General features: G+C 72.7%; 44 protein-coding genes and 1 pseudogene (1 of these 45 running past the window's edge). 27 read left to right on the top strand and 18 right to left on the bottom strand.

Annotated features, from left to right (window positions below):
- The 6 genes from ACFYV5_RS16820 to ACFYV5_RS16795 all read left to right on the top strand — a co-directional run.
- Positions 1-71: the end of a serine/threonine-protein kinase gene (locus ACFYV5_RS16820; RefSeq protein ID WP_389169031.1), read on the top strand. Its footprint begins 2236 nt before the window's first position; only the last 71 of its 2307 coding nucleotides appear in the window; its start codon lies off the left edge, out of view; its stop codon occupies positions 69-71.
- Between the two features lie 146 nt (positions 72-217).
- Positions 218-2932: a protein kinase gene (locus ACFYV5_RS16815; protein ID WP_389169029.1), complete on the top strand. Its 2715-nt coding sequence runs from the start codon at positions 218-220 to the stop codon at positions 2930-2932.
- Positions 2933-3123: 191 nt separating this feature from the next.
- Positions 3124-4770 (top strand): serine/threonine-protein kinase, encoded by a 1647-nt coding sequence (locus tag ACFYV5_RS16810; RefSeq protein WP_389169028.1) that lies wholly within the window; start codon positions 3124-3126, stop codon positions 4768-4770.
- A gap of 155 nt (positions 4771-4925) precedes the next feature.
- Positions 4926-6560 carry a succinic semialdehyde dehydrogenase gene (locus ACFYV5_RS16805; protein WP_389169026.1) on the top strand — a complete coding sequence of 545 codons (1635 nt, stop codon included), beginning with the start codon at positions 4926-4928 and terminating at the stop codon, positions 6558-6560.
- Between the two features lie 42 nt (positions 6561-6602).
- Positions 6603-8438, top strand: coding sequence for a GMC oxidoreductase (locus tag ACFYV5_RS16800; protein WP_389169024.1), 1836 nt, complete (start codon positions 6603-6605; stop codon positions 8436-8438).
- 287 nt (positions 8439-8725) lie between these two features.
- A complete protein-coding gene (locus ACFYV5_RS16795; RefSeq protein ID WP_389169022.1) occupies positions 8726-10447 on the top strand; it encodes a peptidase in 1722 nt (573 codons plus the stop codon).
- A gap of 551 nt (positions 10448-10998) precedes the next feature.
- On the opposite strand, the gene ACFYV5_RS16790 is transcribed toward ACFYV5_RS16795, so the two are convergent.
- Positions 10999-11292 (bottom strand): chorismate mutase, encoded by a 294-nt coding sequence (locus ACFYV5_RS16790; RefSeq protein WP_355105250.1) that lies wholly within the window; start codon positions 11290-11292, stop codon positions 10999-11001.
- A gap of 328 nt (positions 11293-11620) precedes the next feature.
- Here ACFYV5_RS16790 and guaA point away from each other — a divergent pair, with 328 nt between their 5' ends.
- From guaA to ACFYV5_RS16770, 4 genes are all read left to right on the top strand, one after another.
- Complete coding sequence (gene guaA, locus ACFYV5_RS16785) at positions 11621-13222, top strand: glutamine-hydrolyzing GMP synthase (RefSeq protein WP_355105252.1); 1602 nt, start codon at positions 11621-11623, stop codon at positions 13220-13222.
- Positions 13223-13364: 142 nt separating this feature from the next.
- Complete coding sequence (locus ACFYV5_RS16780; RefSeq protein WP_355105254.1) at positions 13365-14153, top strand: class II aldolase/adducin family protein; 789 nt, start codon at positions 13365-13367, stop codon at positions 14151-14153.
- Positions 14154-14309: 156 nt separating this feature from the next.
- Positions 14310-15548, top strand: a complete 1239-nt coding sequence (locus ACFYV5_RS16775; RefSeq protein WP_389169929.1) for a hypothetical protein — start codon at positions 14310-14312, stop codon at positions 15546-15548.
- 106 nt (positions 15549-15654) lie between these two features.
- Positions 15655-16257 carry a DoxX family protein gene (locus ACFYV5_RS16770; protein ID WP_389169019.1) on the top strand — a complete coding sequence of 201 codons (603 nt, stop codon included), beginning with the start codon at positions 15655-15657 and terminating at the stop codon, positions 16255-16257.
- Between the two features lie 156 nt (positions 16258-16413).
- Here ACFYV5_RS16770 and ACFYV5_RS16765 read toward each other — a convergent pair whose 3' ends face one another.
- On the bottom strand, positions 16414-17769 hold the full coding sequence (locus ACFYV5_RS16765) for a PspC domain-containing protein (protein ID WP_389169017.1): 1356 nt from the start codon (positions 17767-17769) through the stop codon (positions 16414-16416).
- A gap of 171 nt (positions 17770-17940) precedes the next feature.
- Between ACFYV5_RS16765 and ACFYV5_RS16760 the strand changes: the two genes are divergently transcribed.
- Both ACFYV5_RS16760 and ACFYV5_RS16755 read left to right on the top strand, forming a co-directional pair.
- Complete coding sequence (locus tag ACFYV5_RS16760; protein ID WP_389169015.1) at positions 17941-19209, top strand: PspC domain-containing protein; 1269 nt, start codon at positions 17941-17943, stop codon at positions 19207-19209.
- Positions 19206-19913 (top strand): LuxR C-terminal-related transcriptional regulator, encoded by a 708-nt coding sequence (locus ACFYV5_RS16755; protein ID WP_389169014.1) that lies wholly within the window; start codon positions 19206-19208, stop codon positions 19911-19913. Before ACFYV5_RS16760 ends, ACFYV5_RS16755 begins: the two co-directional genes overlap by 4 nt.
- A 44-nt stretch (positions 19914-19957) precedes the next feature.
- On the opposite strand, the gene ACFYV5_RS16750 is transcribed toward ACFYV5_RS16755, so the two are convergent.
- Positions 19958-21031: an NlpC/P60 family protein gene (locus ACFYV5_RS16750; protein WP_389169012.1), complete on the bottom strand. Its 1074-nt coding sequence runs from the start codon at positions 21029-21031 to the stop codon at positions 19958-19960.
- 347 nt (positions 21032-21378) lie between these two features.
- Between ACFYV5_RS16750 and ACFYV5_RS16745 the strand changes: the two genes are divergently transcribed.
- Entirely contained in the window at positions 21379-21732 is a 354-nt protein-coding gene (locus ACFYV5_RS16745) for a hypothetical protein (protein WP_355105266.1), read from the top strand.
- 16 nt (positions 21733-21748) lie between these two features.
- Here ACFYV5_RS16745 and ACFYV5_RS16740 read toward each other — a convergent pair whose 3' ends face one another.
- A complete protein-coding gene (locus tag ACFYV5_RS16740; RefSeq protein ID WP_389169011.1) occupies positions 21749-22918 on the bottom strand; it encodes an NlpC/P60 family protein in 1170 nt (389 codons plus the stop codon).
- A 273-nt stretch (positions 22919-23191) separates the two neighbouring features.
- Here ACFYV5_RS16740 and pcrA point away from each other — a divergent pair, with 273 nt between their 5' ends.
- Positions 23192-25639: a DNA helicase PcrA gene (gene pcrA, locus ACFYV5_RS16735; RefSeq protein WP_389169009.1), complete on the top strand. Its 2448-nt coding sequence runs from the start codon at positions 23192-23194 to the stop codon at positions 25637-25639.
- A gap of 66 nt (positions 25640-25705) precedes the next feature.
- Here the strand turns inward: pcrA and ACFYV5_RS16730 are convergent, their stop codons facing one another.
- Both ACFYV5_RS16730 and ACFYV5_RS16725 read right to left on the bottom strand, forming a co-directional pair.
- Positions 25706-27160, bottom strand: coding sequence for a M23 family metallopeptidase (locus ACFYV5_RS16730; protein WP_389169007.1), 1455 nt, complete (start codon positions 27158-27160; stop codon positions 25706-25708).
- A 289-nt stretch (positions 27161-27449) separates the two neighbouring features.
- The gene (locus tag ACFYV5_RS16725; RefSeq protein WP_389169006.1) at positions 27450-28247 is read right to left on the bottom strand and encodes an esterase/lipase family protein; all 798 of its coding nucleotides are present in this window, start codon (positions 28245-28247) and stop codon (positions 27450-27452) included.
- A 216-nt stretch (positions 28248-28463) separates the two neighbouring features.
- On the opposite strand from ACFYV5_RS16725, the gene ACFYV5_RS16720 reads away from it, so the two are divergent.
- Positions 28464-28871: a cobalamin B12-binding domain-containing protein gene (locus ACFYV5_RS16720; protein WP_355105276.1), complete on the top strand. Its 408-nt coding sequence runs from the start codon at positions 28464-28466 to the stop codon at positions 28869-28871.
- A gap of 524 nt (positions 28872-29395) precedes the next feature.
- On the opposite strand, the gene ACFYV5_RS16715 is transcribed toward ACFYV5_RS16720, so the two are convergent.
- A complete protein-coding gene (locus ACFYV5_RS16715) occupies positions 29396-30982 on the bottom strand; it encodes a DUF5691 domain-containing protein (protein ID WP_389169004.1) in 1587 nt (528 codons plus the stop codon).
- A 38-nt stretch (positions 30983-31020) separates the two neighbouring features.
- Positions 31021-32382 (bottom strand): SWIM zinc finger family protein, encoded by a 1362-nt coding sequence (locus ACFYV5_RS16710; protein ID WP_389169002.1) that lies wholly within the window; start codon positions 32380-32382, stop codon positions 31021-31023.
- A 128-nt stretch (positions 32383-32510) separates the two neighbouring features.
- Between ACFYV5_RS16710 and ACFYV5_RS16705 the strand changes: the two genes are divergently transcribed.
- The 5 genes from ACFYV5_RS16705 to sucD all read left to right on the top strand — a co-directional run bounded on the left by ACFYV5_RS16705 (position 32511) and on the right by sucD (position 39743).
- Entirely contained in the window at positions 32511-33617 is a 1107-nt protein-coding gene (locus ACFYV5_RS16705) for an AAA family ATPase (RefSeq protein ID WP_355105282.1), read from the top strand.
- A 32-nt stretch (positions 33618-33649) separates the two neighbouring features.
- A complete protein-coding gene (locus tag ACFYV5_RS16700) occupies positions 33650-35977 on the top strand; it encodes a DUF5682 family protein (protein WP_389169927.1) in 2328 nt (775 codons plus the stop codon).
- Positions 35974-37224 (top strand): VWA domain-containing protein, encoded by a 1251-nt coding sequence (locus tag ACFYV5_RS16695; protein ID WP_389169000.1) that lies wholly within the window; start codon positions 35974-35976, stop codon positions 37222-37224. Before ACFYV5_RS16700 ends, ACFYV5_RS16695 begins: the two co-directional genes overlap by 4 nt.
- Before the next feature lie 435 nt (positions 37225-37659).
- Positions 37660-38838 (top strand): ADP-forming succinate--CoA ligase subunit beta, encoded by a 1179-nt coding sequence (gene sucC / locus ACFYV5_RS16690; protein ID WP_355105286.1) that lies wholly within the window; start codon positions 37660-37662, stop codon positions 38836-38838.
- Between the two features lie 20 nt (positions 38839-38858).
- Positions 38859-39743, top strand: coding sequence for a succinate--CoA ligase subunit alpha (gene sucD, locus ACFYV5_RS16685; RefSeq protein ID WP_355105288.1), 885 nt, complete (start codon positions 38859-38861; stop codon positions 39741-39743).
- A gap of 78 nt (positions 39744-39821) precedes the next feature.
- Here the strand turns inward: sucD and ACFYV5_RS16680 are convergent, their stop codons facing one another.
- Positions 39822-40622 carry a sigma factor-like helix-turn-helix DNA-binding protein gene (locus ACFYV5_RS16680; protein ID WP_389169924.1) on the bottom strand — a complete coding sequence of 267 codons (801 nt, stop codon included), beginning with the start codon at positions 40620-40622 and terminating at the stop codon, positions 39822-39824.
- Between the two features lie 789 nt (positions 40623-41411).
- Positions 41412-41573, bottom strand: a pseudogene (locus ACFYV5_RS16675) (helix-turn-helix transcriptional regulator); the annotation flags it as partial.
- A 119-nt stretch (positions 41574-41692) separates the two neighbouring features.
- Here ACFYV5_RS16675 and ACFYV5_RS16670 point away from each other — a divergent pair.
- A complete protein-coding gene (locus tag ACFYV5_RS16670; protein WP_389168997.1) occupies positions 41693-43261 on the top strand; it encodes a DUF6350 family protein in 1569 nt (522 codons plus the stop codon).
- Positions 43262-43268: 7 nt separating this feature from the next.
- Here ACFYV5_RS16670 and ACFYV5_RS16665 read toward each other — a convergent pair whose 3' ends face one another.
- A complete protein-coding gene (locus tag ACFYV5_RS16665; protein WP_389168995.1) occupies positions 43269-43997 on the bottom strand; it encodes a hypothetical protein in 729 nt (242 codons plus the stop codon).
- Between the two features lie 254 nt (positions 43998-44251).
- On the opposite strand from ACFYV5_RS16665, the gene purN reads away from it, so the two are divergent.
- The gene (gene purN, locus ACFYV5_RS16660) at positions 44252-44866 is read left to right on the top strand and encodes a phosphoribosylglycinamide formyltransferase (protein ID WP_355105964.1); all 615 of its coding nucleotides are present in this window, start codon (positions 44252-44254) and stop codon (positions 44864-44866) included.
- A complete protein-coding gene (gene purH, locus ACFYV5_RS16655; protein WP_355105294.1) occupies positions 44863-46425 on the top strand; it encodes a bifunctional phosphoribosylaminoimidazolecarboxamide formyltransferase/IMP cyclohydrolase in 1563 nt (520 codons plus the stop codon). The genes purN and purH overlap by 4 nt, the downstream gene beginning before the upstream one ends.
- A gap of 143 nt (positions 46426-46568) precedes the next feature.
- Here the strand turns inward: purH and ACFYV5_RS16650 are convergent, their stop codons facing one another.
- Complete coding sequence (locus ACFYV5_RS16650) at positions 46569-47042, bottom strand: peptidoglycan-binding protein (RefSeq protein ID WP_389168992.1); 474 nt, start codon at positions 47040-47042, stop codon at positions 46569-46571.
- 145 nt (positions 47043-47187) lie between these two features.
- Here ACFYV5_RS16650 and ACFYV5_RS16645 point away from each other — a divergent pair, with 145 nt between their 5' ends.
- Positions 47188-48195 carry an ArsR/SmtB family transcription factor gene (locus ACFYV5_RS16645; RefSeq protein WP_389168990.1) on the top strand — a complete coding sequence of 336 codons (1008 nt, stop codon included), beginning with the start codon at positions 47188-47190 and terminating at the stop codon, positions 48193-48195.
- A gap of 125 nt (positions 48196-48320) precedes the next feature.
- Here ACFYV5_RS16645 and ACFYV5_RS16640 read toward each other — a convergent pair whose 3' ends face one another.
- From ACFYV5_RS16640 to ACFYV5_RS16620, 5 genes are all read right to left on the bottom strand, one after another.
- Complete coding sequence (locus ACFYV5_RS16640) at positions 48321-49631, bottom strand: ABC transporter permease (protein ID WP_355105300.1); 1311 nt, start codon at positions 49629-49631, stop codon at positions 48321-48323.
- Positions 49621-50331, bottom strand: a complete 711-nt coding sequence (locus ACFYV5_RS16635; protein WP_355105302.1) for an ABC transporter ATP-binding protein — start codon at positions 50329-50331, stop codon at positions 49621-49623. The genes ACFYV5_RS16640 and ACFYV5_RS16635 overlap by 11 nt, the downstream gene beginning before the upstream one ends.
- Positions 50324-51706: a hypothetical protein gene (locus ACFYV5_RS16630; RefSeq protein WP_389168987.1), complete on the bottom strand. Its 1383-nt coding sequence runs from the start codon at positions 51704-51706 to the stop codon at positions 50324-50326. Before ACFYV5_RS16630 ends, ACFYV5_RS16635 begins: the two co-directional genes overlap by 8 nt.
- A 1-nt stretch (position 51707) precedes the next feature.
- The gene (locus tag ACFYV5_RS16625; protein ID WP_389168985.1) at positions 51708-52709 is read right to left on the bottom strand and encodes a hypothetical protein; all 1002 of its coding nucleotides are present in this window, start codon (positions 52707-52709) and stop codon (positions 51708-51710) included.
- 109 nt (positions 52710-52818) lie between these two features.
- Positions 52819-53205, bottom strand: coding sequence for a peptidase inhibitor family I36 protein (locus ACFYV5_RS16620; protein WP_355105308.1), 387 nt, complete (start codon positions 53203-53205; stop codon positions 52819-52821).
- A 421-nt stretch (positions 53206-53626) separates the two neighbouring features.
- Here ACFYV5_RS16620 and ACFYV5_RS16615 point away from each other — a divergent pair, with 421 nt between their 5' ends.
- Positions 53627-55078 (top strand): DUF2079 domain-containing protein, encoded by a 1452-nt coding sequence (locus ACFYV5_RS16615; RefSeq protein WP_389168983.1) that lies wholly within the window; start codon positions 53627-53629, stop codon positions 55076-55078.
- A gap of 99 nt (positions 55079-55177) precedes the next feature.
- Here the strand turns inward: ACFYV5_RS16615 and ACFYV5_RS16610 are convergent, their stop codons facing one another.
- On the bottom strand, positions 55178-55783 hold the full coding sequence (locus ACFYV5_RS16610) for a hypothetical protein (RefSeq protein ID WP_389168981.1): 606 nt from the start codon (positions 55781-55783) through the stop codon (positions 55178-55180).
- A gap of 245 nt (positions 55784-56028) precedes the next feature.
- Here ACFYV5_RS16610 and ACFYV5_RS16605 point away from each other — a divergent pair, with 245 nt between their 5' ends.
- Both ACFYV5_RS16605 and ACFYV5_RS16600 read left to right on the top strand, forming a co-directional pair.
- Positions 56029-56889 (top strand): bifunctional methylenetetrahydrofolate dehydrogenase/methenyltetrahydrofolate cyclohydrolase, encoded by an 861-nt coding sequence (locus ACFYV5_RS16605; RefSeq protein ID WP_389168979.1) that lies wholly within the window; start codon positions 56029-56031, stop codon positions 56887-56889.
- Between the two features lie 2 nt (positions 56890-56891).
- On the top strand, positions 56892-57524 hold the full coding sequence (locus tag ACFYV5_RS16600; RefSeq protein WP_389168977.1) for a DUF3017 domain-containing protein: 633 nt from the start codon (positions 56892-56894) through the stop codon (positions 57522-57524).
- Positions 57525-57671 lie beyond the last annotated feature (147 nt).

The raw sequence follows: 57671 nt of genomic DNA, 5'->3' as shown, positions 1-57671 counted from the left end.
ACGAGTGGGACGCCCCCGCGTGCAAGACACTGCGCGAGACGGCGTTCGCCACGTTCAGCCCCAAGGACTGACCGGCGCCACGTATCGTGAGAGGTCGCGGACCGTACGCAGCCGAAACAGCCGATAAGTGGACGGGCCCGGACCGGAATTGACGGTTTCGCGCGATCCGTGAGATCGGTGGGACTCGGGGGAACAGCGCGCTCGGTGGGGAGGCGTCGTGGACGATTACGCGGGAAGGGTGCTCGCCGACCGCTATCGCCTGCCCCTGCCTCCCTCGGACGACGCGCACGAGCGTGTGGAGACGCGGGCCTTCGACACGTACAGCGGGCAGGAAGTCCATGTCCGGCAGGTGCCGTTGCCCGAGGTGGTCGAGGCCGAGTTCGTCGACGCCGACGGTTCCGGCTACCGGCCGGACCACGGCCGGGGCGGGGCGACCCGCAGGCCGGCCGATCCCGCCGTGCGGCGGGCGGTCGAGGCGGCGCAGGCGGCCGCGCAGATCCCGGACCACCCGCGCCTCGACCAGGTCTTCGACGTGTTCGCCGAGGCCGGTTCGCTGTGGATAGTGAGTGAACTGGTCGAGGCGAGGCCGCTGGCCGAGCTCCTCGAAGAGCGTCCGCTCAGCCCGTACCGCGCGGCCGAGATCGGCGCCGACGTCCTGACCGCCCTGCGCGCGCTGCACGCGCACGGTTGGACCCACCGGAACATCACCCCCCGGACCGTCCTCGTCTGCGACGACGGTCGCGTGTTGCTGACCGGTCTCGCGGCGGGGGCGGCGGAGGAAGCCCTGTGCGGCTACGCCCCGGTGCCGTTGGCCGAGGAGGACCCCGAGCCCGGGCCGGGGCCCGCGTCCCCGCCCGAGCCCGGCACGGGCGTGCCGGGAGCGCGCGGGCGTACGGAGATCGAGGCGGCCGCCCGCGCCGAACTGCCGGGGGACGTCGGCGCGTCGGTGGCGAGTCCGGCCGCGGACGCACGGGCGGCCCGCGCGGGCGCCATCGCCGCCTACCGGGCGGGAGCGCGCGCCGCGGCGCGGATCGGCGACCCGGGGGCCGTACCGGTGCAGCGCCCGACCTCTGAGACCGACCCCGAATCCGTACGCGACGCCGACCCCGAAGCCGCATCCGACGCCGACCCCGAAGCCGCGCCCGAACTCGGGCCGGGCCGCTCCCTCCCGCGCCCGCCGCTGCCCACGCCCGCGCAGGGTCTCGGACCGGAGCCGCAGTGGTGGTCCCAGGCCGCGGACGACGAGGACGAGGACGACGCCGACGACGAGTACCCGGCCGAGTACCGGAAGGGGCACGGGAGCCGGGACGGCGGGCCGCCCCGTGCGTTGCTCGCCGGAAGCTGGAGCGACGGCCCCCATGCCTCGCGCGACAGCTCCGGCCCCATCCCGGCGGGCGGCGGCTCCGTTCCCGGCCCGGCCCTTCCCGCCCTCCCGGCCGGCTACACCCCCGCGCCCGCCCCGCCGCCCCCCCGCGAGCCGGTGCGCGGGCACACCGCCGGAGGCTGGGACGACCCCGCGGAGGGAAGCGGCCCCGCGAGCGTCTACCGCGGCCCGGCCACCCGCCTCGCGGGCGAGCGGGCCCGCCAGGCCCGGATCGCGGTCGTCGGCGCCGTCACCGAACGCTGGGCGCCCGAGCAGGCCGGACCGGTCCACGAGAACTGGCGGCTCGCCCCGCCCATCGGACCGGCCACCGACCTCTGGGCGCTCGGTGCCCTGCTCTACCGCGCGGTCCAGGGCCACGCCCCGTACCCCGAGGACAACGCCGCCGAGCTCGTCCAGCTCGTCTGCGCCGAGCCCCCGGCCTTCGCCGAGGAGTGCGGCCCGCTGCGCCCGGTCGTCGAGTCCCTGCTACGTCAGGACCCCACCGAACGCCCCGACTTCGAGGAACTGCGCGGCTGGCTGCGCTCCCTCGTCCGGTCCGCTCCCGAGCCGGACGCCGGCCTGGGGATCGTCCCGCTGCCCTCCATGGACGCGACCCGGCTGCCCATCGTGCGCCGACGCGGCGAGCTGGTGCGCAGGCGCCGCGGAGGAGCGGCCGGTGGCCGGCATCGCCACAGGAAGGGCAAGGAGCCCCGGGCCGTACGCCCCGACCGCCATGACGGCCACACCCGCGACCAGCGGCATGGCCGACGCCAGGACCAGCACCACGAGTTCCGGCAGGAGCGCTTCCACGAGGAGCTCCCCCAGCGTGCCCCGCGTGCGCCCCGCGCGCCGCGCACCTCCAGTGGGTCCCGCTCCCCGCGCTCTCTCGGCTGCACGCTCCTGTTCCTGATCCTGCTGCTGCTCGCGGGAGTGGTCGCGTACGCCGTGATGTTCATGCCCAAGGAGGGCGCCGAGGGCGAACAGTCCACCGGCCGCCCCACCGCGCGCCCCTCGGGGCAGCCCACCGGCACGTCCGCCCCGCCCGCCGCACCCAGTACCCAGCCGAGTGCCGCGAAGACGACCCCGCCCGCCGCCGACCCCAGCACGCCCGCCCTCGCCGCCGGGTACACCCTGCGGAAGGACCCGGAAGGCTTCCAGATCGGGGTCGCCGAGGGCTGGCGGCGCAGCCCGATCAACGATGCCGGACAAGTCCGCTACACCGGTGGCGACTTCACCCTGATCGTCGTCCCCGGCCGGGACACGGTCCAGGCCAACGGCTCCGACCCGATGGCGTACCAGCGCACCAAGGAGCGCGAGCTGCAGCCGTGGAGGGACTCCTCCTGGTCCAGCGCCTCGGGGCTGCGCCGGATCGACGTGGGGCAGCAGGCCATGGCGGTGGGCCAGTTCACCTGGCAGGACACCACCGGGCGTGAGGTCTTCGTGCGCAACCTCGCCCTGATCGACCGCGGGCGCTACCACGTGGTCCAGGTCATCGGCCCGGAGAGCGAGCGCGACAAGGTGTCGGAGATCTACGACCAGGCCGTGAAGGCGTACCGGGCGACCCGCTGAGACCGGACGACCCGTTGAGACCTTGCGACCCGCTGAGACCGTGCGGTGCGCCCCACGGGGGCCGTCGTAGATGGCCGAAAAGCGACGGGTCGGGTCGGGCTGGTCACAGTGCTGTTCCTTTGCCCGCCCCGAGGTTCCGTCCCCCGTCTCTCCCTCCGTAACCTGGCAGCAGAAGGAACAGGCGGGGGACAGTGGAACATTCGCAGAGCGCTGACACGGGGGCGGGGCTGCTGCTCGCCGGTCGTTACCGGCTGGCCGAGACCATCGGCCGCGGCGGCATGGGCAAGGTCTGGCGGGCGCACGACGAGGTGCTGCACCGGGTGGTGGCGGTCAAGGAGTTGACCGCGGGTCGGTTCGTGGGCGAGGCCGACCGGCTGGTTCTCCATGCCCGTACGCAGAAGGAGGCCCGGGCCGCGGCCCGGATCACGCACCCGGGTGTGGTCACGGTGCACGACGTGCTGGAGCACGACGACCGGCCGTGGATCGTGATGCAGTACATCGACGGGCCCTCGCTGGCGGACGCCGCGAAGGAGACCGGCACGATCGAACCCCGCGAGGCGGCGAGGATCGGTCTGCATGTCCTCGGGGCGCTGCGCGCCGCGCACGCGGCGGGTGTGCTGCACCGGGACGTCAAGCCCGGCAACGTCCTCCTGGCCCGCGACGGACGCGTCCTCATCACCGACTTCGGGATCGCGGCCATCGAGGGCGACTCGACGATCACCCGGACCGGTGAACTCGTCGGCTCCATCGACTATCTGGCGCCCGAGCGGGTACGGGGCGGGGACCCCGGCCCGGCCTCGGACCTCTGGTCGCTGGGCGCGACGTTGTACACGGCGGTGGAGGGGACCTCACCGTTCCGGCGGACCTCGCCGATCAGCACGATGCAGGCCGTGGTGACGGAGGAGCCCCCGCACCCGGGCAAGGCGGGCCCGCTGGCCCCCGTCATCGTCGCGCTGCTCCGCAAGGAGGCGGCGGACCGGCCGCGCGCGGACGAGGCCGAGCGGATGCTGCTCGACGCCATGGAGGGCCGTACGCCACGCGCCGCGCAGGCGTACGTACCGACGCGGCGGGTGGGGCAGGAGGAGCTGACCTCCGCGACCGCCCGGCTGCCCGAGCCCCAGGGCCCCTCGACCCCCGGCCCGTCGGCCACGCCCCCCTCGACCACCACCCCGACGCTCGCCGCCCCGCCCGCCCCGTCCGGCAGGGGCGGCGGCCGTGGCCGGTGGCGTACGGCGGTCCTGGCGGCCGTTCTCGCCGGGCTGGTCGCCGGTGGCGCCGTCTTCGCCACCATGAACTACTCCGGCGGGACCGTAGGCAGGGGTGGGGCCGCCGGTCCGGGCTCCGACCCCGCGGTGACGGAGCCCGCCCAGGACGCCGTCCCGGCCGGCTGGCACCGCGTCGACGACCCCGAGGGCTTCAGCCTCCTCGTTCCCGACGGCTGGAAGCGGCAGGCCGACGGCGACAACATCGACTACACCCCGGACAACGGCCGCCACCGGATCCGGATCAGCATCGACCCGACGCCCGACTTCGAGAACCCGTACGTGCACGTGCTGGACCTGGAGAAGACGCTCAAGAAGCGCATGAAGTACCAGCGGATCAAGCTCAACCAGAACACCTACCGCGACCAGGTCCGCTCGGCCCGGTGGGAGTTCACCTGGTACGAGAAGCAGGAGTTCCCGGGCCCGAGGCACGCCATCGACCAGTTGTACTTCACGGACGACGGCACCGAGTACGCCCTGTACATGTCCTCGCCGGAGTCGAGCTGGGAGACCACCCGGGAGCAGTTCGACATCCTCCTGCGGCACTGGCGGGCGCCGGGCGAGCAGACGGACTGAGCGGGCGCGAAATCCAGGAAATCGCACGCGCGCCCTACCGTAAGCCCCTGATCAGGGCTTATATGCCAGTGATCGCTGGCATGATTGTGCGCACCCGGTGAAAACGCGTTACCGACGGGTACCCAAAGACCGGAATGCGGCCTACTCTCGCCCTCATGACGGACTCGCAGGCACGCGCCACCACGCTCACGGCGGCCACCCCCACCGGTACGAACCCCCTCGCGCCCTCGCCCGCCGGTGCCCGCACCGCGGCCGACGTGGTGACGCCCGAGGTGGTCGCCCAGCTCACCCGCGGGGTCGTCGGCTCCGGCCGCACCGCCAACCACACCCCCTTCACCGGGGAGAAGCTGGCCGAGCTGCCCGAGTCCACCCCCGAGGACGTCGCCGAGGCGTTCGCCCGCGCCCGCGCCGCGCAGACCGCCTGGGCCGCGACCCCGGTCCGCGCCCGCGCCGCCGTGCTGCTCCGCTTCCACGACCTGGTCCTCGAGCGCCAGGCGGAGGTCCTCGACCTCATCCAGCTGGAGACCGGAAAGGCGCGCCTGCACGCCCACGAGGAGGTCCAGGCGGTCGCCGTCGCCGCCCGCCACTACGGCCGCAAGGCCCCCTCCTACCTGCGGCCCAAGCGCCACACCGGCGTCGTACCGACCCTTACCAAGGTCACCGAGCTCCGCCAGCCGCGCGGAGTCGTCGGCCAGATCGCGCCCTGGAACTACCCCCTGGAGCTGTCGGTCGGCGACGCGCTGCCCGCCTTCGTCTCGGGCAACGCCGTCGTGATGAAGCCGGACACCGAGACCGCGCTGACCGCCCTCTGGGCCCGTGACCTGCTCGTCGAGGCCGGACTGCCCGCCGAGGTCTTCCAGGTCGTCATCGGCGAGGGACCGGTCGTCGGCCCCGAGGTCGTCAAGCACGCCGACTACGTCTCCTTCACCGGCTCCACCCGCACCGGTCGCGAGGTCGCCCAGGGCGCCGCCGCCCGGCTCGTCGGCGTCAGCCTCGAACTCGGCGGCAAGAACGCCATGCTGGTCCTCAAGGACGCCGACATCGAGAAGGCGGCCGCCTGCGCGGTCCGCGCCTGCTTCTCCTCCGCCGGACAGCTCTGCATCTCCATCGAGCGCCTGTACGTCCACGAGTCGATCGCCGACGACTTCGTCGCCCGCTTCGCCGCCCGCACGAAGGCGATGCGCCTCGGGAACTCCCTCTCCTACGGCGCCGACATGGGTTCCCTCGTCGGCGAGCGGCAGCTGGAGACCGTCTCCCGCCACGTCGAGGAGGCCGTCGCCAAGGGCGCCAAGCTCGTCGCCGGCGGTGTCGCCCGCCCCGACGTCGGCCCGCTCTTCTACGAGCCGACGATCCTCGACGGCGTCGAGGCGCCGATGGCCGTCTGCACCGAGGAGACCTTCGGCCCGGTCGTCTCCATCTACCGGTTCACGGACGAGGACGAGGTCATCGAGCTGGCCAACGGCACTCCGTACGGCCTCAACTCCTCGGTCTGGACGAAGGACTCGCGACGCGGCCACGCCGTCGCCGCACGGCTGCGCACCGGCACCGTCAACATCAACGAGGGGTACGCGCCGGCGTACGGCAGCGTCCAGGCGCCGATGGGCGGAATGAAGGACTCCGGGCTCGGCCGGCGCCACGGTTCCGAGGGCATCCTCAAGTTCACCGAGGCCCAGACCGTGGCCCAGCAGCGGCTGATCCCGCTCGCCCCGTCCTTCGGGATGGACGACGAGAAGTACGCCGCGTTCATGAGCCTGTCCCTGAAGGCGATGAAGGCCCTGCGCCTGCGCTGACGCCGCCAGTCCGTTCCCGCCCCTTTTCGTACGAGGAGAGCCATGACCGCGGTACCCCCTGCCCAGAATCAGTACGACTACGACGTCATCGTCGTCGGCTCCGGTTTCGGCGGCTCGGTCACGGCCCTGCGCCTGACCGAGAAGGGCTACCGCGTCGGCGTCCTGGAAGCGGGCCGCCGCTTCACGCGCGCGTCCCTGCCGAAGAACTCCTGGGACCTGAAGAACTTCCTCTGGGCCCCCGCCCTCGGTCTCTACGGCATCCAGCGCATCCACCTGCTCGGCAACGTCATGGTGCTGGCGGGCGCGGGCGTGGGCGGCGGTTCGCTGAACTACGCCAACACCCTCTACGTACCGCTCGCGCCGTTCTTCAACGACCCGCAGTGGAAGGACATCACGGACTGGCGGGAGGAGCTGGCGCCGTACTACGACCAGGCCAAGCGGATGCTGGGCGTCCGGCTCAACCCGACGACGACCCCGTCGGACGTCCATCTGAAGGCGACCGCGCAGGCCATGGGGATCGGCGACACCTTCCACATGGCGCCGGTCGGCGTCTTCTTCGGGGATGGCGAGGACGCCGACGGTACGGTGAAGGCGAAGCCGGGCGCGGAGGTCGCCGACCCGTACTTCGGCGGCGTGGGGCCGTCGCGCACGGCCTGCAGCGAGTGCGGCGAGTGCATGACGGGCTGCCGCCACGGCGCCAAGAACACCCTCAACGAGAACTACCTCTACCTCGCCGAGAAGGCCGGCGCCGTCGTCCACCCCATGACGTCGGTCGTCGCCCTCACCGAGGACTCGCGGGGCGGATTCGCCGTCAAGACACTGCCCACGGACAACAGGAAGAAGGGGAAGGGGCGTACGTTCACGGCCCGGCGGGTCGTCGTCGCGGCCGGCACGTACGGGACGCAGACCCTGCTGCACCGGATGAAGGACTCCGGTCTGCTGCCCCGGATCTCGGCCCGGCTGGGGGAGCTGACCCGTACGAACTCCGAGGCGCTGGTCGGCTCGCAGACCACCGACCGGCGCTACCGCAAGAAGCACGGTGCGCAGAAGGTCGACTTCACGCGCGGCGTCGCGATCACCTCCTCGATCCACCCGGACGAGAACACCCACATCGAGCCGGTCCGCTACGGCAAGGGCTCCAACGCCATGGGCGGGATGACGATCCTCCAGGTGCCGTACGGCGCGCACCGCGTACGGAACTGGCTCCTCCAGATGGCGAAGCACCCCGTGCTCGCGCTCCGGTCCCTCTCCAACCGCCGCTGGTCGGAGCGGACCATCATCGGTCTGGTCATGCAGTCCCTGGACAACTCCCTGACGACCTTCCGCAAGCCCGGCGGTCTCGGCAAGGGCCTCCTCACCGCCCGACAGGGTCACGGCGCGCCGAACCCCAACCAGATCCCGGAGGCGACCCGTGCGGCGTCGCTGCTCGCCGAGGAGATCAACGGCTTCGCCGGCTCCAACATCGGCGAGCTGATGGGCACGCCGCTGACCGCGCACTTCCTGGGCGGCTGTCCGATCGGCGCGGACGCGGAGAGCGGTGTCATCGACCCGTACCACCGGCTCTACGGTCACCCGGGGATCTCGGTCGTCGACGGAGCGGCGGTCTCCGCCAACCTCGGCGTCAACCCCTCGCTGACGATCACGGCCCAGGCGGAGCGCGCGATGTCCTTCTGGCCGAACAAGGGCGAGGAGGACCCGCGCCCGGCTCAGGGGGAGGCGTACGTACGGCTCGCGGCGGTCGCCCCGAAGTCCCCGACGGTCCCGGCGGACGCCTTCGGCGCGCTGAAGCTGCCGTTCCTGGGGATGCCGGCGGTCCCGCCGAAGACACCGAACGTGTCGAAGACACCGAAGGCGTCGAAGGTGTCGAAGACGTCGTAACGGAAGAGGCGCTGCACCCCCCTCCGAGTGCAGCGCCTCTCCAGCTTCTGGGTGGTGCCGCATACATGACCTGCGACACCAGGGATTGGTTGCACGCCGACCACCGACTTCCTTGTGTGTTCCGCGTCACATCGCTGGTGCGTACAACCTTTCGATGACCTGTGTGGTCTGTACCTCCGCCGTCCTCCCGTGGATCTCTGAGGCCCTGGTCCATCAGCGGCCTCGGGGACCCCATCGGATCGCCCTGATCCCCGGCGGCACACCACACACGCCCGAGAGGTGCCCAGATGAGACGCCTTACCACTGCCCTCGCCGCGGCGGGGGTCCTCGCCGCCACCGGCCTCGGTGTCGGCCTCGGTGCCGGCCCGGCCTACGCCGCCGACCCGGAGTTCGCCCTGTCGGGCCCCGCCGAGGTCGGCCTGCGACCGTACCCGGCGAGCGGTGAGCCCCAGTCGGCCACCGTCGACATCGGCGTCACCAACCCGTCCGAGGACGAGGAGAACGGTGGCTTCTACGGCGACGTCACCTACACCTTCGACCTCTCCGCCCTCACCGGCGTCGCCGATGTCCGCTTCGACGGCGAAGGCGGCGGCTCGAGCGAGTGCAAGATCACCGGCACCACCGGGGTCTGTACCGACTCCAGCCTGTGGCCCGGTCTGAACAGCGTCGCCAGGCTGCAGGTGACCGCCGCCAAGGGCAGCGCGGTCGGAGCCACCGGAGACATCAAGATCACCGGCAAGGCGGAGGGCGCGACGTTCACCTCGCTCTCCACCAAGGTGACCGTCGGCGGCCCCGACCTGGTGATGCAGCCGCTCGGCCTCGACGCCGAGGTGACCCCCGGCCAGAGCCGTGCACTCCCCGTCAGCGTCGCCAACCACGGCACCTCCGCCGTGGACGGCATCCTGGTGACCTTCCTCGCCTCCCACGGCCTCCGGATCCCGGAGACCTACTCCAACTGCGACTACGCGACGCGGAGCGGGGAGTACAAGGGGTACCAGCTCACGATCTGCCAGGTGGACGGCACCATCGAGCCGGGCGCGGTCTACGAGTTCGCGCAGCCGACGACCCTCAAGGCCGCACCGCACGCCTACCTCGAGGACTTCGTCGCCCGCGTCACCGAGGACACCCCGCAGCAGCGCGCGGCGCAGCGCGGCTCCGAGACCTTCACGCGCGGCACCGGTGCGGTGCTCACGCTGAAGCGGAAGACGACCGCCGCGGCCCGGACCGCCGACCTCGACCCGTGGAACAACCAGCAGGAGCAGGGGTTCCGCGCCAAGAACACCGCGGACTTCGTCGCCTACGGCGCCTCCGTCGAGAAGGCGGCCGCCGGCGAAACGGTGAAGGCGACCGTCGGATTCCGCAACCAGGGACCGGCCTGGGTCGGTTACCTCCGCTCCCAGGAGAGCATCGGCCACGTCGCGGTCGTGATCCCGCAGGGCGCGCGCGTCACCGCCAAGCCCGACGGGTGCAGGGGCGTCACCGCGGGCGGCGACTGGCGTGAGCAGCAGCTCGGCGCACCCCGCTACCACTGCTCCCTGTCGCACATCGTCTTCGAGAACGAGGACCGCGCGCTGACCTTCGAGATGAAGGTCGAGAAGGTCATCGCGAACGCGACGGGCACCGTCGCCGTGGAGAACTGGCCGAAGGGCCACCCGGCCCTCGACTTCGACCCGTCCATGGCCAACAACACCGCCAAGCTCGTCCTGAACGGCACGGCCGGCAGCGGCACGTCCGGCGGTGGCTCCACGGGCGGTTCCGCCGGTGGTTCCGCCGGTGGCTCGCAGGGCACCACCGGCGGCTCGTCCGCCTCGGGCGGCGCGGGCTCCGCGACGGGCGGCGCCGCCACGAACGGCGCCTCCTCGACCGGGGGCGGCACGGCCGCGCAGGGCGGACTGGCCTCGACCGGCTCCACGGTCCTGCTGACCGGCGCCGCCGCGGCGACGGCCCTCGTGGCCGGCGGCGCGTTCGTGCTCGTCACGCGCCGCCGCGCCGCGGCCCGCCAGGGCTGACGCGACTCACATCCGGCAGGCCGCACAGGCGAAGCCGTACACAAGGGCCCCGTGGCGCGATTCCGGTCGCGGCGCGGGGCCCTTGGCGGTCGGCACCGGTGTCAGGGCAGCGGCGGTGCCGAGGGGGAGCGGCGCCGGGGGTGAGCGCCGCACGGGGTGGTGGGGAGGACGGGGAGGTGTGGGGTTGTCTCGCATCGTGCTGGACGGATGCCGGCGCGTCCGTCCGTCCGGACCGGTTGCGGTCGGCCCCGGGCGTCCCCGGGGACCGACCGCCTTTTCTCGGTGACCGGGCTGCTGTCCCCTGCCGTCCGGTCACGCGCACTGGGGCGAGGTCCCACGACGTACTTGCGGTACGTCACACGCCCCAGCGAAGCCACGCGTGGATTTTTCGGGCCCGCCCCTGGCTGGCACGGACAACACGACCAACGAAGGGGTACGGGAGCCGGTCACGCGCCGTACGGGTGAGAGGGCGACCGAACTCAGGTCCGTACCCCCGCCCCGGCGGGTCAGACACCCCCGCCTCCCTGGCGGGCCGCACGTCGCCCCGCGGGTCAGACGCGGCCCCGGCACAGCTCCAGGACGGTCATTGCCAGCGAGGTGCCGGGCTTGCCCAGCGCGTCCCGGTAGTGACCCAGGACCTCCATCTCGCGCGCGAGGTTCACCCGGCGCCCGCCCGAGCCGATCCGGGCCTCCTGGATCACGGCCGAGACGGCCATCCGTTCCTGGATCAGGCCGATGATCCGGTCGTCGAGAGCGTCGATGCGCTCACGGGCGTCGCCGATGAGCGCGGCGGCCTCGTCGGTGCGGGCGCCGGTCTTCTCGGCGGTGGCGGTGTTCGCGGTCATGGTGGGTCTCCTTCGGCTGTCGGTGACGGCAGCCCCGGAGCGACACGGCCCGGAAACCACGAAGCGCCCCGGGCCTTGTCGGCCCGGGGCGCCTGGGAAGTCGCTTGTCAGTTGCTCAAGCAGCACGACCATGGCAGCCGGACGGGCCGGTGCCATAGGTAAAGACGAAGGTCGTGAGCTTGCGCATGGCGACAGTATGGACCCGTTCCCGAGGGCGGGGACAAACCGGGTTCGGATGGTGAGACGAAAAGCGACCCCGGCGCGCCGGTAGAATCGACAAATAGCCCCCTTCGGGGGACCCCCTCCCTACCGCCGGAAGGCCGCCGTAGTGTCATCAGCGACTCCCGCTGCCGCGCCCGACGTCTCCAACCCGGACGTAGTCCTCGTTGTCGACTTCGGCGCGCAGTACGCCCAGCTCATCGCCCGACGCGTCCGTGAGGCGCGGGTCTACAGCGAGATCGTCCCGTCCACCATGCCGGTGGCCGAGATGCTGGCCAAGAACCCGAAGGCGATCATCCTCTCCGGCGGCCCGTCCTCCGTGTACGCGGAGAACGCCCCGCGCCTCGACCGCGAGATCTTCGAGGCCGACGTCCCCGTCTTCGGTATGTGCTACGGCTTCCAGCTGATGGCGCAGACGCTCGGCGGCACCGTCGACGACAACGGCGCCCGCGAGTACGGCCGTACGCCGCTGCACGTCTCCAAGACCGGCTCGACGCTCTTCGAGGGCACCCCCCTGGAGCAGTCGGTGTGGATGTCGCACGGCGACGCCTGCTCCGCCGCCCCCGAGGGCTTCTCCGTCACCGCGTCCACGGACGTCGTGCCGGTCGCGGCCTTCGAGAACGACGCGAAGAAGCTGTACGGCGTCCAGTACCACCCCGAGGTGCTGCACTCCACGCACGGCCAGCAGATCCTGGAGCACTTCCTCTACCGGGGCGCCGGCATCGAGCCGAACTGGACCACCGGCAACGTCATCGAGGAGCAGGTCGCGGCCATCCGCGAGCAGGTCGGCACCAAGCGCGCCATCTGCGGTCTGTCCGGCGGCGTCGACTCGGCCGTGGCCGCGGCGCTCGTGCAGAAGGCCATCGGCTCGCAGCTGACCTGCGTGTACGTCGACCACGGTCTGATGCGCAAGGGCGAGACCGAGCAGGTCGAGAAGGACTTCGTCGCCGCGACCGGCGTCCAGCTGAAGGTCGTCGACGCGCAGGAGCGATTCCTCACCGCGCTCGCCGGGGTCTCCGACCCCGAGGAGAAGCGGAAGATCATCGGCCGCGAGTTCATCCGCGTCTTCGAGCAGGCCCAGGCCGAGATCGTCGCCGAGTCGGCGGGCACCGGCGAGGACGTCGCCTTCCTCGTCCAGGGCACGCTCTACCCGGACATCGTCGAGTCCGGCGGCGGCACCGGCACCGCGAACATCAAGTCCCACCACAACGTGGGCGGCCTCCCCGAGGACCTGGAGTTCGAGCTCGTCGAGCCGCTGCGCCAGCTGTTCAAGGACGAGGTCCGCATGGTCGGCCAGGAGCTCGGCCTGCCGGACGAGATCGTCCAGCGCCAGCCCTTCCCGGGCCCCGGCCTCGGTATCCGTATCGTCGGCGAGGTCACCAAGGAGCGCCTGGACCTGCTGCGCGAGGCCGACGCCATCGCCCGCGAGGAGCTGACGGCCGCCGGTCTCGACCGCGAGATCTGGCAGTGCCCGGTCGTGCTGCTCGCCGACGTGCGCTCCGTGGGCGTCCAGGGCGACGGCCGCACCTACGGCCACCCGATCGTCCTGCGCCCCGTCTCCTCCGAGGACGCCATGACGGCGGACTGGACGCGGATGCCGTACGACGTCCTGGCGAAGATCTCGACCCGGATCACCAACGAGGTCGCCGACGTGAACCGCGTGGTGCTCGACGTGACGAGCAAGCCGCCGGGCACCATCGAGTGGGAGTGACCCCTCCCGTACGACGCTGAGACCGCCGCCCCCACCATCCGGGGGCGGCGGTTTCGTCGGTTCCGGGGATTGCGGCGGTTCCGGCGGTTCCGTCGTGTGATCTCTCTGGTCAGTTTCACGGCCCGGAGCTACCTTCCCGCGCATGAGCGAGATACCTGCCCCCGTCCCCGCGGACCGGCTGCGCGTGGCGATGCCTCCCGTCCACGAGACCGTCGAGGACGAGCGGACGTATCGCAAGCGGAGACTCGCGGGCGCGCTCAGGATCTTCGGACGGTTCGGGTACGAGGAGGGCGTCGCCGGTCACGTCACCGCCCGGGACCCCGCGTACGCGGACTGTTTCTGGGTGAACCCCTTCGGCGCGCCCTTCGACGAACTGACCGCGAGCGATCTCGTCCTGGTCAACGGCGACGGGCAGGTCGTGGAGGGCACCGCACGTGTCAACCAGGCCGCCTTCGCCGTCCACGCCGAGGTGCACCGGGCCCGGCCCGACGTGGTCGCCGTCGCGCACAGCCACTCCACCTACGGGCGGGCGCTCGCGGCCCTCGGCGAGCTGATCGAGCCGATCACCCAGGAGGCCTGCGGTTTCTACCAGGACCACGCGCTCTACGACGCGTACACCGGGGTCGCCGTCGACCGGGAGGAAGGGCGGCGGATCGCCGTGGCCCTCGGCCCGTACAAGGCGATCGTGCTGCGCAACCACGGGCTGCTGACCGTCGGGTCCTCGGTCGACGCGGCCGCCTGGTGGTTCATCGCCATGGAACGGTGCGCCCAGGTGCAGCTGACCGCGCGGGCGGCGGGCAAGCCGGTGCCGATCGGGCACCGCGAGGCGGTCGCCACCCGCGAACAGCTCGGCACCGACCTCGCCGCGTGGATCAACTACCAGCCGCTGTGGCGCAGGATCAGCCGTGCGGAGCCCGAACTGCTGTCGTAACCGCTGCGATGCCGCTGCCGCGGAAGTGCCTTCAGCTGTCTTTACGTCAATGTGATGACGGTTCAATCACTCTCGCGCGGGGCGCTCGGAGCAGGTGAGAGGCTCCCGGGTGCGACACAATTCCTTGGACTCACCGGCCAGTTGACCGATCGGGAAGTGAACGCCGTGGCGGTGCAAGAGGCGAGACAGTGCGATGACCACGTGCGGTGCGCTCAGGGCGGGCGCGCGGGTCATCGGCGTGCCGTCGCCGCCTTCCTCGCCCGGCGCGACGAACTCGCCGCGGGCCAAGGGGTGCCCGCCGCCGTCGCGCACTCGCCCGGCGCCTCCCGGCAATGGGTCTCCGAGGCGCTCGCCCAGTCCGCTCGCACCGTCGCCGCGCGGGGCCGCGAGGCCGGTGAGGCCTGGCTCCGGCGCGTGCGGCGCGCCACCCTCGGCGCCGTGTGGGGCGCGGTTCTCGCCCTGCTCCTCGTGCAGGCGCTCACCGCGATCGGCTCGGGATGGACGGGGGCGCGCACGGCCGGTCTGGTGGCCGCGCTCCTCCTCGCGGTCCCGCTGACCTGGGCCGCCCACGCCCACCGGGCGCGCGGCGGGGTCCTCGCGCCGCTGGTCGGGGAGGACAACCGGCTCTCCACCTCCCGCGCGGTCGCGGCGGCCTGGCTGCTCTTCGCCGTCTACGCCGTGCTCTTCCTCGTGGTGCGTCTGATCACCGGCGCCGACCGGACCGGCCTTGCGATCTCCCACGGCGCCGGACTGCTGACCCTCTTCGCCCTGACGTCGGCGGTCGCCGTCGCCACCCGCCGGATCGTGTGGGTACGCGTCGTGGGGCAGCGGTTGCAGAAGGTCCGCGCCGACCGCCCCCGCGGCGCCGACCTCTTCTGCGACGACGACGGGCGGGCCTGCCTCACCGACCTCGCGTACGTCCTGGTGTCCGCCGCCGCCCTCGTCCTCGGCGCCGTGCGGCTCGGGCGCGAACCCGACCGGCTGCCCGGGCTGCCCTGGTCCCTGGTCCTCCTCGTCGCCGTGGCGGCGGCCGGTTATCTCGCCGCGAAGTGCGGGGAAGGCGGCCGGCCCGTCGTCCTGTCCGTCGTCCGGTCCCGCGAGGCGGGCGACCTGGACGCCCCGATCCGTACCGGCGACGACATCGAGATCCGGGGGGCCGGTTTCGTCCCGGCCGGCGCGAACGGTCCGGACCCGCTGACCCGACTGGTCGTGCGCATCGGCTCCGTCCACGCCCACGTTCCTCTGGTTCCCGTCCCGGGCGGCTTCGCCAACCCGACGGACGCGACCCTGACCGTGCCGCTCCCGGTGGACGTGGAGCCGGGACGGGTCGAGGTGTGGGTGGTGACGGCCTCGGGCATGGAGACCAACCGGGTCACGATCGACGTCGTCGACTGAGTCCCGGCCGCTCGCCTGAACTCTCGGCGTGTTCCTCGCGTATCCACCTGCGGGGGGTCCGGGGACAATCGGTTCTGCGGACAGTGGCGCGGAAAGGCAGGCCGTGATGTCGGGACGAATGCGCGGGACGAACGGGACGCACGAGACCAACGGAGAGCACGGAGCGTACGGGACGGTGGGCGGCGGCCGCGGCGGCCGCGGCGGTCCCGGCGGGAGCGGGGGTCCGGGCGGCCCCGGCGGACCCACCGGGTGGAGGGCCACCGCCTCGCGGTACGCCCTGCTGCCGCTACGTGTCTTCCTCGGCGTCACCTTCATCTATGCGGGGCTCGACAAACTCACCGACTCCTCCTTCATGGCCGACACCGGAAGCGGGTCCATCGGCGAGATGATGCGCGGCGTGCGGGACTCCTCGGCCGTCCCCGCCCTCGTCGACCTGGCGCTCAAAAACCCCACAGGCTTCGGGCACGCCATCGCCATCGGCGAACTCGCCGTCGGCATCGGCACCCTCCTGGGTCTCTACGCCCGGCTGGCCGCGCTCGGCGGCGCGCTGATCTCGCTGAGCCTGTGGCTCACCGTGAGCTGGCAGAGCGACCCGTACTACTACGGCAACGACCTCGCCTATCTGATGTCCTGGCTGCCGCTGGTGCTCGCCGGCGCCCCTATGTTTTCGCTCGACGCCGTTCTCGCCGAACGGCGGCGCAGACGGTAGGCGACCCAGGTCGCGAGGGCCGCGAGGCCGAGGCCGGCGCAGGTCACCGGGACCACGGCGTGCCAGGGCGTCGCCCAGGAGCCCGCGGCGTCCCCGGCGTACAGCACCGCGAGGGTGAGGGCGGTCGCGCCGGCGAGCAGTCGACCGGGACGGAACTCATGAAGCAGCACGGGTGACCTCCACCTGTCCGACTCCGACCTCCAGCGAGAGGTTCACCGTGCCACCGGGGGCCGAGCCCTTCGGCGGGGCGAGCGTACGGCTCTCGTCGTGGTCCGGCGCGATGTCGATGTCCTCGGGGCGCTGCTGCGGCAGTTGCACATCGCCCAGACCCACCTGGGCCCGCAGCTTCACCGTGACGTTCTTCGGGACGACCACCTCGATCTTTCCGGCGCCGACCTCGGCCACGGTGTCGACCGTCGTCCCGGCCGGCACCGCGAGCCGGGAGAGATCGAGCGTGCCGACGCCCGTGCCCAGTTCGTAGCGGGGCTGGACGGCGGCGACCGACGCGGGCTTCCAGGTCGTACGGACCCAGTCCGTGGAGATCTCCTTCGGCAGTGCCGCAGCCACGGCGAGCAACCCGGCGGTGACCACGGTCAGGAAGATCGTGCCGAACCCGGTCCGGCCGAGGAAGCTGCTCACCACCAGGCCGAGGCCGAGCACGCCCAGCGCGGCGACCAGGCCGATCTGGAGGCTCGTGCCGAGCGGATGGGCCTCCCAGGACAGGACCGTGCCGAGGCCGCCGGCCAGCAGCGCGAGCAGGAAGAGCAGGCCGCCTATGGAGCGCGGGCCGCGCCGGACCGCCGACACCGCGGGCCGTCGCTCGGTGTCCGCTCCGTCTGTGCCCCACTGGCTGCCGGGCACGGGGATCTCGCCGTTCTCGAGCCTGCCGTCCGGGCCCACCACACCGTGCGGGCCCCAGAGATAACCGACGGCGATCCTGCCGGTCGAGCCGTCCTTGACTATGGGGTCCTTCCACCAGGACGAGAACTCCACCAGCGGCGGGGCCTTCGCCTCCGGCGGTGCCTCCGCGACCGCCTGCGCCGTCGCCGCGTCCATCCGGCCCTCGGCGTCACCGCCGACCGCCTGCATGCGCCGCTGCGACCAGACCGCGGCGCCGCACACCGCTATCGACAGCATCATCGCGAACGCCAGCATCCCGCCGTTGTTCAGCATCGACAGGAAGACGCCACAGCCGACCAGCGCCATCAACACGGCCGCGAGCGCCGCCCCGTCGACCCGGCCGGAGAGCAGTCTGCGCCCCTCGTTCTCCTCCTCGCCCGCGAGGGGGAGCAGCAGCCACGCGAAGCCGTAGAAGATCAGCCCGATGCCGCCGGTCACGGACAGCACGCCGATCGCGATGCGGAAGATCACCGGATCGAGATCGAAGTGCCGGCCGAGGCCGCCGCACACACCGGCCACGACCTTGTGCCGCCGCGAGCGGCACAGGGCCGCGACGGGCGGGGCCTCCGCCGGCGGCGGGGCCTCGTGGTGGGAAGGCGTCGAACTCGTCATGCGTCCATGGTGACGGCCGACGCCCCGCCGTGGCACCGGGGCCGACCCTGGCACGACCCTGATATTCGGCGGGCCGTCCACCCCGAGAACCTCCTAGGGGCCGCTTCCTAGGGGCGATCTCAGGGGCCGACCCTGATGTCCCCGCACGGCCGCTCGTGTGACGATCGGTCCATGCCCGCATCCGCCCGTGTCACAGAGACCGACGAACCGCCCGTGCGCAAGCTCTACCGGAGCGCCGACGGCCGGTGGCTCGGCGGTGTCGCGCGCGGCCTCGCGGGACACCTGGGGCTGCCCGTCGTCTGGGTCCGCGCGCTGTTCGCGGCCCTGCTCCTCGCGGACGGCCTCGGCGCCCTGCTGTACGCGGTGTTCTGGATCGTCGTCCCGCTCGGTGTCGGCGGCCGCTCCACGCCCCGGCCGGTGTTCGAGACCACCGCCGACGGCCGGCGCAGGCTGCGCAAGCCCGACCGGGGCCAGGTCTTCGCGCTGATCGCGCTCGCGATCGGCGCCGCGGTCTTCGCCGGCAACATCGACTGGGGCAACAAGACCGACCGCTACGTCTGGCCGACGCTCCTGATCGGCGTCGGAGTGGTGCTCGTCTGGCGGCAGGCCGACAACGCCCGCCGGGCCAGCTGGACCGAGCCGGGCCGCCGCCGTCGCACTCTGCAGATCGCCCGCGGTCTCGCCGGAGTCGCCCTCGTCGGCATGGGGCTCACGGTCTTCATGGTGGTCCGCGGCTCCGCGGCCCAGCTGGGCACGGCGCTGACCGCCGCGATAGCCGTGCTCACCGGCATCGCGCTGCTCGCCGGACCCTGGCTGGTGCGGATGTCGCAGGACCTCTCCGAGGAGCGGACCATGCGTATCCGTGCCCAGGAGCGCGCCGAGGTCGCCGCTCATGTCCATGACTCGGTGCTGCACACACTCACGTTGATCCAGCGCAACGCGGACGAGCCGGGCGAGGTGCGCCGGCTCGCCCGGGCCCAGGAGCGCGAGCTGCGGAACTGGCTGTACAAGCCGGAGGGCACCGGCAAGGACGAGGGGGAGGAGCCCGAGACCCTCGCCGAGGCGGTGAAGCGGGCCGCCGCCGAGGTCGAGGACAAGCACGGTGTCCCGCTGGAGGTCGTCGTTGTGGGCGACTGCCCGCTCGACGAGAAACTGGCCGCGCAGATGCAGGCCGCGCGCGAGGCGATGGTGAACGCCGCGAAGTACGGTGGCGAGGGCGGGGCGGTGCAGGTCTACGCCGAGGTCGAGGGCCGTACGGTCTTCGTCTCCGTCCGGGACCGAGGGCCCGGTTTCGACCTCGATTCCGTGCCCGACGACCGGATGGGCGTAAGAGAATCGATCATCGGCCGGATGCAGCGCAACGGCGGTTCGGCCCGGCTGCGGTCCGTGCCGGGCGGAGGCACCGAAGTGGAGCTTGAGATGGAGAGGGCGGACGCATGAGTGACGAGACCGGCACCGGGACGACGGCGGCACGGATCACGGAGCGCCGGGTACGGGTCGTGCTCGTCGACGACCACCGGATGTTCCGCACGGGCGTGCAGGCCGAGATCGGCCGGACCGAGGTCACCGGCGTCGAGGTGGTCGGCGAGGCCGCCGACGTCGACCAGGCGGTCACGGTGATCACCGCCACCCGTCCCGAGGTCGTCCTGCTCGATGTGCATCTGCCGGGCGGCGGCGGGGTCGAGGTGCTGCGCCGCTGCGCGAGCCTGATGGCGGCGCCCGAGGACCCCGTGCGGTTCCTGGCCCTCTCGGTCTCCGATGCGGCGGAGGACGTGATCGGGGTGATCCGGGGCGGCGCCCGCGGTTACGTCACCAAGACGATCACCGGCACCGACCTGGTCGACTCGATCTTCCGCGTCCAGGAGGGCGACGCGGTGTTCTCCCCGCGTCTGGCGGGCTTCGTGCTCGACGCCTTCGCCTCGACCGACGCCCCGCCGGTCGACGAGGACCTCGACCGTCTCACCCAGCGGGAGCGCGAGGTGCTGCGGCTGATCGCCCGTGGATACGCGTACAAGGAGATCGCCAAGCAGCTCTACATCTCGGTGAAGACGGTCGAGTCGCACGTCTCGGCGGTTCTGCGCAAGCTGCAGCTGTCCAACCGGCACGAGCTGACCCGCTGGGCGACCGCCCGCCGACTGGTCTGAGACCGCCCGCCGTCCACAGGCCGCCGCCGGGGCCGTCGCGGCCCTCATCCCACCCGCGTCGCCCCGGCGAACGGCATCTCGTCGATCGGCGCGACGCGGATCGGAGCGCCCGGGCGGGGCGCGTGGATCATCTGCCCGCCGCCGATGTACAACCCGACATGGCTGATGCCGGAGTAGAAGAAGACCAGGTCGCCCGGGGCCAGTTCGGAGCGGGACACCCGCTGCCCGGCGTTGATCTGCGTGTATGTCGTGCGCGGCAGCGACACCCCGGCGGAGCGCCAGGCGGCCTGCGTCAGGCCCGAGCAGTCGTACGCCGACGGGCCCGTCGCCCCCCACACGTACGGCTTGCCGATCTGGTCCCTGGCGAAGGAGATCGCCTGGGCGGCGCGGCTGTTGGGCGCCGTGACCGCACCGCGAACCCCCGTGGTCCGGTCGGCCCGGGCCGCGCCGGAGCCGTCCGTACCGCTTTGGCCCGAACCGGCCACCGCCGCCTGGTACCGCGCTCGCTCTTCGGCGGTCAGCCGGGCCAGCAGGACCCGTGCCTCGCCGAGCTTGCCCTGGACGGCCGTTTTCTGCCGTCGTAGCTCGGCCTCGTGGCCGCGCAGCTGGGTCAGCCGTTCCGTCGACTCGGTGCGCAGCTGCTTGATCCCGGCGAGCTCGCGCCGTACGGAGGCGATCGCCGTCGCCTGGCGCTCCCCGGCCTTCTCCACGAGCGCGGCGCGCGCCAGGTACTGGTCCGGGTCGGAGGTCAGGGCGAGCTGTACGGCGGGATCGAGGCCGCCGGAACGGTACTGCGCGGCGGCCGTGGAGCCGAGCCCGTCGCGGGCGGTGTTGAGGCGATCGGTCCGGCGAGCGGCCTCGTCGCGCAGCCGGTCGAGAGCCCGCCGCGCCTCGTCCGCCTTCTCCTTGGCCCCGTTGTACTTCTCGGTGGCCACCTCGGCCTCCTGGTACAGCCGGTCGACCTTCGCCTTGACCTGCGCGGGGGTGAGCCTGGGCTCGGCGTGCCCGGAGCCCTCGAAGACGGTCGCCGTGGCCGCGGAGGCGAGGGCGAGCGTGGCGGCGGTCCGTGCCGCCTGGCCACCGAGGGGCGAGTTCCTGGGCTTCCGGTGAGCTGCCACGAGGGCGGGTCACATCCTCTCCCTGTGGGGGTCCATGCCCGCCGGGTCCGGCGATGGACCGCACAGGGGAGACGGCCCACCGCCGGATTTCTCGGCGGGGGCGACCGACGGCCGCCGGAAGGACCGGCGGGTGGTGGGGAGTCGGCCACCTGGGGAGGGACGCTAAACCTGAGCGTCACGGCAGGGCGGGGAGTTGACCGCTATTGACGGCAGTTGGCGCATCGGGACCGTTCGCTTCCGGCGCGGGCGGCGGGTGAGTGCCGCATTCCGGCACGGCCGTGACCGATGCGCCGGAGTGGCTGGACCCGGCCGAACAGCGGTGCTACGGCCCGGTTAGGCTCCGCCCCATGGACGTACTCATCAATGTCTTCGTCGCCCTGCACATCATCGGGATCGGCTCGCTCCTCGGCGGCTTCCTCACCCAGATGAAGGCGATGGGCGCGGGTACGGCCCGCTTCGTGCCGGCCATGCTGCACGGCGCGCTGACGATGCTGGTGACGGGTGTCGCGCTGGTCGGCCTCAACCAGGCGGACGACCAGGCCGTCAACAACCTGAAGATCGGCGTCAAGCTGGCCGTCCTGGTCGTCATCCTCGCCCTCGTGTACGTGAAGCGGGACGAGACCACCGTCGACAAGGGTCTCTTCGGCGCCGTCGGCGGCCTGACGGTGGCGAACATCTTCATCGCGACGCTCTGGACCTGAGCCCGCTCCGGGGGCGTCAGGCCGGGCGGACGCTCCCGTAGATCGGCATGTAGTAGATCGACTCCTCGCGGACGTCGGCACCCGGCTTCGGCGCGTGGATCATCTTGCCGCCACCGATGTACAGGCCCACGTGGCTGATGTCGTCGTAGAAAAAGACGAGGTCGCCGGGGAGCAGATCGGCCGTCGCGATCCGGGTGCCGACCTTCACCTGGTCCCAGGTGGTGCGGGGCAGCTCGACGCCCGCGGCCTTCCAGGCGGCCTGGGTCAGCCCCGAGCAGTCGTACGAGCTCGGGCCCGTCGCGCCCCAGACGTACGGCTTGCCGATCTGGGCCCGGGCGAACGCCAGCGTCTTCTCGGCCTTCGCCGCGTACGTCGAGTCGGTCGATCCGCCGGTCGCCGGCGGCTCGGGCTGCTGGCCCGTCGCCGCCTCCTCCTGCCGGCGCCGCTCGGCCTCGGCGGCCTTCGCAGCCGCCTCGGCGGCCGCCTCCGCCTTCGCCCGCTCCTCCGCCTTGCGCCGGGCCTCGGCCTCGCGCTTGCGCTCCAGCTCCGCGAGCCGGGCCTTCTCCTCGGCGGTCAGCCGGGCCAGGAGTGTCCGCGCCTCCGCCAGCTTCCGCTGGACGGTCTGCTTGCTCGTGCGCAGCGTCGCCTGCGACTCGGTGAGGCTCTCCAGGCTCTTGGTGGCCTCCGCCCGCTGCTTCGCCGCCGCGGCGCGCTTGCCCTCGTAGTCGGCCACAGCGCTGTGCTGCCGCTCGGAGAGCCGGGCCATGAGATGGGTCTGGTCGAAGTACGACTGCGGGTTGTCGGCGAAGATCAGCGCGGCGGTCGGGCCGACCGCCCCCGTCCGGTACTGCGCAGCCGCGTACGAGCCGAGCGCGCGCCGGGACTCGTTGATCGCGTCCGTCCGCTGGGCCACGTCGTCGAGGAGGCGGTCGACCTTGCGGCGCTGCCGGTCGGTGGCCTCCTTGGCCCGGTTGTACTCCTGCGTCGCCGTTCCGGCCTGCCGGTAGAGGTCGTCGACCTTCTTCTGGATCTCCTCCACCCTCGGCCTCGGCGGGGCGGCGGGCGCCGCCTGGGCGCTCTGCGTGGACAGCAGGGTGACGGAGGCGATGGCGGCCGTCGTGACCCCGACGGCGGGGGAGTGCGGACGTGTGCTGCGCGGCTTGCGATGGGACGCCAAGACCGGCATCTCCTTCCGTGGCCGCCGGCATGCGCGGGCCCGACCGGCTTCGCACCGGGCCGGATGCGGCGTGGGCCGCCCGCTCGGCGCGATTCGCCGTCGGAGAGGACGGGCTGCTTGGGCGAGCACGCTAGCCAACCCGTGGGGCGGCTGTGAAGGCCGATGTTCGATATGCCCGATACATTTTCGTGACCTGAAGCGGACGGTCACCTTCCGTGAGAATGCGGTCACTTCTGGAGGTGGGACCGGGTTGTCGGTGGGGCCGCCTAGACTCGTTAAGCGATGAGCAGCCTCTTTGACGACAGCTTCCTGGCGAGCCTCCAGAACCACTCCTCGGAGGAGCCCCCGCCCCCGCCCGAGGACCACGACCACGGTGCCCCGGCCGCGGAGGAGGTCCCGCACGACCTCTTCGGGGGCGCCTTCGACGTGCCGCCGGCCAGGGACGCGCACTACCGCGACGGAGCCCCGCGCCCCGTCGTGGACGCCGCCGCGCTCCTGGACGGGCTGAACGAACAACAGCGCGCCGCCGTCGTCCACACCGACACCCCGCTGCTCATCGTGGCGGGCGCCGGCTCCGGCAAGACCCGGGTCCTCACCCACCGCATCGCCCACCTCCTGGCCACCCGGCACGTCCACCCCGGCCAGATACTGGCGATCACCTTCACCAACAAGGCCGCCGGCGAGATGAAGGAGCGCGTCGAGCACCTCGTCGGCCCGCGCGCCCACGCCATGTGGGTCATGACCTTCCACAGCGCCTGCGTCCGCATCCTGCGCCGCGAGTCGAAGAAGCTCGGCTTCACCTCCTCGTTCTCGATCTACGACGCCGCCGACTCCAAGCGCCTGATGGCCCTGGTCTGCCGCGATCTGGACCTCGACCCGAAGAAGTTCCCGCCGAAGTCCTTCAGCGCCAAGATCTCGAACCTGAAGAACGAGCTGATCGACGAGGAGACCTTCGCCGACCAGGCCGCCGACGGCTTCGAGAAGACGCTCGCCGAGGCGTACCGGATGTACCAGGCGCGGCTGCGCGAGGCCAACGCCCTGGACTTCGACGACATCATCATGACGACGGTCCACCTGCTCCAGGCGTTCCCTGACGTCGCCGAGCACTACCGCCGCCGCTTCCGCCACGTCCTCGTCGACGAGTACCAGGACACCAACCACGCCCAGTACACCCTCGTACGGGAGCTGGTCGGCACCGGCTACGAGGACCTGGAGCCGGCCGAGCTGTGCGTCGTCGGTGACGCGGACCAGTCGATCTACGCCTTCCGCGGCGCGACCATCCGCAACATCCTCCAGTTCGAGGAGGACTACCCGAACGCGACGACGATCCTGCTGGAGCAGAACTACCGCTCGACGCAGACGATCCTCTCCGCCGCCAACGCCGTCATCGAGCGCAACGAGAGCCGCCGTCCCAAGAACCTGTGGACGAACGCGGGCGCGGGCGCGCGGATCACCGGCTATGTCGCGGACACCGAGCACGACGAGGCCCAGTTCGTCGCCGACGAGATCGACCGGCTCACGGACGCGGGCGACGCGAAGGCCGGCGACGTCGCCGTCTTCTACCGGACCAACGCCCAGTCCCGTGTCTTCGAAGAGATCTTCATCCGCGTCGGACTGCCCTACAAGGTCGTCGGCGGCGTGCGCTTCTACGAGCGCAAGGAGGTCCGCGACGTCCTCGCCTACCTGCGCGTCCTCGCCAACCCCGAGGACAACGTCCCGCTGCGCCGGATCCTGAACGTGCCCAAGCGCGGCATCGGCGAGCGCGCCGAGGCGATGATCGACGCCCTCTCCCTCCGGGAGAAGATCACCTTCCCGCAGGCGCTGAAGCGGGTCGACGAGGCGTACGGCATGGCGGCCCGCTCCGCCAACGCCGTGAAGCGCTTCAACACCCTCATGGAGGAGCTCCGTACCGTCGTCGACTCCGGCGCCGGCCCGGCGGTCGTCCTCGAGGCCGTCCTGGAGCGGACCGGCTACCTCGCCGAGCTGCAGGCCTCCACCGACCCGCAGGACGAGACCCGGATCGAGAACCTCCAGGAGCTGGCGGCCGTGGCCCTGGAGTTCGAGCAGGAGCGCGGCGAGGAGCCCGCCACCCTCGCCGAGTTCCTGGAGCAGGTCGCGCTCGTCGCCGACTCCGACCAGATCCCCGACGAGGACGAGGAGGGGTCCGGAGTCATCACGCTGATGACGTTGCACACCGCCAAGGGCCTCGAATTCCCGGTGGTGTTCCTGACCGGCATGGAGGACGGTGTCTTCCCGCACATGCGCGCGCTCGGCCAGGCCAAGGAGCTGGAGGAGGAGCGACGCCTGGCGTACGTGGGCATCACCCGTGCCCGCGAGCGGCTGTACCTGACGCGCTCCTCCATGCGCAGCGCCTGGGGCCAGCCGTCGTACAACCCGGCCTCGCGCTTCCTGGAGGAGATCCCGCCGACGTATCTGGAGTGGAAGCGGACCGGCCCCATGGTCAAGCCCGCCGGGCCGACCTCGGGCATCACCTCCTCGCTCTCCTCCTCACGCGCGCGCACGGGCCCTTCGGGCTTCGCCACGCGCCGCACCACCGACAAGCCGGTCCTCGCGCTCCAGGTGGGCGACCGGGTCACGCACGACCAGTTCGGGCTCGGCACGGTCATGCAGGTGACGGGTGTCGGCGCCGACGCACAGGCGACGATCGACTTCGGCGACGAGAAGCCCAAGCGACTGCTCCTGCGGTACGCGCCGGTCGAGAAGCTGTAGGACGACGACAGGAGAGAGGCCCCGGCCGATGGCCGGGGCCCCTCTCCTGCGCTGTCCGCGGAAGCGTCAGCCGGTGGGGCTGAGACCGTGGCCGCGCAGCCATGCCTCGGGGTCGATCGCCGCGCCGCCGCCCGGCCGGACCTCGAAGTGGAGGTGCGGGCCGGTGGAGTTGCCGGAGTTGCCGGAGTACGCGATGACATCACCGGCCTTGACCTTGCCGCTGCGGATCTTGGTGCTGCTCAGGTGGCAGTACCAGGTCTCGGTGCCGTCGGCGGCGGTCACGATCGCCATGTTGCCGTAGGCGCTGTTGTACTGGGTGCGGACAGTGCCGTCGGTCGCGGCCATCACCCTGGTGCCGTACTGGACCGGGAAATCGATGCCGGTGTGCACGGACATCCAGTTGACGCCCGCCTGTCCGTAGCGCGCGCTGAGCTCGTGCAGCTTCACCGGGAGCGCGAACTTGGGACGCAGCGCCTCCTTGCGGGCCGCCTCCTCCTCGCGCTTCTTCTTCTCGGCTTCCTGGCGCAGCTTGAGGTCGATGCGCTCCTGGGTGCGGCTGGCGCGGTCGCCGAAGTCGCGGGCCTCGGCGCTGAGCGCCGCGAGCTGGGTGTCCAGCTCGTTGTTGGCGGCGACCGGCTTGACCGAGGCCGGGTCGGCTGCGGCGAGCGCCGTCGTGTCGTTCTTCGTGTCGGCGTCCGCGTCGGCGAGCCCGCCGACCGAGGCGGCCGCGATCCCGGCGACGCCCATGACGCAGGCGGAGGGGACGGCGACGGTCAGCAGCGCGGAGCGCTTGGCGGGGGTACGCCGACGGCCACGGCTGCCACCGGAGGAACGGCGCACGGGGCGGGCGGCCGTGGCGGCCGCCGCGGTGGCGACGGATTCCGTGAGGGTCTCGACGACCGGCTCCGGCTCCTGGGCGTCCGCCGGGGGCTCATAGACGTACTCGTACGTGTACCCGTCCGCGTCGGTGTACACATCGGTGTACGCGTCCGAGTACGTGTCGTCCTGCGCGACGGCCTCGAACTGCGCCGTGGGCTCGGAGGGCGCGGGGTGGTCCGCCGACTGCTCGGGGACGAACTCGTACTCGGGGGTGTACTGCTGCGGAACGACGGGGTCGGCGACCAGGAGGTCCTGCTCCGGCGCGGCGTAGTTCCAGGCGGTGGCGTCGTAGGTGCCCGTCTCGAAGGCCGGGGCGGCCCACTGGCCTGTGGTGTCGTACGAGTCGTACGAGGTGACGTGCGCGGTCTCGTACTGCCCGGTCTGCTGCGCCTCGCTCCAGGCGGTGGCGTCCCACTGGCCCGTGGTGTCGTACTCCTGCGTCATCGGCTGCTGTGCGACGTAGGTGTCGTACGTGCCGGCGTCCCACTGGTGGCTGCCGTTCCACTGAGTGGTGTCGTACTGGCCGCTGTGGCCCGCGTCGTAACCGCCCGGGAGGGCGCCGAAGAGCGGGTCGCTCGCGAAGCCGCCGGTGTTGTGGGCGTCGTCTCCGACGTATCCGGCGTGGGGGTGCTGGTCGTTCACCAACTTCTCTCTCGCCTCGGCGGCAGAACCAGCCCGGGGCGGGCCCGCAGAGGGGTGTCCCGGGGTTAAGCAGTGGCGCGACTGTACCCGGCGGTATACGCAAGCGACAATCTTCGAAGGGTTTTGGGTCCGCAGGAAACGGGCAATCGGCCGTGTTTCGGTGGCCTCGGGGGAGAGCTTTGGCTCTGTGTTCGAGGAACGTTCGAAGAACGGACACCTTCTGGCGGGTCGTCAGGCGTCCGCGTGCCGAAAAGTGCGCCGGGTCGCGCGCCGGGGCGGGGTGCGGGAATCACGCCACGGACGCCCCCGGCTCGGTCCCCGGCGTGGCGCCGGCCGAATCCTCGGCATCCTCGGCCTCGAGGACCTGCAGGATCCCGGCCACGACGGTCGGATGCACCGGCAGGGCGAGATGGCCGATCCCGCTGACCCGGACGTTGTGGACGAGCAGATCCGGGTGGTCGAGCCGCGCGGTCTCCACCGGGACCATCACCTGATCGAGATCGCTCCAGAAGCTGACGCACGCCGTACGGCAGTCGGGCGCGGGCTCGGCGAGCTCCCGCAGCACCTCGGAACCGGGGCGCATCTGGCGGATCAGAGGATGGGCACCGGCCCACGGCGCGGCGGCGGTACCGGAGTGCGGGGTGCCGAGCATGACCAGCGTGCCCACCCGTGCGTCACCGCCCAGGCGCTGTACGTAATAACGGGCGATGAGACCGCCGAGACTGTGCCCGACGATGTCGACCTCGTCGTGGCCGGTGCGGGCACAGACCGCCTCCACATGGCGGCCGAGCAGCTCCGCGGCGGCGCGCAGGTCGCAGGTGAGCGGAGAGTAGTTGAACGACTCGACAGGGCGACGGCCCTGCCGGGCGAGGGCGCGCCGCAGCAGGACGAAGACCGAACGGTTGTCGACGAAGCCGTGCAGAAGGACGACGGGGCGCCCGGTGCCGGCCTTCGGGTCTTTGGCGGCGGCGGGGCGCTCGGAGGCGATTCCGGAGGGATAGAGGATCAGATGGCCGGTGAGGATCGCCAGCTCCAGGGCATTGGCTTTCAGCGCAGTGGTGACCTTGGTGAGCCTGGTGAACTCCATCGGCGACCTCCCGACCGGCACGCGGGCGCCGAACGGCGATGCGGTGGGTCGTGCCCCCGTGCCGTGCGGCTGACGGCGTCGGCGCGGGGCGAACATGTCCCTCTGTGTGATTTCCCCCTCGCTGCCCACCGCGAAACGGCCGCTTGCGGGATGCTGGCGATAACGTTCGTTCACCTCCCCGGCAAATAGGCGCGGGGGTCGCATGTGGAGGCAGTGATGGGTGTGACCGGTCCGATCCGCGTGGTGGTGGCCAAGCCGGGTCTCGACGGCCACGATCGCGGGGCCAAGGTGATCGCGCGGGCACTGCGCGACGCCGGCATGGAGGTCATCTACACGGGGCTGCACCAGACGCCGGAGCAGATCGTGGACACGGCGATCCAGGAGGACGCCGACGCGATCGGCCTCTCGATCCTCTCGGGCGCGCACAACACGCTCTTCGTGAAGGTGCTGGAGCTCCTGAAGGAGCGCGAGGCGGAGGACATCAAGGTCTTCGGCGGCGGCATCATCCCGGACGGGGACATCGCGCCGCTGAAGGAGAAGGGCGTGGCGGAGATCTTCACGCCGGGCGCGACGACGGCGTCGATCGTGGACTGGGTGAACGCGAACGTCCGCGTAGCCGCCTGACGGCGGAGGCGCAGGGGGGGACGGTGTCGGCTCCGGGGGCTCCCGCCCCCTGACGGCCGAGGACCATCCACCCGTGCCGGCGGCCCCACCGGCCTGCCCGGGCCCCGGCCCAGGCCTGCGGCGGCCGACGGTCGAACCGCGTCCACCGGTCGGCGGCAGCGCCGCCGGAGCGGCGGACCGGTCTCGGGTTACGGCGCCGGAGGCTGGGCCGACCGGCTGCCGGAGACGCCCCGGGATCTCCTACGGCGTTCAGGGCGCGCGGGCCGGTCGGCCGGTGGAAGCGCCGGACCGGTCCTTGGGCCTCCTGTGACGCCGGGGCGGCCGGGTGTCGAAGCGGTCTGTCCGTAGTGCCGTGCGGCGGCTCGTGTCGTGCCGACCTACGGGCTGCTTCCCGGGCGGGCAAGGCGGCGCCTCGCAGTCGTGCAGCCCTGCTGGACCGTCCGGTCGCGCGGCCCCGCTCCGGTACGCACCGCCCCAGTAGATCGGCTTGCCGACCCACCGGGCGGCCAGGCCGTGGCTGTCGCTCAGCCCGCCAGCTCCGCTCGTATCTGCGCCCGCAGGCGCAGGGTCGACACCAGGCGCTGGAACGCCTCGGACCAATAACTCCCGGCTCCCGGGGACGCGTCCTCCTGTTCCGCGGGCAGGGCGGTGAGGGTCTCCAGTTGGGTCGCCGCGTCCGGGGAGAGGCAGCGTTCCGCGAGGCCCATCACCCCGCTGAAGCTCCAGGGGTAACTGCCCGCCTCCCGTGCGATGTCCAGGGCGTCGATCACCGCGCCGCCCAGCGGCTCCGCCCACGGCACCGTGCACACGCCGAGCAGCTGGAACGCCTCCGACAGGCCGTGCGCCGCGATGAACGAGGCCACCCAGCGGGCCCTTTCCTCGTCGGGGAGCGTCGAGAGCAGCTTCGCCCTCTCGGCGAGGGACGCGATGCCGGGGCCGGTCGCCGGCGGGGCCGCCGGTGCGCCGAGCAGGGCCCGGGACCAGGCGGCGTCCCGCTGCCGTACCGCCGCTCGGCACCAGGCGGCGTGCAACTCCGCCTGCCAGTCGTCGGCGACCGGCAGGGCGACGATCTCCTCGGGCGTCCGCCCGCCGAACCGCGTGGGCCAGCAGGACAGCGGCGCCGACTCGACCAGTTGGCCCAGCCACCACGACCGCTCGCCGCGGCCCGCGGGCGGCGTGGGTATCAGCCCGTCCCGCTGCATCCCTTCGTCGCACTCGTGCGGTGCTTCGACGACGACGGCCACGGCCCCTTCCGTACGGTCCAGGGAGACACAGGACGAGGCGCGCCCCGCCATCCGGCCCGCGAGCGCCGAGCCGGGCAGCGCGGAGAGCAGCTCGGCAGCCGTGGACCGCACATTGCGACTGCGGTCGGACAGGGCCGCCTCCAGGAACTCCTCGTCCGCGCCGGAGAGTCCGGCTCGCAGCGAGTCCAGGAACATCAGCCGGTCCTCGGCCCGTTCGGCCGCCCACGTGGAACGCAGCAGTTCCCGCGCGGCTTCCGGGTCCGCGGCCCGTACGGAGGCGAGCAGCGCGACCCGTTCGGCGAACAGGCCCTCGTCCCACAGCGCCCGGACCGCCTCGCCGTCCCGCGGGTCCGGGAGTGTGGCGCTCCCTCCGACACCGCGCAGGGCGAACTTCCACTCCGGATTCAGCCGGGCCAGCCACAGGCCGCGCGGCCCGGCCAGCACGAGGGCCTGGGGCCGCAGATCGGTACGGGCACGGGCGGCGTCCAGGAGGGCGGGCAGCGCCGAGGCGGGTGCCTTGTAGCCGTGTTCGTTGGCGGCGGCGAGCCACTGGGGGAGCAACTCGGCCAGGTCGGGCGCGGCCCCGCGCCGCCCCCCGGACGGTGCGGCCGCGGCGCGGCCCGCGAGGAGCTGGGTGAGACGGCGGCGGGCGGGCTCGGGCAGGGGCCGACGGGTGTCCTGGGGCGCGGGCTCCGGTGCCGCGCCGGCGGGGCCGGGCCGCAGCCCCGCCCTGCGCCGTACGGTGTGCAGCGCCGCGGCGTCGAGCAGCGCGACGGGAGCGTCCCCGGCCGCCGCCCCGGGGAGCGCGGGCGGTCGGCGGTCGGTGCCGAGCAGCGCCGAGGTGACGAGGTCTTCCCAGGCGTCCATCGAGGTCCTCCAGGCTGTCTTCGGGCGGTCGTACGGAGTCAGTGGAGCGGCACCGTCTCTCCGGGGGCGTCGGCGGACCAGGCGGCGAGCGGGGTGAACCCGCGGTGCCCGCATTCCCCGAAGACGGTCACGGGGCCGCCCCCGGAGAGGGCGACGAGTCGCCACAGGCCGGGCCGCCCGAGCGCGGGACCGCTGAGCGGGAGCGCCTCGCCGCCGCCCGTGACCGACACCGCGTCGGCGAGCTGCCAGCCGTGGTCCGTCGGGATCGGGACGACATCGGCCAGCGTCACCGGCCAGGAGTCCAGCCAGGGGTCCTCCCGCAGGGCGAGACCGTAGGCGGTGAGCGCGTCCCCGACCGTGCCGCCCGAGGGCGGCCTGTCGAGCGGAGCGGGCGGTGCGAAGCGCTCGCCCAACTCGGCCCGCAGAGCGCCCGCGCCCGCGTGGGGCAGGAGCGCGGCATCGAGCACCACGCCCACGGGCAGAGCCAGTTCGGGCGCGCGCCCCGCGGCTCCGAACGAGAGGAGCAGCGCCGTGCGTCCGGTCTCCCGGCCGTGCAGCCACATGCGACGGGTCGTCAGCTTGCCGTCCGTCGAGTCGTACTGGGCCAGCACCAGCCAGCGGTCCCGCACCGCGGCGCCCTCCGCCGGCGCGGCCAGGCCCACCCGGGTGCGGACGGTCGCGGCCAGCGGTCCGGGGAGCCGGTCGACGGAGAGCCAGGCGCGGTCGAGGAGATGGGTCAGCGCGCACTCCTCCAGGAGCCGGACCGGCCAGCCGGGCCCCGAGCCCGGTATCGCGCCCAACTCCCTGACCCGCCCCGCGAGCCCGGGGGCCTGGGCGTCGACCATCCGGGCCGCGGTCTCCTCCCACAGGCCGTATCCGGACTGCTCGGCCGAGGCCAGTCCGCCCCGCAGCAGATCGGCGAGCCGCTGCTCCAACTCCTCGGCGCCCGCGGTGATCCGGGCCGCCCGGCGCTCCGCCCTGCGGCGCGCCGCCTCGGGATCGCCGCCCGTCCTGCCGGCACCCTCCGCCTCTCGGGCCCGCGCTCCCTCGGTCCGCTCGCGTCTGCTCTCCAGCCACCGCTCCGCCCAGTCCGGAGCGTCACCGCCCCCGACGGCCCCGTCGCCCTCGGACCAGAGCAGCAGTAGCCCCAGCGCGTGCTTGCACGGGAACTTCCGGCTGGGACAACTGCACGCGTATGCGGGGCCCGTGGTGTCGACGACCGTGCGGTACGGCTTGCTGCCGCTTCCCCGGCACAGGCCCCAGACGGCCCCCTCGCCGCTGCTGCCCGCACCGGACCACGGCCCGGCCGTGCCGAGCTTGCTCCCCGCTCTGCGCGAGGCGTCGTCAGGAGCCAGTGCCAGCACCTGATCCGCCGTCCAGCGCACCCCCAGTGTGTCCATGCCCACGACGGTAGGGGGGGCCACTGACAATGCGCCCGACCTGCGGTTTCCTTACGCCGTCGGTCGATTGTCAGTGGCATGGTGCACGGTGGATCACACATCAGGTCGAACGATCTGGAGGGGGATCCATGACCGTGTCCGAAACCATCGCGAGCGCCGAAGTCCTGCGCCCGCACGCCGAGCACGCCTTCGCGGACGAGCTGAAGGCCCTCGCCGCAGCAGACGACCGTCCGCGTCCCGTCCGCTGGCAGCTCTCACCCTGGGCGGTCGCCACCTACCTCCTCGGCGGCACGCTGCCCGACGGGACGGTGATCACACCGAAGTACGTCGGACCGCGCCGGATCGTCGAGGTCGCCGTCACCACACTCGCCACCGACCGGGCGCTGCTCCTCCTCGGCGTGCCCGGCACCGCCAAGACATGGGTCTCCGAGCACCTCGCTGCCGCCGTCAGCGGCGACTCGACCCTGCTCGTGCAAGGCACGGCGGGGACGCCCGAGGAGGCGATCCGCTACGGCTGGAACTACGCGCGGCTGCTCGCCCACGGTCCCAGCCGGGACGCGCTCGTGCCCAGTCCCGTCATGCGCGCGATGTCCGAGGGGCTGACCGCCCGCATCGAGGAGCTCACGCGCATCCCCGCCGACGTGCAGGACACGCTCATCACGATCCTGTCCGAGAAGACCCTGCCCGTGCCGGAGCTCGGCCAGGAGGTGCAGGCCGTACGGGGCTTCAACCTCATCGCCACCGCCAACGACCGCGACCGCGGGGTCAACGACCTCTCCAGCGCGCTGCGCCGCCGTTTCAACACCGTGGTGCTGCCGCTGCCGGCCACCCCGGAGGCAGAGGTCGACATCGTCGCGCGCCGCGTCGACCAGATCGGCCGCTCCCTCGACCTGCCGGCCGTCCCCGAGGGGGTCGAGGAGATCCGCCGGATCGTCACCGTCTTCCGCGAGCTGCGGGACGGCGTCACCACGGACGGCCGCACCAAGCTCAAGTCCCCTTCGGGGACGCTGTCGACGGCCGAGGCCATCTCCGTCGTCACCGGCGGCCTCGCCCTGGCCGCCCACTTCGGCGACGGAATCCTGCGCCCCGCCGATGTCGCGGCCGGCATCCTCGGCGCCGTCGTCCGCGACCCGGCCGCCGACCGGGTCATCTGGCAGGAGTACCTGGAGACGGTCGTCCGGGAGCGCGACGGCTGGAAGGACTTCTACCGCGCCTGCCGCGAGGTGAGCGCGTGACGACGCCTTCGGCGGTGGCAGCCCCTCCGGCGGTGACGGCGCCGGGGGCGGTCTCGTCGGGCCGACGCCGCCCGTCCGGGCAGCCGGGCTCCGGGCCCCTTCTCCTCGGGGTGCGGCATCACGGGCCCGGCTCAGCGCGCGGGGTGCGCGGAGCGCTGGAGGCGACGCGGCCCGCGTGTGTGCTGATCGAGGGGCCGCCCGAGGCCGACGGGCTGCTCGCACTCGCCGCCGACGACGGCATGCGCCCGCCGGTCGCACTGCTCGCCCACGCCGTGGACGATCCCGGGCGGGCCGCGTTCTGGCCGTTCGCCGAGTTCTCGCCCGAATGGGTGGCGATCCGCTGGGCCCTGGCCCACGGGGCGGCCGTCCGTTTCATCGACCTGCCCGCCGCCCACAGCCTCGCCGCCACCGACTTCACCCCGGGCGAGGGTGACGACGCCGATCAGGACAGGGATCTGCGGATCGACCCGATCGGCGAACTCGCGCGCACCGCCGGGTACGACGACCCCGAGCGCTGGTGGGAGGACGTGGTCGAGCTGCGCGGCGGCACCGCCCCCGCCGACCCCACCGCCCCGTTCGCGGCGGTCGCCGAGGCCATGGGCGCCCTGCGCGAGGCCCACGGCGCCGGCGGCCACGCCCGCGACCTGGTCCGCGAGGCGTACATGCGGCTCCAGCTGCGGGCCGCGCGCAAGGGGTTCGGCGACAGTGTGGCCGTCGTCTGCGGCGCCTGGCACGTGCCCGCGCTGTCCCTCAGGACGACCGTCGGCGCCGACCGCGCCCTGCTCAAGGGCCTGCCCAAGGTGAAGACCGAGATGACGTGGGTGCCCTGGACCCACCGCCGGCTCGCCCGCCGTTCCGGGTACGGCGCGGGCATCGAAGCGCCCGGCTGGTACGGGCACCTCTTCGCCGCGCCCGACCGGCCGGTCGAGCGCTGGATGACCAAGGTCGCGGGCCTCCTCAGGGCAGAGGACCGGCTCGTGTCCTCCGCCCATGTCATCGAGGCCGTACGGCTCGCCGAGACCCTCGCGACGATGCGCGGCCGGCCTCTGGCGGGGCTCGGCGAGACCACCGACGCCGTACGCGCCGTCATGTGCGACGGCTCCGACGTGCCGCTCGACCTCGTGCGCGACCGCCTCGTGGTCGGCGACGTCCTCGGCGAAGTACCGGCGGACGCCCCCGCCGTACCGCTCCAGCGCGACCTCACCCGGCTCCAGCGCGGGCTCCGCCTCAAACCCGAGGCACAGGAGCGGGAGCTGGAGCTCGATCTGCGCAAGGAGAACGACGCCGCCCGCGGCAGACTGCTGCACCGGCTGCGGCTGCTCGGCATCGGCTGGGGCGAGCCGGTCGCGGGCCGCGGCAGCACCGGCACCTTCCGGGAGAGCTGGCGGCTGCGCTGGGAACCCGAGCTGCACGTCCGCGTCGCCGAGGCCGGCGTCTGGGGCACCACCGTCGACTCCGCCGCCACCGCCAAGGCCGAGGCCCGCGCCGTGGAGGCCACGACACTCGCCGAGGTCACCGCGCTCGCCGAGCAGTGCCTGCTCGCCGGACTCGGCAAGGCCCTGCCCGTCGTCATGACGGCCCTCGCCGACCGGGCCGCGCTCGACTCCGACGTCGGGCACCTCGCCCAGGCCCTCCCCGCGCTGGCCCGCTCCCTGCGCTACGGAGACGTGCGCGCCACCGACACGGCCGCGCTCGGCGAGGTCGCCGCGGGCCTCGCCGAACGGATCTGTGTCGGCCTTCCGCCGGCCTGCGCCGGACTCGACGCCGACGCCGCCGACGAGATGCGCGGCCATCTCGACGCCGTCCACGGCGCCCTCGGACTGCTCCCCGACAGCGCCGAGCGCACCGACCGCTGGACCGGAGTCCTCCGCAGGCTCACCACCCGCGACAGCGTGCCCGGGACCCTTCGGGGCCGCGCCGCCAGACTGCTCCTCGACGAGGGGCGGCTCGACGAGGACGAGGCCGCGCGGCTCATGGGCCTCGCCCTCTCGCCGGGGACGGCTCCCGCCGACGCCGCCGCCTGGATCGAGGGCTTCGTCGGCGGCGCCGCCGGAGGCGGCATGATCCTCGTCCACGACGAACGGCTGCTCGCCCTGGTCGACGACTGGATGACCGGTGTCCCGGGGGACACCTTCACCGACGTGCTGCCGCTGCTGCGGCGCACCTTCTCCGCGTACGAACCGGGCGTCCGCCGCACCCTGGGCGAGCTGGTCGCCCGCGGCCCGTCCGCCGGCGCGAGCCGCCCGGAGGCCGGAACACCCGGCTTCGCCGTGGGCCTCGACGAGGAGCGGGCGGACGGAGTGCTGCCGGTCCTGCGGCTGCTGCTGGGACACGACGAGCCGGAAAGGGCGGACCGATGAACGGAACCGGACAGGGACCCACACCCGCACCCGTACCCGCGCACGTACACGCACCCGTACCCGCGCACGGACAGGCACCCTCGCCCGCGCCCGGGACACGAACCGGGAACGACGAGCGGCTGCGGCGCTGGCGCCTGGTCCTCGGCGGCGGCGAGGCGGACGGCACGGGACGCTCCCTCGCCGGCACCGACTCCGCGATGGACGGAGCCCTGACCGCGCTCTACGGACGCGGCGCGAAGGGCTCCACCGGCCGCGAGCGGTCAGCCGGCCTCGGCGCCTCGGCCCCCTCCGTCGCCCGCTGGCTCGGCGACATCCGGACGTACTTCCCGAGCTCCGTCGTCCAGGTCATGCAGCGCGACGCCATCGACCGGCTCGGCCTGTCCACCCTGCTCCTCGAGCCCGAGATGCTGGAGGCCGTCGAAGCGGACGTCCATCTCGTCGGCACGCTCCTCTCGCTCAACAAGGCCATGCCGGAGACGACCAAGGAGACGGCCCGGGCCGTCGTACGCAAGGTCGTCGACGACCTCGAGAAGCGCCTCGCGACCCGCACCCGGGCCACCCTCACCGGAGCGCTCGACCGCTCGGCCCGGATCAGCCGCCCCCGGCACCGGGACATCGACTGGGACCGCACGATCCGCGCGAACCTCAAGAACTACCTGCCCGAGTACGGCACGGTCGTCCCCGAGCGGCTCATCGGCTACGGCCGGGCCGCGCAGTCGGTCAAGAAGGACGTCGTCCTCTGCATCGACCAGTCCGGCTCGATGGCGGCCTCCGTCGTCTACGCGTCGGTGTTCGGCGCGGTCCTCGCCTCGATGCGCTCGATCGCCACCCGGCTCGTCGTCTTCGACACGGCGGTCGTCGACCTGACCGACCAGCTCGACGACCCGGTCGACGTGCTCTTCGGCACCCAGCTCGGTGGCGGCACCGACATCAACCGCGCCCTCGCCTACTGCCAGTCGCAGATCACCCGCCCCGGCGACACCGTCGTCGTCCTGATCAGCGACCTCTACGAAGGCGGCATACGCGACGAGATGCTGAAGCGGGTCGCGGCGATGAAAGCGTCCGGCGTGCAGTTCGTGGCCCTCCTCGCACTCTCCGACGAGGGCACCCCCGCCTACGACCGCGAGCACGCGGCCGCCCTCGCCGCGCTCGGCGCCCCCGCGTTCGCCTGCACCCCGGACCTCTTTCCGGAGGTGATGGCGGCGGCGATCGAGAAACGCCCCCTGCCGATACCGGACTCCCCCTGACGGCAACTGACGGCAGCCGCCGGCTCCCGCCGGCTGCCCGCAACTGCGGAATCCGCAGCCCCGGCACCACCCGACCGGGCGCGATCGGGCGTACTGAGGCCCATATCACAACCGTTCCCGCGGGCCCCTCACCTCGGGGGCGGGCGCGCCGTGAGGTCCGCAACGCCCTGCTCCCGCCTGTGCGGTGGGCCTCGAAGGCCCTCCCGAGGCCCCCTACGGAACGCCTCACGACCCCTACGATCTGTGACCCGTATCACCGCTCCGTTGTGATCTGCGATTTAGGGACCCACGTCCCTCGGGGATAACCTGCGAGACGGACATGCCGCGTCCACGGACACCGTGTACGCCTCCCTTGTGACAGCGCAGTCACGTTGCCCTTCGCGGCACGCCCACGCAGACAACGAACCGCGATCATCAGAAAAGGGACGGACGCGCGTGGACCTGTTCGAGTACCAGGCGAGGGACCTCTTCGCCAAGCACGGTGTACCGGTGCTGGCCGGTGAAGTCATCGACACGCCTGAGGCGGCGCGCGAGGCCACCGAGCGTCTTGGCGGCAAGTCGGTCGTCAAGGCGCAGGTGAAGGTCGGCGGCCGCGGCAAGGCCGGCGGCGTGAAGCTGGCCGCCACCCCGGACGAGGCCGTCGCTCGCGCGACGGACATCCTCGGGATGGACATCAAGGGCCACACGGTCCACAAGGTGATGATCGCGGAGACCGCTCCGGAAATCCTCGAGGAGTACTACGTCTCGTACCTCCTCGACCGCACCAACCGCACCTTCCTGGCCATGGCCTCGGTCGCCGGTGGCATGGACATCGAGGAGGTCGCCGCGACGACCCCCGAGAAGCTCGCCAAGGTGCCGGTCAACGCCAACGAGGGCGTCTCCATCGAGAAGGCCCGCGAGATCGTCGCCCAGGCGCAGTTCCCGGCCGAGGTCGCCGAGAAGGTCGCCGAGGTCCTCGTGACCCTGTGGAAGACCTTCATCGCCGAGGACGCGCTCCTCGTCGAGGTGAACCCGCTGGCCAAGGTCGCCTCCGGCGACATCCTGGCCCTGGACGGCAAGGTGTCTCTCGACGAGAACGCCGAGTTCCGCCAGCCGGGCCACGAGGAGTTCGTGGACCACGCCGCAGCCAACCCGCTCGAGGCTGCTGCCAAGGCCAAGAACCTCAACTACGTCAAGCTGGACGGCGAGGTCGGCATCATCGGCAACGGCGCCGGCCTGGTCATGTCGACCCTGGACGTCGTCGCGTACGCCGGTGAGAACCACGGCGGCGTGAAGCCGGCCAACTTCCTCGACATCGGCGGCGGCGCCTCCGCCGAGGTCATGGCGAACGGCCTGGAGATCATCCTGGGCGACCCGGACGTCAAGTCCGTGTTCGTCAACGTCTTCGGTGGCATCACCGCCTGTGACGAGGTCGCCAACGGCATCGTCCAGGCTCTGGAGCTCCTCGCCTCCAAGGGCGAAGAGGTCACCAAGCCGCTGGTCGTGCGCCTCGACGGCAACAACGCGGAGCTGGGTCGCAAGATCCTGTCGGACGCGAACCACCCGCTCGTGCAGCGTGTGGACACCATGGACGGCGCGGCCGACAAGGCCGCCGAGCTCGCGGCTGCGAAGTAAGGGACGAGGTCAAGCACACCATGGCTATCTTCCTCACCAAGGACAGCAAGGTCATCGTCCAGGGCATGACCGGTGCCACGGGCATGAAGCACACCAAGCTCATGCTGGGCGACGGCACCAACATCGTCGGTGGCGTGAACCCGCGCAAGGCCGGCACGTCCGTCGACTTCGACGGCACCGAGGTCCCGGTCTTCGGCTCCGTCGCCGAGGCGATGGAGAAGACGGGCGCCAACGTCTCCGTCCTCTTCGTCCCGCCGGCCTTCGCCAAGGCCGCCGTGGTCGAGGCGATCGACGCCGAGATCCCGCTCGCGGTCGTCATCACCGAGGGCATCGCCGTCCACGACTCCGCCGCCTTCTGGGCGTACGCGCAGGCGAAGGGCAACAAGACCCGCATCATCGGCCCGAACTGCCCCGGTCTCATCACCCCGGGCCAGTCCAACGCCGGCATCATCCCGGGCGACATCACGAAGCCGGGCCGCATCGGCCTGGTCTCGAAGTCCGGCACGCTGACGTACCAGATGATGTACGAGCTCCGTGACATCGGCTTCTCGTCCGCCGTCGGCATCGGTGGCGACCCGGTCATCGGTACGACGCACATCGACGCCCTCGCGGCGTTCGAGGCGGACCCCGACACCGACCTGATCGTCATGATCGGCGAGATCGGCGGCGACGCCGAGGAGCGTGCGGCCGACTTCATCGCGAAGAACGTCACCAAGCCGGTCGTCGGCTACGTCGCGGGCTTCACCGCGCCCGAGGGCAAGACCATGGGCCACGCCGGCGCCATCGTCTCCGGCTCCTCCGGCACCGCCCAGGCGAAGAAGGAGGCCCTCGAGGCCGCCGGCGTCAAGGTCGGCAAGACGCCGACCGAGACGGCCAAGCTGGCGCGCGCCATCCTCGCGGGCTGAACAGCTGTCTGAACCGCACAGGTGGGCCCCGCCCCACCCGGGAAACCGGGTGGGGGCGGGGCCCACTCGCGTACGCACCTACTCCGGTTCGGGAACCAACCGTTCCGGACCGTGGTGGGGCTGCGAGCGCAGGCTGTCGCGCAGCTCCTTGTCCTCAGGGGTGAGCTGCTGCGAGCCACCGCGGACCGGGACGCCGTCGACCGTCTCGCCGGGATGGTGCACGGGCAGGTACTGCGTCGGCGCGGTCGCGACCGTGAAGGCCGTCACGCCGATCAGCGCCGCCGTCACGACGAGCACCGCCCGCGTCACCAGCCGGGCGCGCCGCTCGCTGCCCACCCGTACGGTCCTGGCGTCCGCCAGCGTCGCCGTCGGCGCCTCGGCGACCAGCGCGCGCAGCCGCTCGTGCAGGGCGTCGGGGTCGGCGAGCTCGGGCACGCGCTGCCCGATGACGGTACGGGCGTGCAGCAGCCGGTTGGCGGCGGCCGGGGTGCTCGCCTCGGTCTCGGCCGCCGTGTCGGGCAGGTCCAGGCCGAGCCCGTCGTAGAGCAGGACGGTACGGCGGTACGGCGGCGGCAGTTCGAGCAGGGCCGCGAGCAGGTCCCGCCGCCCGGCCTCGGTGGGCGGGGCGTCGGGGTGCTTGTGGGCGCGGCGGAACCGGTGCCAGGGGGAGAGCGCGTACTCGTACGCCGCGGCCCGCACCCAGCCGACCGGGTCACGGTCCACCGCGACCTCGGGCCAGTGCTCCCAGGCGTGGTGGAAGGCGCGCTCCACGGATTCCCGGGAGAGCCGGCGGCGGCCGGTCAGCAGGTACGTCTGGTGGACGAGACCGGGGGCGGCGTAGGCGTAGAGCGCGTCGAAGGCCTCCTCCGGTGTGAGCAAGGGCTCCTCCGGCGACTGCTCGGCCGCGGGGGCCGTCTCCGCCGGTTTCAGCCGCTCCTCGGGCTCCCGGGCGGCGGGGTCACCGGCCCGGACGGGCCGGGCGGTCTTCCGGCCCAGGCCGAGGCCGGCGGGCGCCGGGGTCCTGGGCGGCTTCGTGGCCCCCTTGGCCGCGGCCTTCGGCCGGCTGCTCGCGGACGATGAGGCGGGCGCCGCGGCGGGCTTGCCGGGTCGGCCGGCCTTACCGGAGTAGGCGCGGGCGGAGGCCCCTGGCGTTGGCCCGGCCCCCGACGGGAACCCGGACCCCGATCCGGCCCCGGACCCGGCCCCGGACCGGGATCCGGTGCCCGGCCCTGAGTCGGACGCGGACTGGGATCCGGTGCCGTAGTCGGACCCGGTGCCGACGGCGGACCAGGACCGGGATCCGGATCCGGTGCCGGGCCCTGAGTCAGCCCCGGACCGGGATCCGGTGCTGGAGTCGGATCCGGATCGGGATCCGGGCCCGAACCCGGGCCCGGCCCCTGAGTCGGCCCCGGGCCGGGATCCGGTGCCGGGTTCCGCCTGGGGCAACGGCCCGGCTGCCGAGCCCGGCTCGGACCTGGAGTCGGCCTCGGAGTCGATGGCGGCCGCCGGCCGGGCCTCGGGCTCCGTCTCCGGGCCGGACGCGGTGCCGCTCCCCGACCGGGCGGATGAGGGCGGCGCGTGCGCCGCGGTGGACGGCGTGAGCTCCTCCTCGTACGCGCTCAGAAGCTTCGCGTACGCCTCCCGCTTGCGTCCTCGTGGATCGGTGCGGCCGGTCTCCCACGACCGGACCGTGGCCCGTGTGACGCCGACGGCGTCGGCCACCTGTTCCTCGCTCAGGCCCCTGGCCTCGCGCAGCCTGCGCCGTTCCTTGGGGGACGGCAGCGAGACGGCGGATACGGAATCGGCTGTTCCCCGACTCGTCGGACTCATCGGTGACGACCTCCCGCAGAGCTGCTCCGGGCGGAAAAGTACATAAACGTATCTTGAGCGACACAACGGCGGTTTGCCTGTTACGCGTGAAAAGCGCGTGTCGTTGGCAGCATGGGCGCGTGACCCACCTGACCGAGCACAGTCCCTTGCCGACGGCCGATCCGCTGGTCCGAAGCGGCCGTTCCGCCGCGCTGGCCACCGCCTTCGTGCGGGGCGGGGTGGCGGCCGGGCTCGGCCTCGGCGCGCTCGCGGTGTTGGTCATGGCGGCGTGGATCAGCTCGCCGTACCCCGACAGCGGACCCGGTGGCGCCCTGCACACGGCGGCCGGGCTGTGGCTGCTCGCCCACGGGGTGGACCTCGTCCGCACGGAGACCCTCTCCGGGGTGCCCGCGCCCCTCGGCGTCGTCCCGCTGCTGCTCATGGCCCTGCCGGGCTGGCTGGCGCACCGGGCCGCACGGGACACCCTGGAACCGGAGGAGGGCAGGCCCAGACCCTCCACGGGCGGTGCGGTGGCTGCGGTCTGCGGGGGATATCTGCTGGTCGCGACCGGCGTCGTGGTCTACGCGGCGAGCGGACCACTCCCGGCGGACCCGCTCGCGGCCGCCTGCTGGCTGCCCGCGACGGTGGCAGCGGCGGCCGGCCTGGGAGTCTGGACGGCGAACGGCCGGCCCCTGCCGGAACAGGAGCAGGCGGCCGTGGCGCTGCGCGCGGCCGGCACGGCGCTCGTCGCCCTCCTCGGTGGCGGAGCGGCGCTGTTCGGGACCTCGCTGGTGTGGCACGCGGGTGCGGCGCAGGAGTCCTTCTCGGGGCTCGCGGGGGAGTGGTCGGGACAGGTCTCGGTCCTGATGCTGGCCGTCGCGCTGGTGCCGAACGCGGCGGTGTGGGGTGCGTCGTACGGTCTCGGGCCCGGCTTCGCGCTCGGTGCGGGCGCCTCCGCGACGCCGCTGGGTCTCACCGGCGCCGCCGCTGTCCCGCCCTTCCCGCTCCTCGCCGCCCTGCCCGCCGCGGGCCCGGGCAGTTGGCCGCACTGGGCGGCCGTCGCGATCCCGCTGGTCGCGGTGCTGCTCCTGGGCGTGTGCGTGGGGCGGGCGGCGCGGGCCTGGACAGGCCGGGACACGGCGCTGACCGCCCTGGTCGCGGCCTGGGCGTGCGGCGCGGCGGTGGCGCTCCTCGCGGCCGCCGCGGGCGGCCCGCTCGGGTCGGGGCGGCTCTCGTCGTTCGGCCCGGTGTGGTGGCAGGCGGGGGCGGCGGCGGTGCTGTGGAGCGCGGTGGTGGGGGTTCCGGTGGCTCTGGGCGTACGGGCCTGGGCGCGGCGCGGTCTGAAGCCGGCCCCGGCGGCCCCGGCCCTCGCGACCGCGCCGACGAAGGCGACCACGCCGCCGAAGGTGAAGGCGACGGCGCAGGCGAAGGCGAAGGGCGGGCGTTTGAAGGGCTGGGTGTGGAGGGGACGGGGCGGTGCTGTGACCGCGGCCGATCCGGTCGCGGTGCAGGACGACGAGCCGGGGTTCGAGCCGTACGACTTCCTCCCGGCGGCTTGGGAACCGAAGCTGCCGCCTCCGCCTCCGCCCCCGCTTCCGCCCAGGCCGCCGTCCTCGGCCCCGTCCCCCGACGCGCCTGCCGGCTCCGCGCCCGGCCCCGGACGCACAGAGGCGCCGGAGGCCGTTGAGCCCCCGGCGCCGTCCGACTAGCGTCTTCCTACTCCCGTACGCCGAAGACGTCCCGCAGCGGCTCCGGCAGCAGCTCGTTGCAGGCCAGCTGGCCGGACTTGGTCAGGGCGTCGTCGGCGCAGGTGTAGAAGTCGCGGTAGACGAGCTGGAGGGTGAAGCTGCCCGCGACGATCATCAGGGAGAGGACCGCGGCGACCAGGCCGCTGATGGCGGCCGTGCGCTGCGCACGGGCAGGGGCGGTGGCGGCGGCAGGGCCGGCCGGGGCCGCCGGGGCGGCGGGTGGAACGGCCGGCGCGGCGGAACCCGTGGCCGTGGCCGTGGCGGCCTTGGGCTTGGTCCGCAGCGCGCTGATCGCCCAGTACAGGGCGAGCGCGCCCAGGAGCAGCGCCAGTTCCTGGATCTCGAAGAGGGCGAAGAAGAACGCCCACATGCCCGCGAGCAGCGCGTACCGTGCCCGCCGCTGCGCCGGGTCCGTCGGGTCCCACTTCGGGTTGGGCCCCTGGCCCTCGGGGCCGCTCGGGCGCTCGGGGCGGCGGCCGAAGCCGTCGGAGGAGCGGCCCGGCTGGCGGCTGCTCCAACGGCCGCGGGAGCCGCCGGAGCCGCCGGAGGAACCGGAGCCGTCGGAGGAACCGGAGGACCCGGACGACGCGTCGTCGTCCGAGCCCTCCGGCCGCCGCGGCTGCCACGGCTGATCCGGCTGCCCCTCGGGCGGCGGCGCGAACGGATTGTTGTCGTCCGTGGACTGGCGTTCCGGCATCTGCTGAACGTCTTCCCTCTGTCGTCGCAACTGCTGTCTCAACTGCGGTCCCGACCGGTCTCCCGGTCGGTGTATCAACTGTCGTCGAACTGTCGTCGAACCCAGACGCTACCCCCCGGCCGCGCCCCCGTCCCGTGGGGGCCGTCCGGTGTGCCGGTATCGTTGCTGACGGTCGGGCCCTTCGTAGGGTTCCCCGTATCCAGAGGCACGATTCCTTCGTGCGACCGTACAAACACCACGGAAAGAGTGACCGCGTGGCCGCCGCCCGTCTCGTCGTCCTGGTCTCCGGGTCCGGCACCAACCTCCAGGCCCTGCTCGACGCCATCGCCGCCGACCCCGAGGGGTACGGAGCGGAGATCGTCGCCGTCGGCGCCGACCGCGAGAACATCGCCGGCCTGGAGCGTGCCGAGCGGGCCGGGCTGCCCACCTTCGTGTGCAAGGTCAAGGACCACCCGACCCGTGACGCGTGGGACCGCGCCCTGGCCGAGGCCACCGCCGCGTACGAGCCCGACCTCGTCGTCTCGGCCGGCTTCATGAAGATCGTCGGCAAGGAGTTCCTCGCGCGCTTCGGCGGTCGGGTCGTCAACACCCACCCGGCGCTGCTCCCCAGTTTTCCCGGTGCCCATGGAGTGCGGGACGCACTCGCGTACGGCGCGAAGGTCACCGGATGCACCGTCCACTTCGTCGACGACGGTGTCGACACCGGCCCGATCATCGCCCAGGGCGTGGTCGAGGTCCGGGACGAGGACGATGAAGCCGCGCTCCATGAGCGCATCAAGGAAGTCGAGCGTTCGCTGCTCGTCGAGGTCGTGGGGCGTCTGGCCCGGCACGGCTACCGCATTGAGGGACGAAAGGTAACAATCCCGTGACCGCCGAAGGTACGAAGCGCCCCATCCGCCGCGCACTCGTCAGCGTCTACGACAAGACCGGCCTTGAGGAGCTGGCCCGCGGCCTGCACGAGGCGGGTGTCTCCCTCGTCTCCACCGGCTCCACCGCCTCGAAGATCGCCGCGGCCGGCGTCCCGGTCACCAAGGTCGAGGAGCTGACCGGCTTCCCCGAGTGCCTGGACGGCCGCGTCAAGACGCTCCACCCGCGCGTGCACGCCGGAATCCTCGCCGACCTGCGCCTGGAGGACCACCGCAACCAGCTCGCCGAACTGGGCGTCGAGCCCTTCGACCTGGTGATCGTGAACCTCTACCCGTTCAAGGAGACCGTCGCCTCCGGCGCGACCCCGGACGAGTGCGTCGAGCAGATCGACATCGGCGGCCCCTCCATGGTCCGCGCCGCCGCCAAGAACCACCCCTCCGTGGCCGTGGTCACCAGCCCGGCGCGGTACGCCGACGTCCTCGAGGCCGTCACGAGCGGCGGCTTCGACCTGACCGCGCGCAAGCGCCTCGCGGCCGAGGCCTTCCAGCACACCGCCGCGTACGACGTGGCCGTCGCCTCCTGGTTCGCCGGTGACTACGCGGCCGCCGACGACAGCGGCTTCCCCGACTTCCTGGGCGCCACGTACGAGCGGAACAACGTCCTGCGCTACGGCGAGAACCCGCACCAGGGAGCCGCGCTCTACGTCGACGGCACGGGGGGCCTCGCCGAGGCCGAGCAGCTGCACGGCAAGGAGATGTCGTACAACAACTTCACGGACACCGATGCCGCGCGCCGGGCCGCGTACGACCACGCCGAGCCGTGCGTGGCGATCATCAAGCACGCCAACCCGTGCGGCATCGCGATCGGCGCGGACGTCGCCGAGGCGCACCGCAAGGCGCACGCCTGCGACCCGCTGTCCGCGTTCGGCGGCGTGATCGCCGTCAACCGCCCGGTCTCCGTGGCGATGGCCGAGCAGGTCGCCGAGATCTTCACCGAGGTCATCGTGGCGCCGGCGTACGAGGACGGCGCCGTCGAGGTCCTGGCGAAGAAGAAGAACATCCGCGTCCTGCGTGCCGAGGGCGCCCCGGCCAACCCGGTCGAGGTCAAGCCGATCGACGGCGGCGCCCTCCTTCAGGTCACCGACCGGCTCCAGGCCGAGGGCGACGACCCGGCGAACTGGACGCTCGCGACGGGCGACGCGCTGTCCGAGCAGGAACTGGCCGAGCTGGCCTTCGCCTGGAAGGCCTGCCGCGCGGTCAAGTCCAACGCGATCCTGCTCGCCAAGGACGGCGCCTCGGTCGGCGTCGGCATGGGCCAGGTCAACCGCGTCGACTCCGCGAAGCTCGCCGTCGAGCGGGCGGGGGAGGAGCGGGCTCGTGGCGCGTACGCCGCGTCGGACGCGTTCTTCCCGTTCCCGGACGGCCTGGAGATCCTCACGGCGGCGGGCGTCAAGGCGGTCGTGCAGCCGGGCGGTTCGGTGCGCGACGAGCTGGTGGTCGAGGCCGCGAAGAAGGCCGGCGTGACCATGTACTTCACGGGCACGCGCCACTTCTTCCACTGAGCGCGGACGGACGAACGCGTGAGCGCAGGGCCCGCCGGTACGGGAACGTACCGGCGGGCCCTCCCCGTGCGGGCACCCCGCGCGCCCTGCGCGCCCCGTGCGCCCGCGCGTCCTCCGGGCCGGCCCGTCGGCCCGTCGTCCCGTCAGCGGGTCGCGCAGTAACCGGTGTGGGAGCCGTTGCTCTCGTTGAACCGCGGCCACTTGATCTTGTCGCGGGTCTCCGGGCCGTAGATGCCGTCGACCCCGGCGCCCGCCTGGCCCTGCGCGTAGCGGAGTGCCGTCGCGGTCGCGGGGCCGAAGGAGCCGTCGACGGCGATGCTCCGGCCGTAGCAGAACTTCAGCGCGTTCTGCAGAGCCCTGACGTGGTTGCCGTTGGCCCCCTGGCTCATCTCGCAGGTGATGCTGCCGCCGCCGGTGGCAGGCAGCCGAATGTACGTGGTGGAGGTCTTCGAGATCTTCGTCCAGGAGGCGCAGGCGGTGGCGGCCGCGCCGAAGTCCGCCTCCTGTACGGCGACCGGTCCCGCCGCGGGCGCGGCGACGGAGGTCGGGGCCATCGCCCCCAGGCCGGTGAGCATGAGTGCCGCGGTACCGAGCGTCGCCCCGAGCTTGATCCTCATCTGTTCCCCCTTCAGGGTCGGTTCAGGCCTTTCACCGGCGGTGTGTCCCGCCCGTGTTCCGGCGTGTCCACCTTGGCCCGGCGCCACCCGCGCGGCCATGCTGTTGACGCTGAACGCAAAAGCTGAGCTCATCGGGGGGAACGAGATGCTCCGCATCCATTTCAGCGATGCCGACCTGGGCCGGGCACGGGTGGCCACCGCGCCGGATCCACTCTGGGAGATCGCCACCAGCCTGCACCGGCTCCAGACGCGAACCGGCCGCTGGGCCTACGCGGGCTGGTTCCGGACCGTCCGCGCCCGGCTCCGCGAGCAGGGGCTCGAACGCGCCCTGCGTACCGTGGTGTTACCGCTCTTCCCGCGCGCCGCCTACTTCCCGGACTTCCTGACCCCGGCCCAGTCGGCCGGCGGATTCGACGCCGGTCTCGACGCCATCGTGGCCGCGCCGCCGTGGCGGGTCCGGTACGAGATGGCCACCCTCGACCGCGTGGTCGGGGCTCCGTCGTGGGCCCCGCGGCTGGCCGAGACGCCGACCCGCCGCGAGCTCGTACGGCTGCTGCGCGCCTACCACGAGGTCGCCATCACCCCGTACCGCGAACAGATCCAGGCCCAGATCGACGCCGAACGGTCCGCCCGCTGCCGCGGCATCCTGGACGGCGGCGTCGAGGGCATGCTGCAGGGGCTCGGCCCCACGATGCGCTGGCGGCGGCCCGTCCTGCACGTCGCGTACCCGGCGAAGGACCGCGATCTGCTGCTGAACGGCCGGGGCCTCACCCTGGTCCCGTCCTACTTCTCCTGGCGCACGCCGAACAGTCTCGCCGACCCGTCGCTGCCTCCGGTCCTCTGCTACCCGGTGCTGCGCGAGCCCGCCGCGCCGCCGGGCACCGAGACGGCGGCGGGCGATCCGGCCGCCCCGCTGGCCTCGCTCCTCGGCCGGGCCCGCGCCGCCGCCCTGTGCGCCGTGGCGACCGGTGCCACGACCGGTGAGGTCGCCCGGGCCGTGGGGGTCTCCGCGTCCGCCGCGAGCCGACACACCACCGCGCTGCGCGACGCGGGGCTGATCACCACCAGCCGGCACGCCGCGAACGTGCTGCACACCCTCACCCCCGTCGGCGCCTCGGTGCTCCGAGCCGGTACGCGAGCGGCGCGGCCCTGAGCACGCGGAGGGGCGGCAGCCACCCGGCCCTCCGGGCCCGTGGAGCGCGCGGAGGGGCGCGGCACTCACCCGCCCTCCGGGCCCGTGGAGCGCGCGGGAAGAACCGGACGCCGACGAAAGGGGGTTCAGCCGCGTAGCGTCTCCGCGGGCGCGATGCGGGACGCCGCCAGGGCCGGATACACCCCCGCCAGCATGCCCACCGCGAGGCCGAGCAGCGGCCCGGCGACGGTGAGCCGGGGATCGAGGACCACCAGCCAGCCCTTCGCGAGCGCCGTACCGGCCGTCACATCCACCCCCACAGCCGTGCCCAGCACCCCGCCCACCAGGCCCAGAAGCCCACACTCCACGAGGAACTGGGCCGAGACCGCCGCCCTTCCGGCGCCGACCGCCCGACGCAGACCGATCTCGGAACGGCGCTCGACCACGGACACGTACGTGGTGTTGCTGACGCCGAGCGCGCCGATGAGCAGCGACACCCCGGCCAGACCGAGGAACAAGGCCCTGGTCTCGCTCTCCACCCCGCCGCGGAAGGACCCGAGATCGGCCGGGACGATGGCCGCGAGCCGGTCCGGTCCCTCCGGGAAGAGCGCCAGCGGGGCCTCCTGCCCGACCTGCTGCGCGGCGCCCAGTTCGGTGCGCAGGACCGCCTCGGTGGCGCCGAAGACCAGGTTCCGCCCGTTGCTCTTCTCGCCGCCGTCACCGCCGGCACCGCTTCCGGTCTCCTGGGGGCGGTTCAGGACTCCGCCGTCCGTCGCGCAGGAGGCGTACGGGACGATCACGCTGCCGGTCAGCCGCGACTCCCCGGCCGGTGCCCGGAAGCTGCCGATCACCGTGAAGGGCCGGCCCGCGAGATGGACCGAGGGGGCCGCCTCCGGGGTCTGTTCGAGGAGGGCGTCCAGGCCGAGCGCCTTGGCGGCCACCGTGTCCACCAGCGCCACCGCGTCGCCGCGCGCCATGTGCCCCGCGTCCGGCAGCCGCCCCGAGCGGGCGGTGACACCGAGGGCCGCGAGGGCTCCCTCGTCGGCGGCCAGGACCCGCAGGTCCTGCGGGGTCGCCCAGTCGTAACCGGGGCCGAGGGCCGAGACCGTCGGACGCTCGTCGGTGGTGCACAGCAGACCGGCCGACCGTACGCCGTTCAGCTTCCGCGCCCGTACCGCCGCCGCGGTCGTCGGCCGCGCCGCCTCGTTGTGGAAGCGCACGGTCACGGCGGTCGCCTTCAACGCGTCGAAGCGGCCGGAGACGGCGTCGGCGGCGCTCGCCGTGATGCCGGTGGTCGCCAGCGCGGCGGCGATGCCGAGCGCGATGCCGAGGACGGTGAGGACGGAGCGCAGCCGGCGCCCGAGGACGGCGTGGACCGCCTGGACGACGATGTCCGCGAACGCCGTACCGGTCCGCTCCCGCCGCCCCTTCCCGCGACCGCGCCGCTCAGGCCACATGTCCGTCCACGACCCTCAGTTCGCGGTCGGCCCGCTCGGCCACGTCCCGCTCGTGGGTCACGACGACGACCGTGCGCTCCGGGGTCACGAGCCCGCGCAGCAGGGTCATGACCTGGTCGGTGTTGGCGGAGTCCAGGTTTCCGGTCGGCTCGTCGCAGAGCAGGACCGACGGCTGGTGCACCACGGCCCGCGCCAGCGCGACGCGCTGCCGCTCGCCGCCGGAGAGCGTCGTGGGGCGCGCGGACATCCGGTGGCCGAGCCCGACCGACCGCAGGGCCTGCTCGGCCCGCTCACGCCGATCGGCGCGCGGGTGGCGCGTGTGGACCAGAGGCAGTTGCACATTGCGCAGACAGGTCAGGTACGGCACCAGATGGAACGACTGGAACACGAACCCGAGCCGGGTCGCCCGCAGCCGGGTCCGCTCCCGCTCGCCCAGCGTCCGGACGTCGACGCCGTCCATGGCGTACGTGCCGCCGGTGGCGGTGTCGAGCAGGCCGAGGATGTTGAGCAGGGTGGACTTGCCCGAGCCGGAAGGGCCGGTGATGGCGACCATCTCGCCGGTACGGATCTCCAGCGTCGCGTCCTTGAGGGCGGTCACGGGTGTGGCGGCCGGGTAGGTCTTGGAGACCCCGCGCATCGAGATCACCACTCGCTGCCGCTCCTGGGGCGGTTCGGCACGCGTGCCGGCGGCGTCAGCCAAGGCCGTCCTCCCGGTAGGCGTACCCGACGAGCAGCTGCGCGCCCTTCACGAGGGCGGGGTCGGCGCCGGTCACGGCCGCCCGGCCGCCGACGGTGAGGCCCACGTCCACCGGCACGTGTCGGCGCCGGTCGCCCTGGACGACGGTGACCGAGACGAGCCCGGCCGGGTCGGTCCACAGCGCGGAGACGGGGACGATGAGGGAGTCGGGCGAGCTGCTGCGGCGGACGGCCTCGACCTTGACGGAGCTGCCGAGCGCCGTGTCCGGCACGGCGCCGGTGACGTCGAAGAACGCGTGCCGCGGGGTCCCGGTCGACACCCTCTCGTACGAGCCCTGGAGCGCGGCCCCGCCGAGCCGGTCGCCGGAGATCTTCGCGCGCGTGCCCTGGGGAAGGGAGGTGAAGTCGGGCAGGGCCGTGTCCGTCACCGAGACCTTGATCTGCCAGCGGCCGCCGGTCACGGTGAAGAGGGGCTCCGAGGCGTTCGCGCCGACCCGGCCGGAGACCTCGCCGACGGTCGCGGGGAGCGAGCCCATGAAGACGACCTCGGACATGGGGAGGGTGACGACGGTCCGGGTGGCGGGGGGCGGCGCCCCGGCGGTCCCTGAGGACCCGGTCCCGGAGGACGAGGTGGTCGCTCCGGTGGCTCCTGTGGCTCCGGTGGCGCCTCCGCCGTTCTCGGCCCCGCCGGTCTTGCCGCCTGTGCTGCCGGAGCCGGGGTTCGTGCCGCCCTCGTTGCCGAGCATCGGCCGGTAGCCCGCGCTCCGGTACAGCCGCTTCAGGTCGCGGGCCGTGCGGTCGTCGAACGTGCCGGTGAGGGGAGTCCCGTACACCTGCTGCAAGGCCCGCTGGAGCTGGCGCACGTCCGGGCCCTGCATGCCCTCGCTCAGATCGCGGTAGGCCGGGAACGCCCCTTCCAGGAGGAACAGCGGACGGCCGGAGATCTCCGCCCCCAGCGACCCGTTGGCCAGCTTGTCGCCGGCCTTCACCGACAGCCGGGTCACGACCTGCCGGGCCGCCCCCTCGCCCGACTCGGGACCGCGCACGACCAGGTTGCTGCTGCGGGTCAGGGTGCCGTCCCAGGTCCTGCGGTCGACCAGGGGGCCCGCCTCGGCGGGCACGGTGACGCTGGAGCGCGGGGGAGCGGCGGCGGAGGCGGCGCGCTGCTCGGGCGTACGGGCCTGGGAGGCCGCGAGCCAGGCGCTGCCGCTCGCCGCCAGAACGGCCACGACGCCGGTCGCGGCGGCTATCCGGCCCCAGCGCCGCCGCGGGCTCGCGCCGCCGTCACCGCCGTCACCACGCCCGCCGCCGCCGACGATCTCGTGGTCCTCGGCAAGGCCCTCGCCGTGCTCGACGCGGCCCCCGCCGCTGTTCTCCACCTCAGGACTCCAGCATTTTCTGGGCCTTCTTCTGAGCCTCGGTCAGGACTTCCTGATAGGCGACGAGATCCGCCTCGTTCTTGACGTAGAGCGCGGTCAGTGCCTTCTGATTCGCGGTGCGCCAGATCGTGTCGTATTTCGAGGTGTCGGCGCACCGGGCATCGGCTTTCGCCTGGGCGATCTCATTCTTCCGGCCGGCTTCGACGGCCGCCGCGTCGAGATTCTTTCCGGCGTCCTTTCCGCCGTAATAATCCTTGGCCTTCTTCACCGCGTCGGTCGGCGACTTCAGTCCGCCGTAACCTGCCTTCTCCATGCAGGAGGACCAGTTTCCGATGGCTTTGAGGAATGCGTCCGACTGTTCGGCCTGCCGGCCGGCCTCGTGGCGCATTCCGTTGTCGGTCAGCCACATGAGGCGGAGATACTTCGGCATGTCGCCGTAGAGCTTCTTGCGGGTCTCGCCCATGCAGCCGCCGCTGGGCGAGGAGAACTTGCCCTCCCCGGTCTCGTAGCTGACCAGCTGGTCGGGGTCGCCGCTCTTGGCCAGTGTGTACCGCTGCTTCTCCGCGTCGGGCAGGTCCCGCCAGGGGCCGGGCTGCTCCTGGGTGGAGTTGTCCGGCCGCGTGTCGCCGGCGTCCGGCGCGGCACCGTAACCGCGCTGCGCGGCCTGCTCGGAGGTGGGGGAGACGCGGCCCTCGGGGGCGTCCGCGCCGTCCGCGTCCGGCATGGGGACGGGGTCCGGCGGATGCACCGTGAACCCCTGCGAGACCATGCACTTCTTGGTGATCTGCAGCTCCATCGCACCGACTTGGCGGCCGAGTTCTTTGGCCGAGTTGAAGGCCTGGGTGGCCTTGGCGGCGCTCGCCGAGTCGGGGGCGGCGGCCGCGGGGCCGCCGGACGGGTCGCCCGCCGCGTCGCGGCCGGCGTCGGAGCCCGAACTGCAGCCGACGAGTGCGGTCAGGGCGGCGGCGGCCAGGCCGGCGCCGATCCGGTGACGGGGGAGCATCTGGGTCCTCTCGGGGCTATCGTGGGCCGGATGCCTCCCCCTCCTGCGACGAGGGGGAGGCATCCGGCTGTTCACCGTGGTGCGACGACGCGTTCCGCCGGGTGGCGGGTCAGCACCAGCTGGTGCCGTCCCACTTGTGCGAGCGGCCGTTGTCGTTCTGCGAGCTGCTGCCGCTCGATCCCAGCTGATAGCCCGGGTTGAAGCAGGTGTTCACGATGGAGTAGTTGGCCAGGGCGTAGACCTTCACCGTGACGCTCCAGCGGTTTCTCCAGGAGCTGTCGTTGTCGTAGATCGCCGACTGGTCGGACCAGTTGGAGTCCGCGCCGCTGAAGCGGTACATCGGGTAGTTGGTGTTGAACTCCTTCGCCTGGTAGACGCAGAAGTTGCCGTCGTAACAGTTCCGGTCGACAGCCTGGGCGGGAGCCGAGGCGACCATCGTCAGACCGGCCGCGGCCGCCGTGCCGAGTACGGCGGACAACACCTTGCGCTTGACCATGTGCTCTTCCTTTCACGTGCAGTGAGTGGGAGAAACGGTCTTGCCGGTCGAGGAAGCTAGCACAGCGATTCAGGACACCGGACGGAACTTTTTGCTCCGCAGGGCGAGTTCGGGCCAGCGCCGCCGAAACGTGGCCGAAATACCGCAGCGTGATCGAATGATTCCGCTCGTGACGAATCCGTGCGCGAACGCACCCGCTCCGCCCGTAGCCAGTGGGAATCGCAGACGGATGGGAACGGGCGGGGGACGGATGGGGGTGGAGTGACGAATTCCAACTCCCGTCAATGTGACGCGCATCACAGTCTCTTGATCTTCTTTCCCGGTATGCCCTTCCCTGCGGGCCGACCGAAGATTCCGCCGGTCGTGTGCTCTCTGGTCTAATGGGTTGCTCTTTTGTCGGCGGCTGCTAGGTGGGGGCGCGGTGTTGGATGTACAGAACGGGGCTGCGGCGGAGACGTCCGCCCCGGAGACCGGCGCCGGGCCGCCGGACGACAGCCCCTCCCGGGTGCCCCTGCGCCCCTACGTCCTGGTGGCGGGGGTGCTCTGCGCGCTGTACTTCCTCTACTCGTGGGTGCAGTACGCGCAGTTCCGTACGCCCTCCTGGGACCTCGGGATCTTCAACCAGTCGGTCCGGGCCTACGCCGAGCTCCGGGCGCCCATCGTCGACATCAAGGGGCCCGGCTTCCTCATACTCGGGGACCACTTCAGTCCGGTCACCGCACTCCTCGCGCCCCTGTACTGGATCTGGTCCTCCCCGCTCGCGCTGCTCTTCGCGCAGGCCGCGCTCTTCGCCGCCTCCGCCGTCGTCGTCGGCCGCACCGCGCAGCAGGTGCTCGGCAGCCGCGCGGCCGGCCTCGCCCTCACCGTCGCCTACGGCCTGTCCTGGGGCCTGCAGGAGGCGGTCAAGTCCGACTTCCACGAGATCGCCTTCGCCGTCCCGCTCCTCGCCCTCACCTGCCGGGCCCTGCTCCTGGGGCGCTGGACCGCTGCCGCCGCCTGGTCCGCCCCCCTCGTCCTGGTCAAGGAGGACATGGGGCTGACCGTCGCCATGGTCGGCGCGGTCCTCTTCCTGCGGGGGCAGAAGCGCCTCGGCGCCGCCCTTGCCGCGTTCGGCACCGCCTTCTTCGCCCTGACGGTCCTGGTCCTGATCCCCGCCGCCAGCCGCGTCGGCCAGTACGACTACTGGGCCAAGATCGAGAAGTCGAGCGAAGGGGCGGACGTCTCCTTCGCGCACGCCGTGCTCTCGTCGCTCGGCTCCGACGTCAAGTGGGAGATGCTCTTCTTCCTCGTCGGCATCACGGGTTTCCTCGCCCTGCGCTCCCCGCTGATGCTGCTCGTGCTGCCGACGCTCGGCTGGCGCTTCCTCTCCCAGGACCCGAACCACTGGGGGTTGATCTGGCACTACAGCGCCATCCTGATGCCGATCGTCTTCCTCGCGCTGGTCGACGCGGTCCGGGCCGTCCGCACGTCGCCGCGCGGCTGGCTCGTCGCGTACGGGAAGGTGGCCGTCCCCGTCGTCACGGCGGTCTCGATCGTGGTCGCCCTGGACCTGCCGCTGCGGGAGCTGCTCCGCTCGGAGACGTACCGGACGGACACCCGGACGCTGGACGCCCGGCGGGCGGTCGACGCGGTGCCGGAGGGGGCGAGCGTGGAGACCAACGTGACGCTCATGGCCCACCTCACGGCGGACCGCACCGTCTACTGGGTCGGCGGGGCGAAGGGCGTCAGCCCCGACTTCCTCGCCCTCGACCTCGACTCGGGCTGGTCCCAGCCGGTCACGGACCCGGTCCAGCTGGCGGCGTCACTGCACCCGGAGGCACGGTACGAGGTGTCGCTGCGGGCGGGGCAGTTCGCGGTGCTGCGTCGCGTGTGACGCGGTACGGGCGCGGCATGTGCGCGCTATGTACGCATATGCGAAGGGGCCCGGTTCCAGACGGAACCGGGCCCCTTCGCGTGACGGGATCCGTTCGGATCAGTACTGCTGGCGCGGGCGGTTGAACCAGGCGGACGCCTGCGAGTTCACCATCGAGGCGAGGATGATGCCGCCGATGGCGAGGCTGATGATGCCGCCGGGGACGCCGGTGGGCTCGCCCGAGGCGAAGTTGCCGAGGCCGCCGAGGATCACCAGCGAGGCGTAGATGATGGTGAGGACGCGTATCGCCGTGCCGCCGGTGGCGAACTTCACGGCGAGGAAGATCGCCAGGCCGGCCAGGAGCAGCAGGATGAAGACGATGGCGAAGCCGAGCCCGGCCAGGCCGGTCGCGGCGTCCGAGTCGACCGCCTCCGAGGCGGCGGCGATGCCGATGCCGGCGATGATGCCGATGATGATCTGCAGGCCCGCCACGATGAACATGATCACGCGCGCCGCGGTCATCAGACCGGGCATCTTGGTCGGCCCCTGCGGGTAGCCGCCCGCGCCGTACGGCTGGACCGGCGGCGCCTGCGGGTAGCCGTATCCCGGCTGCTGCTGGCCCTGCGGGTAGCCGTATCCGGGCTGCTGCTGGCCCTGCGGCTGACCGTATCCGGGCTGCTGGCCCTGCGGCTGGCCGTAGGGGTTGTTCGGGTCGCCGAAGCTCATCGCGGGTTTCCTCCGTGGGTTGTGCGGGGACGACGCGGCCCGCGCGGAGGAACCTCTCACGGCTTATGAGTGATGTGCCCCCCGGCACTGCCCGCGGCACTGCGCGGTAATCGTCGTCGCAGCATCGACTTTTTGTCCAGTCGGAATGCTGGGAGTTGTGCAAGTGCAACCTCTCCGGACACCCGCCGCCGAGCCGTACGCGGCCGAATTGGAACAAGCGAGGGGTCATCCGGGAGGATGGGGCCATGAGCGCCCAGATTCTCGATGGCAAGGCCACCGCAGCCGCGATCAAGTCCGACCTGACCGCCCGTGTGGCGGCTCTGAAGGAGAAGGGCGTCACGCCCGGCCTCGGCACGATCCTGGTCGGCGACGACCCGGGCAGCCAGAAGTACGTCGCCGGCAAGCACCGCGACTGCGCACAGGTCGGCATCGCCTCCATCCAGCGCCAACTGCCCGCCACGGCTACCCAGGAAGAGATCGAGGCGGTCGTCCGCGAGCTCAACGAGGACCCGGAGTGCACCGGTTACATCGTGCAGCTCCCGCTCCCCAAGGGCATCGACGAGAACCGCGTCCTGGAGCTGATGGACCCGGCCAAGGACGCGGACGGACTGCACCCGATGAACCTCGGCCGTCTCGTCCTGAACGAGCCGGCGCCGCTGCCGTGCACGCCGAACGGCATCGTCACGCTGCTGCGCCGCCACGGCGTGGAGATCAAGGGGGCGGAGGTCGTGGTCGTCGGGCGCGGCGTCACCATCGGGCGCCCCATGCCGCTGCTGCTGACCCGCCGCTCGGAGAACGCGACGGTCACGCAGTGCCACACGGGTACGAAGGACCTGGCCGCGCACCTGCGGCGGGCCGACATCATCATCGCGGCCGCCGGTGTGCCGCACCTGATCAAGCCGGAGGACGTGAAGCCGGGCGCGGCCGTGCTCGACGTCGGTGTCTCGCGCAATGACGAGGGCAGGATCATGGGCGATGTGCACCCGGGCGTCGCCGAGGTCGCGGGCTGGATCTCGCCGAACCCGGGCGGTGTGGGCCCGATGACCCGTGCGCAGCTCCTGGTCAACGTCGTCGAGGCCGCGGAGCGCGCGGCCGAGGCGCTCTGACGATGACCTCGCGCGTGAGCACCCAGGGCGCCCCCGGCGCCGGGGACCCGGACGAGGAACGGGAGCCCGCCGCGCCGACGGACGCCGCGCCGAAGGACGGTGCGGCGACGGACGGTGCGGCGAAGGACCTCGCGGCGGCGGACCCTGCGCCGCAGGACTTCGAGGCGAAGGACTCCGCCGAGGCTCAGGCTCCTGCCGAGGGTTCCGACAAGGGCGCTGCCGCCCCGGACGCCCCCGGGCGCTCGCGGCGTCCGCCCGCCGTGACCACCGACACCGCACGGCCCGAGGGCGGCGGCCGGGCCGCCCCCGGTGACGCGCCCGCGCCGGCGCGGCAGTGGCCGTTGCTGACGGTGCTCGGGCTGACGGCGCTGGGGCTGTTCGTCGTCGGGACGGATCTGTTCCCCCAGTCGTTCCGGGTCGGGGGCATCCTCGTCGGCGTCGCGCTGCTCACCGGCGCGGGGCTGCGGCGCGCGCTGCCGTCCGTCGGGATGCTCGCCGTACGGTCGCGGTTCACCGACATGGTCACGTACGGGGTCATGGGCGGGCTCATCGTGCTGCTGGCGCTCATGGTGCAGCCGGCCCCGTGGCTGAGGATCCCCTTCCTCGAGGACATCCTCCATCTCACGATCACCTAGGCGCTCATGACGCCACAGCGGCGGGGGCCCCCCCCCCCCCCCCCGCGGGGGGGGGGGCCCCCCCCCGGGGGCCCCCCGGCCCCCCCCCAATGGGTGCACCGGCCGCCCGCGCCGGTGGGCCCCGACGGGACCAAAACCCACCCCCCC

This window comes from Streptomyces sp. NPDC003035 (assembly GCF_042888285.1).
Classification (GTDB): domain Bacteria; phylum Actinomycetota; class Actinomycetes; order Streptomycetales; family Streptomycetaceae; genus Streptomyces.
This window is presented reverse-complemented; position numbering and strand designations above follow the sequence as displayed.

Coding starts and splice junctions, on each gene's coding strand:
- ACFYV5_RS16745 (WP_355105266.1), top strand. CDS start 21,379: ATGGACGTACTCATCAATGTCTTCGTCGCCCTGCACATCATCGGGATC.
- ACFYV5_RS16650 (WP_389168992.1), bottom strand. CDS start 47,042: ATGAGGATCAAGCTCGGGGCGACGCTCGGTACCGCGGCACTCATGCTC.
- ACFYV5_RS16645 (WP_389168990.1), top strand. CDS start 47,188: ATGCTCCGCATCCATTTCAGCGATGCCGACCTGGGCCGGGCACGGGTG.
- ACFYV5_RS16610 (WP_389168981.1), bottom strand. CDS start 55,783: ATGAGCTTCGGCGACCCGAACAACCCCTACGGCCAGCCGCAGGGCCAG.
- ACFYV5_RS16770 (WP_389169019.1), top strand. CDS start 15,655: ATGTCGGGACGAATGCGCGGGACGAACGGGACGCACGAGACCAACGGA.
- ACFYV5_RS16800 (WP_389169024.1), top strand. CDS start 6,603: ATGACCGCGGTACCCCCTGCCCAGAATCAGTACGACTACGACGTCATC.
- ACFYV5_RS16725 (WP_389169006.1), bottom strand. CDS start 28,247: ATGGAGTTCACCAGGCTCACCAAGGTCACCACTGCGCTGAAAGCCAAT.
- ACFYV5_RS16795 (WP_389169022.1), top strand. CDS start 8,726: ATGAGACGCCTTACCACTGCCCTCGCCGCGGCGGGGGTCCTCGCCGCC.
- ACFYV5_RS16740 (WP_389169011.1), bottom strand. CDS start 22,918: ATGCCGGTCTTGGCGTCCCATCGCAAGCCGCGCAGCACACGTCCGCAC.
- sucD (WP_355105288.1), top strand. CDS start 38,859: ATGGCTATCTTCCTCACCAAGGACAGCAAGGTCATCGTCCAGGGCATG.
- ACFYV5_RS16620 (WP_355105308.1), bottom strand. CDS start 53,205: ATGGTCAAGCGCAAGGTGTTGTCCGCCGTACTCGGCACGGCGGCCGCG.
- ACFYV5_RS16600 (WP_389168977.1), top strand. CDS start 56,892: ATGACCTCGCGCGTGAGCACCCAGGGCGCCCCCGGCGCCGGGGACCCG.
- ACFYV5_RS16605 (WP_389168979.1), top strand. CDS start 56,029: ATGAGCGCCCAGATTCTCGATGGCAAGGCCACCGCAGCCGCGATCAAG.
- ACFYV5_RS16790 (WP_355105250.1), bottom strand. CDS start 11,292: ATGACCGCGAACACCGCCACCGCCGAGAAGACCGGCGCCCGCACCGAC.
- ACFYV5_RS16765 (WP_389169017.1), bottom strand. CDS start 17,769: ATGACGAGTTCGACGCCTTCCCACCACGAGGCCCCGCCGCCGGCGGAG.
- ACFYV5_RS16705 (WP_355105282.1), top strand. CDS start 32,511: ATGACCGTGTCCGAAACCATCGCGAGCGCCGAAGTCCTGCGCCCGCAC.
- ACFYV5_RS16695 (WP_389169000.1), top strand. CDS start 35,974: ATGAACGGAACCGGACAGGGACCCACACCCGCACCCGTACCCGCGCAC.
- ACFYV5_RS16805 (WP_389169026.1), top strand. CDS start 4,926: ATGACGGACTCGCAGGCACGCGCCACCACGCTCACGGCGGCCACCCCC.
- ACFYV5_RS16625 (WP_389168985.1), bottom strand. CDS start 52,709: ATGCTCCCCCGTCACCGGATCGGCGCCGGCCTGGCCGCCGCCGCCCTG.
- ACFYV5_RS16755 (WP_389169014.1), top strand. CDS start 19,206: ATGAGTGACGAGACCGGCACCGGGACGACGGCGGCACGGATCACGGAG.
- ACFYV5_RS16720 (WP_355105276.1), top strand. CDS start 28,464: ATGGGTGTGACCGGTCCGATCCGCGTGGTGGTGGCCAAGCCGGGTCTC.
- pcrA (WP_389169009.1), top strand. CDS start 23,192: ATGAGCAGCCTCTTTGACGACAGCTTCCTGGCGAGCCTCCAGAACCAC.
- ACFYV5_RS16780 (WP_355105254.1), top strand. CDS start 13,365: ATGAGCGAGATACCTGCCCCCGTCCCCGCGGACCGGCTGCGCGTGGCG.
- ACFYV5_RS16715 (WP_389169004.1), bottom strand. CDS start 30,982: ATGGACGCCTGGGAAGACCTCGTCACCTCGGCGCTGCTCGGCACCGAC.
- ACFYV5_RS16710 (WP_389169002.1), bottom strand. CDS start 32,382: ATGGACACACTGGGGGTGCGCTGGACGGCGGATCAGGTGCTGGCACTG.
- ACFYV5_RS16665 (WP_389168995.1), bottom strand. CDS start 43,997: ATGCCGGAACGCCAGTCCACGGACGACAACAATCCGTTCGCGCCGCCG.
- ACFYV5_RS16640 (WP_355105300.1), bottom strand. CDS start 49,631: ATGTGGCCTGAGCGGCGCGGTCGCGGGAAGGGGCGGCGGGAGCGGACC.
- ACFYV5_RS16760 (WP_389169015.1), top strand. CDS start 17,941: ATGCCCGCATCCGCCCGTGTCACAGAGACCGACGAACCGCCCGTGCGC.